We start from the raw sequence: 57,671 nt of genomic DNA, 5'->3' as shown, positions 1-57,671 counted from the left end.
GTCGGGATGATGCAGCGGGCAGCTATCACCTTCAACAGGAAGGGGCAAACCTTGATTTATCAACGGGACAGAGCGTTACTCAAGCAGACATAAAAACTTGGGCGGAGATTGACACATGGGTAGCAGAGTGCCAACGGTTGGAGGATGAAGCCGCACAGGCATCAAAGAACGGTTGGGAGGAAACCTACTGGAGTCAACAGGAAAACCGGGCAAATGTCTTGCTTGCGATCGCTGAACAGGTGTTTTCTTATCAGGAATCACAGGGAGGGGTGAGACTGGATGAATCGCAGCAGAATCATGTCACCAATGGTTTGGGAGATTATCAAGTCGGCTATAACTCAACCACTGATACCCTTTGGATGCAGCGAGGCGATACTGTGATGGTGTCCGCCATCAATCATCATCAGCACTATGATTTGAATGCAGGTCGATGGCAACTGGAGGGACTCAATGAGTTGGGCGCAATCAACCTGGATGATATTGCCTACTTCCAATCCTTGCAGGCGTGGCTCCAGGCGAAGGAGTCACTGACTGAACGCGAGCCAGGAATTATTGGGCAAACACGCATGGATCTGGCTATTGTCCAAACACAAGTGCCTATAGTTAGTTCAAGGTTAGAGAACAACAATCCTCTACTGACGGAAATACCTCCGGAGGTGGAAACTAGCGGCGTAGAAGTTGTGAATGAGCAACAAACTGCCCTCTTTGAGATTGAGGACAACCTCCCGATTGACTACGAGGAGAGAGAGTAACCCCACGACAGCCTAACCAGATAAAAGCAGACCCATGCCATACGACAGTCAGATTGCTTCTCTAATGTTGTGAATAGATGGATTACTCGCTGCCTTAGAGCACTCCTGTTATGAGCCAACCTCAACCGCTTGACGGCTTTTTGAATACGGTGTTTGGAGACCCAACTCTTACAGAAGATTTATCAGACGAAGACAAAACTGCAATGCGAACGGCATTTGGCGATTTATTCAAAGGAATAGAACAACAGGTAGCGACGGCAATGACTGAATCTGCAAATAAAAGCGTTGCTGTTGAGTTGAACGAATACAGTGACACAGACTTGATTAACCACTTAACACAACAGGTGGATGCCACTGTTTATGCGGTCGGGATTTTGTCAAATCGACCAATCGGCAGAAAGCACCTGGACTTGATGCGTCGGCTTGAGCTGCAATTGACTGCTATTACCCTAAGTGTGAGCGATTTACAACCGCAACCACAGCAACGAACTCCCTGCATGGAGGTAGAACAATCGCAGGTACAACCAGAGAACTGGCGGTATCTCAAGCAAATCCTGCTTAAGGAATTCGATTTCCTCAACCACTGGCTACGGTGACAGTGATGACCAGACCTCTTTTCTATTTCTGTGTTGCACTCCTCCTGCTGCCATTTGGAGTCAAGCTTGGAGTTCCGACTTGGGTTCCTTTAGCAGAGCATCTGGAGAGGCAATTCTCTCAGTCTTCCACCCCTCGTGATACCGTTGAGAGAGTTCGTGGTGAGGTCTGGACGTTGCGCGCCTCAGATCAATCCCAACAGCAAGTAACATTGGCAGGCATCATGCCGATTGACTCCAAGTGGCAAGCACAGGCAAATGGAGTCATCGCAATTCTATTGCAGTCCTCCCACCAGCAAGTTGATCTAACCATCACACAAGCCATTGGAAAAGGAGAGGTTGCTAGAGCGATCGCTCAGCTACCAAACGGGACATCAATTCAACAAGTGTTAGTGGCAGATGGACTGACGAAGCTGGACAAGACACAACTCAGCCAGTTACCAGATGAGGTTAGAAACGCTTTGCAACAAGCACAAACCTCAGCCCAACAACAACGTAAAAACATTTGGGGATAAAGGATGTCCCTCACTTCCGTGCAAAACCTTCTCGGTTGGCTCTTAACAGGTTTTCTCCTAATTACAGGAGCGTCTGTAATTGGCGCTGATAATTTTCTTGCGATTGCCTGTGGATTGACGGCTGTAGGCATTGCGCCACCGCTACCGCTCCCCCTTTGGCTCAAAGGATTGATCGCCGCGATCGGATTAATTGCAATTTCACTGTAAAACAACAGCTATGACAACACAAACTGCATCTCAACAAAGACAAAATCCAAAGAACGAATGGATTGAGTCTGCCAAGACAGCAGGACTTGGATTACTAATGGCACTGGGAGTTCATACCTTTGTTGCTGAAGTTCGTTATATTCCATCCGGGTCTATGACACCCACACTCCATGAGGGCGATCGCGTCATTGTGGAGAAACTGTCTTACCACATTCGTTCTCCTCAACGGGGTGAAGTCGTAGTGTTCCAGGCTCCACCAGAATTGAAGGCTCAAAACCTGGATGGAGACTATATCAAGCGCATTATCGGATTGCCCGGTGATGTAGTGCAGGTTCAAGGTGGACAGGTTTTTGTCAATGGGCAGGAACTTTCAGAGACCTATCTCCACGCGCTGCCGAATTACGCCTACGGTCCGGTCACAATTCCCCAAGATCAGTACTTCGTACTGGGAGATAACCGGAATCAGAGTTATGACAGCCATCTTTGGGGCTTTGTCCCGCGTGATGCCATTGTGGGACATGCTTCATTACGCTTGCATCTGTCTCGATTTGGACTCCTTTAACTCACTCAATACGGGAGAACCAAAATGACTTTCCCTCTTTGGCATTATCTTAAGCAACCTCTGTTTGACCCACAACAGCCTTGGATCATTCTACCTCAACGATTCAGACGGTATTACCTAATTGAACAGCAGTTAATTCGACGATTTCAGCACATCAACCATTTGGAGTGGTGCTGGAGCCTCCAGTTGAAAAACTTTAATTCTGATTAATTCCTCGCGCCCCTGACAGGAGGATGCCTTGATTTCCGCCCAACCTGCTCCATCACCAGCTATTTACGAGTCTGGGAAGACTGCTGATGTAGCAGTCCTTAAGGAACCTGCACCCAAAAGTTCGCCGATGATCGGTGCTCCAAAAGAAGCCGATCCGACAGCAGAAGGATTAGCAACACCATCAACGGTTGAGCCTGCGATCGAACAACACATTAAACCTACAAAAACATCGGTACAGGCAGATCAACCCGTTCAAGTACCTGAAACGGTTTTTACTCAAGTCATACAACCGGACAAACAGCAGACAGATGAGCAAGAACTAGAAGCAAAGCCAGAAACTCTGGAGGAGACGGAGAGCATTCCCCAGCAGTCGGACTTAAATCCAGGGCTAGGCTTAACTAAGCCGAAAGCTAAGTCAGAACGGCAGAAGGCTTTAGAGCAACAACTGGTAGATGTAGCGGATCAAGAGAATGAGGACAAAGCTGAACAGATCAAGCAGTATTTAGTTATGGCAGCTCTGCACTACGCTGAATCTGGAAAGTTTGAACTGGCTCGCAAAATGGCGCAAAACCCGCTACTCCCTGCGGACATTCAAGCAGAACTGTTTCAACAGATTAATGAAATTGAGGCTGAGACCATTCAAGCACCGCTTAATCCAGTGGAAGCATCTCAATCAACGCTATCTCCAGAAGATCAGCCAACAGCCAACAAAACTGCCAACTTCAGCATCACTAATAAAGCCTCCATCCCGTTACAACCGAGTTCCCATCAACTGCCAGCGCCACGGAGAGGCGATAGGAGAGCACTAACGATTAGTCCATCGGCACCGACTAGAACGCTCTCTAATCAGGAGTTTTTTTCTGCTCCAATAGTTAAGCAGTCACCATCCCACCCGTCGTCAGTGCGGAGCAACTTGAGACTAATTTTTCCATTGGCAGTTGCGGCTTCAACTACATCCTCATTCGGTTGGCGAGTCCATCCAATTAGTGGTGAGAGCCGATTTCATGCAGGAATTGACTTTGGAGCACCAATGGGTGCAACGGTCATTGCGGCTCACTCTGGACAAGTAGTGGCTGCCCAGTGGCAGGGAGGCTACGGATTAGCGATCGCGCTCCGGCACAAGGACGGCACGGAAGAAACGCTGTATGCTCACTTATCAGAAATTTTTGTTCAACCAGGTCAGTGGGTCGAACAGGGTCAGCCTATCGGGGCAGTTGGCAGCACAGGCAATTCAACCGGACCTCACCTTCACTTTGAGATCCGGCAAAACACTGGCAAAGGCTGGATTGCAGTTGATCCAGCAACACAATTGAATCAAGCCATTCCTGTAGCTCACGTTTCCAGAAATCGTTTTACTCCTTTTAACATTCAGCAACTGAACCATCGACGAAGAAATCTAACGTTTGCAAAAGCATTAACGATAGGTACGCCTCGCCACACTCCCATATTGCCAACGGACGATCGCAGTAAAAAGGATCAAAAAACCAGCTTGGACTATACAACACTGATTGAGCTGTACGCTCATCTCTCCTCCAACTCAAGCCAGGGAAATTCTTCAAATTCTCTAATTGCGGATAAGCCCAAGTTCAAATGGTCGCTCTATCCGTTTCTGGCAATGCTGATACCTACAGCAACCGATAGACCTCCAGATAAGGTTTCAGTTCCTTTCACAACCTTTCTGATGAATATAATCCGGGTAATTGGACTTGACTTAGATCCAGCAAAGTGAGTAGCTAAGAACCAAAATCATTTTCTCATCTGGGAATGGCTTGATCCAGAATAGATTCAAGACGCTCAAAATCAACACCAGAGACCGCTTCAATATTTGTCGAGCTAATGGCAAGAAAGAATGGAGTGCCAGTGATTTGCAACTGTGCTGCAAGTTGCAAATCCTGAGCAATCGCTTGTGATGCTGCAATGCCTTGGCGATCTCGATTAAACTTGCTCAGATCTAAATTTAATTTTTTAGCGATTTTCAGGTAAACCGCCTCATCCAATGGTTTCTCTGTTTCATACAAGGCATCGTGGTACTGCCAAAACTTGCCTTGTCGTCCAGCCGCCCATGCGGCTTTTGCCGCTGGTATTGATTGTGGGTGAATATCGGCGAGTGGCAGGTTCTTGTACGCAAATGCCATTGTCGGGAAGCGATCGCGCAGTTGCTTTAGACCCAGATGCGCCTGAATGCAGAATGGACACTCAAAATCGGCAAATTCAATCAAAGTGACAACGGCATGTTGACGATCGCCCAAAACAGGTGAATTTTCAAGAATTTGCGGAAGCTGCTGCCGGACTTGCTCAAACACTTGCGCCTGTGCCTGCGCCTGCTGTTCTCGCTGCTGATGCTGATAGGCAGACAGAGATTTGAGAATTGCTTCTGGGTGCTTATCAATGACCTCTAAAATGCTTTTCTCTAAATTGGCATTCACTGTAGCCAAAACAGGCATGATGTTAAACAGCCAGATGCTACAACACAGCAAAATCACCAGGATGCGCTGCCACCACTTCATTTTCCACCTGCCTCGATTGCAGAGTTTGCCATTTTAATGAGCGACGCGCGATCGCCCAGTTTGACTCCAACTGAGTAGCGGTAACTGTATTCGTCCCAAGACACCTGGGCATCAGTGCAAACGTGACGGCAAATCCAGGGCAGAAACCAACCTTCAATGCCATTCGCCAGCTTGACTCGTGACAACGGTTCTTTAGATCGATGCTCCTGAAAACTGCTTTGACTCTGCTCAGACAGGGTTTGCTCAAAAGATTCTTCAATGGATTCAGAAGGTTTCATTCCACCTGAAATAGTTCCAAATCGGCAAGCATTGCCGCCGTTGCAATCAGGTGAGTAGCCCAGAATGGCTAAATACCCTCGTTCAGGTTGAGGCTGTGGAGCGGTTGCGCTAATAGACGGTGGCGAATATTGCTTCACCGCTGGGCGTTGTCCTTCCGCTGGAATATAGGTCGGTAAACGTAACGGAACACCACTTCGCTCTAGTGTGGGACGAACTGATTGAAATAGAGTAGCGGCATTGGGAAGATTGGGCGCGGTGCTTTTCGTATAGGCACGAAGCGCAAAAAAGCAGCCAACTCCAATTACCAGCAGGACGATCGCGAATCTTATTCTTCGTCGCATTTCAAGCCTCTCTTATTGCTTACGCCAATTTGCGTCGTATCGATCCATCAACTGCTCTGCTGTTTGTTTTGGAACGCCAGCTTCTACCAATCCCTGCACACCCAAAGAACCACCACCCGAAGTAACTACGTTCCAGCGATTTCTTTTTCTCTTCAATAGGGTATTGCCAGCCATTTCCCCTCGTATCCACCCAACCAGTGCATATCCATTGGCTTGGGCAACTTCAGCGATCGCTGCATTGGGTTTAATGCCTCGTGAGTTGAGATGCTTGAGAGCCATTTGTTGAATCGCTTTTGAATCAGCATTAATTGCAACAGCCTGGGGTTGACGTGCCATGACAGCCTGATCAGGATGAATCCAGGGTTCGATCAGGAGGCTGGCAGCGATCGCTACACCACAGAGAACCACTAAGGTAAGCTGACGCTGAATTCGATGTCGTTGCATAATGACCTCCTATTTGACGCGATAGATTTCTTCAGTTGGAGCTTCACCAAGATGAGAACTGTTGTTGTAGCTACCTGCAAAGTTGCGATCGGATTGCCAGGAAAACGTTGCTCGACTGGACGAATTGGATAGAACACGAGTGCAACCGTCGTTTTGACAAATTCCAATATGTTCATAGCCTCTTGCCAGGATGATATCTCCAGCTTTCGCTTGAGAAGGCGCAACACGAGTTCCCCGACCGGATTTCATGGCAGACGCAACCGAGGGCACATAGTTTGGGTTGGAACCAATCGGGGCAATGCCTGCATCTGCAAGCACCTTATTCACTGCCCAGGCACAGGCTTCCCGTCCTCCTTGGGGACCCATGCTCGTATTCATTCCTCGCAGTTTCTGAGCAGTTTGCATAATCCGATTATTCTTTGCTCCACCTCCAGTTGAGCCTCCAGTAGAACCATTTGGTGATGAACAAACAACAGCCCCAGAGATATCTTTTCCGGCAGCACTGGTTCTATTTGTCGATCGCAAGGCTCGCTCAAATCGTTGATACTTTTCGTTGACAACCCCACCAACTTTGTCGTAGTCTCCATTGACAACACCACGAGCACAGGCTAAATCAGTTTTAGAGCCACTGATACACTGTCCAATATTGCGATTGGTATACCAACCTTCTTTCATGCCACGGCACAACGCATCCGCAGCGATTTGAGGTTGGTGTAACCGCTTGTCACTTAACCCCTTGTAGCTAGGCAACCCTAGCTTCTGGAAAACTTTCCGTTTGTTCTCACACCACGTCACTTGAATCAATCCTTCACCCCAACCGCAGGAGTCATACATTGCACGACTATATTCATTGGTTGTGTTAAAGTGATCCGTCTCGTGTTCAGCCGTAGCGAGAATATAGGCAAGTTGATTTTTGTCTGTCACCCCAGCTTTCGCACATGCTTGCATGATATGGGGTATATATTTTGCCGCTTTCTGCATCTCGCCATTTGGTAGAGCAGATAGTGCAGCTCGACTCACGGCATCCAGCTTACTTGGATCAATCTGGCAGGTTTCTGAATTGTCACTACTTGAGCCTGAATCATATTGGTCAATCAGGTCTTGTACCTCTTGAGGAGTTTCAGGCGATTCAATGCCTGCGGGTGGAGTCATGGGAGTCAAGCCGACGAACACCATCCCCTTTTCTTTAGTTGGCAGGAAGGGAATGGGACCGATGAAGTAAGGCGTACAGCCCAGGTCGATCGCTCCACGGTGGCAGACGCGGAAATACAGACTAAATTGTCCAGTGCCAGAAGATTCATCCGTTTGGGTTAAAACGACTTTGAAGGCAGAACCAAACGGATGCCGACCAGTGGGTTCTTTACCACCATTGAGCTGACCGAGGATACCTTCTCCACCTCGCACCATTTGCTCTCCTGAACCTTTACCACCGCGAATCCATCGAGCATTATTCAATTCAGGAGAACCTGCTGATCCCAGACTAAGCGGCGATCTCAGTTCAATGTAGTCACACCCTTGAGATTGGGCACAGGGGTGTTTAAATCCAACCTTGTCGCTTCCCGTAATTGAGAATTTTGTGGGAGTCTGACGTGATTCTTTATGCGAGCGATCGCCCCCATAGGTCACGTCATGGATGGCAACAAAGCCGAGAAACTGTCCTGGACTCAGTGGGAATTGGGAAAACGCAACTTGAGAGAGTCCTGGCACTCCATTCACAAAGGCAGTCTGCCAGTCCTGAAAGTTGCCTAGCTGAACCTGATCCAGACCAGGAATTTGGGTGAAGCTGTACTGAGCGAGTGGCAATTTATCTAGAGACAGACTGCCCAACACCTCATGGTTGGCGATCGCGGAGATTGGCGCAGCAAGCATCTGTCCACCCCAGTCGTTTAAGTTCAAATTTTTCAGTGCAGCTTGGGTTAGGTTCCCATTCACAAGATCTGCGAGGGGTTTAACCTGCCCCAAACTCAGATTCCCTAAACCTGGGATTGTGCGCGTCAGACTGGCGATCGTCTGTCGTCCAGCCAGGTCGAAGTTGCTCAGACTGATGGCGTTTAGATCAAGCCCTGATAACTGAGCAATGTCATTTAAGCTGAACCCTTGAAAGCCAAAGGCATCCTGAACGTCACCGAGCATCATGACATCGCCCAGCAATGAGCCAGCTTGCCAACTGCGAGACGGATTGTACCCAAGCTGGTTAACAACGTCGGCTGGAATGTCGATAGAGCCACCGTCTTGAAGTGTCGGGAGGCTTGAGAAAGAGATGCCACCCCAATCTGGAACGGGAGCGCCGTTGTAGGTCGCAGTTGGGACGTATGTTTCAGCGGCTCTGGCGATTGAGGGATTACCAAAGATTCCAGTGAAGACCAGCAGAACGGCAAGGACGATCCAGAGGAGATGTCGAAAACAGGCTTTCATAGAGGGGCTTAAGAACCACACTCTACGAGCCTATGAACGCCATCTGACTGGCGTATGGCACTGGTTAGGGTCTGTCTGACAATACTGAGATTTGTTTGAAAGCCCTAAAGGAGAGTCACTTTTTAGAGAATTAGATACAATTGGTTCCCAGCAACCTCATTAACAATGAGTCACAGGAGCCAGCATGGAAGAATTTGCTCAAATGTGGGAGCGAACAGAAAGGGATCGCCATGCAGCGTTGTTACGACAGTTGAAGTGGGAATTTTCCAGCCAACGACAAGAACCTTCTAATCCAGCAGTCCTCTCTGAGATAGTAGATTATTCAAGAACTTCTGATGAGCGTAAACACCTATTGGTTTTGACCTCTCAATTAAAGCGTGGAGAAGGTCAACTACAGGGCAAGCAACGCAAGATTAACTATCGGAGTGCTGATAAATTCATCTTCAGAAACTCTGTCTATCGAGCAAAGGAAACCTTCAATGGCAGTTCAGACAAAACGCTGGTTTATCAATCAAGAAGGACCGAACCCTCAGTCACTTCAGATTGCCTTCTCCTGGTTACAAAGGCAAATGACCACCTCTCCCGCACATCAAGGTCTTCTTGCGGTTCCTGTGAAAAAAACATTGGAGAATATCAAGGGCGCACTTGGCGAAGAGACAGCAAAGCAACTGCAAAAAAACAACACAGTACAGCTTAAAAGTGGCAAACTTCACCTAATGACCGAGAGCATTCGCCGATCCTCATGGGCCGGTCCAGTTCTCGTGCTTTATCCACCGCAACGATTGCTTGATAGTGTGGATGAGTTACAAAGCGTGTCAGAAATTTTGGTTGTTCCTTGGTCCGTTCCTGAAGTGCAACCTTGGATTCAAATGTGGGATGTCTATGAATTAGGAGATACTTCTCCACACCCTCCAAAAACTTTCTTGAACCCAACAGTTCGAGCTGCACTTGAAAGCCTAACAACACGAATTAATCTTAGTACAGGTTTATCACACCCCTCAGACAAAGCTGCCGCGATTGATATGTTCCGACTACTTCACGTTGCTGGGGAAGTTTTCAACCCGGATGAGGTAAAGTCGTGGCTGGTGTCTGAATTGGGTTGGCGACCGCAGCAAGCTAATGAAGCTGCGGAGATTGCCCAGAAGGTACTTTCAGGTAGAACTCTGCGAGCAGCCAACCATCCAAGGTGGGCTGCTGATATTGTGTCTATGTGGCGAGAGAAGGGGGCACAATATCCCATTTGAGTAGTTTAAGAAGTTCTAGAAAAGTATTATCTGTACTGTGTTGAAGAGGGAGAGTGTCACGAAGTCATCGATCGAACCCCACCGCATGTAGTCGTTCAACGTCTTTTTCTTGTCGTTGAGATTGTCGTTGCAGGCGATTGGCAACCATTTCAAATCGGTGAGCGTCTGCCGTCGTCACTCTGGTTGCTTTCACATCCGGTTCTCCCTGCTCGACCTTCAAAATCATTCCTCGACCCGACTTTAGAATTTCTGAGGGAAGATTCTGACGATCTGCCTCCGATGGCTGAACTCCACGCCCTTTCGCAAATGCATAAACCGTATTTTGTTCAGCGTAAACCGTGTAGTTACTGCCGATATAGCCAATTCCTTTCCTAGTTTCTACCGGTTCTCCCCCAGCTTCCAGGATGGTGCTTGCATGTTGAGCGATCACTAATGTCTGCTCACGCCAAGCAGATCTGTCCTGATCCATTGCCTTCAGGTCGCGATCGCCCAGTGGTTGCGCCTGCACAAAAGCCTTGCCAATTTGTTCAATTTTGCTCAAATGACGATCTGAACGCCCGACATCTCGCGCTTGGCGATACCAGTTTCGGACATCCTCAACACTAACCTGTCGTTGAGATTGCTCCGGTTGCTCGGTTGTCGGAACCATTGAGGCAGGAGAATTGGGTTGAGCCACAGAATCAGGCATAGCGTTAACAGCAGCAATCGGTGAAACTGATGCAAGTGGCTCTGATTGACTGACAGATTGTTCTTGTTTGGCTTGGGCGATCGCAACTGTTTCCGCAGGAGATCGCTGAGTTTGATAATTTGCCTGATCCAATGCCGCCGCCGTCGCCCGAAACGCTTGCAAATCTGCCTCCAAAATGTTGCCCGTGCAATCGGGGTCGAGAACTCCCCCAATGCTTTGAGCCGTCATCTCACTCCCATCTTTGCCAACCACGAAGAAGTTATCGCTCAGGGGATTGTAGCTGATGTCGTAATTCTGACTGAAAACTGTCCAGAACTCATCATTCGCATCCAATTGAAGTTTGTCTATGGCTTCCCCATAGGCGTAGGCACGTTCTGCAATTTGAAGGATCTCTTGTCCCCTCCCCAATTCAGTCTCTCTTGCTTGCGCTGAAGAAATTTCAACGTCAAAGTTTTGAGTCAGTTGCCCCTCACAAAGTTCTACACCGTCATGCACAGTTTGTGTAGTAGCTTCCACCATACCTGACTCAATTCTTTCAACGGCTGGCATGGTCTGTGTTGTCTGCCTCGCTGCCCACGCTTGTTGTGCCGCTTCTGCAAATCCTTGATCCAGAATATTTCGGGCAAACATGGCTCCAAAGCTTTTATCCAGTCCGCGTGACTCACCGCCTGTGAAAGGATTTTGAACCGCTGTTTCACAAAGTTTCAGATGCCCGGTATCAGAAAGATGAAACACAATTTCGCCGTCATGAACCAAATCAAAATCGTCTTGCCGATAGTAGGTGAGATAGAGAAGATTGTCATGCCGTTCAATGACCAGTGGGAGGTATGGCTCATTCTCAATTCGGAGATGAAAGTCTGGCTCTGGCTCTGGTACGTTGAAGATGACATCCGCAAGTCCTGCTTGATCGAGAAATTTCGCAATGGTTTTCTCTGCTCGACCAAATTGATCCTTGGAGGGCAAAATTCGAGAGGTTTCCATTGCGTCTTCAACAGTGGCTTCCGATTGAGGCGATTGACCTAGCCCCTCTTGCGAGTGGGTTTGGTCTGAGCGCTCCAATTCACTCTGCACCACTGTTTGAATCGCTAATTGCATAAATTCAGGAGTTAGCCCTATGCGATCGCGCTCCGGATAATGCTCCATAAAGGCAGCGGCAATTTCTGAATCACCAACCTCGTTCTGCTGCAACCATCGACGCAATGCTGGGGCAATTCGCTGAACTTCTGTATCTAAGTGCTGCACAAAGTCTTGATGCACTTGATGCACAGCAAACTGAGCGTAATTGGCTATATCCTGTAAACCATTTGCCATGACAGCTACATCAGACTGCATGACATGATCAATTCGCGTTTGAGCAGGATATTCCATCCAATTTGCCGTTGCTCCCTCAAACTCCAATCGCAAATAATCATCAGGAGCCTCAAACACCCGCACAGTGAGATCGCCCAAGGCAGTTGAGATCGTAGCCGTTGCAATTTCACTGGAGGCAATGGCATCTCCATTTGGTGAAGAATCCCCACCCGGACTTGCCTCTTCTACGGATGAGACAATGGGCAGTTCGGCTTGGATTGGAACTGTTGAGGATTCTGGGGTCGGTATCTCCGCCCCCTGGACTGGCGGTTCAACGGTTTCCATTGTAGGCAGATCCAACCCCATCAATTCCCGCGCCTTATCTTGATGGGTGAACGCTCTGAGTTTGCCGTGAGACTCGTAGAGATAGGTCAAAACCACCTCAACCTTGTCAGCCTCAACTACCAAACGCATTCTCTCTCCTAGAGAAGTAAATTCCGCTCCAGCGGCAGCAATCAACCCATCATCGAGGAAGTAATCTCCCCCTTTCTGCTTACTCGCGTCAGTCATGAGAGCTAGATTGCCATCTCGAAGCCCCATCACCGATAGCCTCTGGTCTGCCGATTTCAGAGTCCCTTTGTTCTCTGTGACCTCCAAAAATCGCTGACAGGATTCCGGTGTGGTCATGATGACAGGCTGTTCTTCCAGCGCCTCTTCAATCTTGAAGTTCCGCGCCATCAGCATCCCCTGGTGGATCTCACCGTCCTCAGTGGTGTAGTTAATCAGCTTGCCTGTAAACTGCTCCGCTGCCCGAATGACGTTGCCTGTGAAAATTTGGCGTTGCTCGTAAACCTCTTGCTGCTTTTCGTCAAACTTGTTAATAATCTCATTGCCCCGCCAGTCCAGTACCTCTTGTCTCAAGCTGACTCCAGTGATTGATTCCGTATTGATTTTGGAGAACGGAACGATGAGTTGCTGAGTCGCATCTGCCACCTGGATTTGGAGTCGCCACATCGAGGGAGCAACTGGATTTCCTTCTTCACTGGAGCGATCAATGACGTTTTGCACAACGCCATAGTGAAAGTCACCATCTCGATTTCCCGTCAAACAGACGGACTGACCCACTGGAAACTGCTCTAACCACTGCTCGACGGTTCGAGCTTGTCGGTTGAGTTTATCGTTTAATTGGGTGATTTTGAAGGTTAGCTTATCGTTCGCTTCGGTTTCACTGCCTTCGTTTTCAGCATTTTCCTGTCCACCGACAAACGATTGAGTTAGCCGTTCCAGTGTCCGCTCTCGATAAACTTGGGTGCGTTCTCGCAAATTCTGAATCGTTTGCTGAGTCTGCTGCTGTGCCCGTTCATCAATCAAACTTTCATCGTGTTGCTCCAAGGTTTCAACGGTTGGTAGTCCCAGTTCTTGCCGAACCAAATTGGTTACTTCCAGCGCCGTTAATGGCTTCCGGGGTGATTTAGCCTCAACAATCTCCAGGAAAGCTGGCTCGGCAAATGGGCTGTCAACACCTTCTTTAGCAGGCATGACTTCCATGCGAGCAAGAGTTTTTGCCTGTAAATCGACGGTTTCTGCCTCCAGAGAACTGGTGCCCATCGCTTGTTCTCGTTCCAGCAGTTCCAGATATTCCCGCTCAATTAGCCCATAGACCTGTTCCTGTTGGGGCAGCGGTAGCAGGGGAATGCGTCCAGTGACTTTGGCGATCGCCCCTTCTGTGTCGATCGTATTCAGATCAGAGTCCTCTGTCAGCCCGGAGATGGGGTAGCCTAACTTGGCGTGCAGGTCTGGATGGTTTGCCATCACTTCAACGGCTACCTGATCGCCATACTCATTCAGGAAATCTACCACTTCACCCAGGCTAAAGCTGCTATCTCGTGCAGCGGTTGTGTTGGCGTTGAGGGATGCCATCTTTTTGAGCAATACCGCAGCAGGACGTTTCTCCGCCGCAATGTCACCCATAACCAGGCTGAAACTCGGCAGCTCTACCTGACCTGTCCGGTGAATTCGGCCCAGGGTTTGCATGAACTGATTGATGTCCAAATCCGGCTGACAAATCAGCATATGCCGGGAACGCTGATCGGCAAATCGCTCGGAGGCATGAAGGCTGATGCCCGTTGAGCCAGAGCGATTGAGAATAATGACATCCATCTCCCCAGCATTAAAGGCAGCGACGTTTTGAATCGCGGCTGTCGTCCCTCGTTCTTTGCTGGAGCGGGTTTGATACGTTTGCAATCCATCGGAACCATATTCAATCCGATCGTCACGTCCAGTGATTTCGCCCGTCCGGTAGCCTTCTTGCTCCAGGCGATGACGGATATAGTCAATCGGAGAAACTGGAATCCCGCTCCAGTCGGTTTCTTGAATCAGTTCTTTGGTCTCCTCATACAAATGCAGTGCGAGAGGATTTAACTCTTCATCCGTTAGTTGGCGGCGAGTGCGATCGCCAAAGGCATCTTTTTCAATGACATCTCGTGAGCGGTCTAGATACCGCAGCAGCAAGTCTCCCACGCTCAGGTCAATTGGATCACCGGGTTTGAGGTCTTGTTCCTCAGCCGCACGCCCGATCGTACTACCCATTGTGTTGTAGAGGGCGATGACAGGTTTCTGGTTGTTTCGCAAAATCGCCAGCGTATCCTGCACCGTCTCTTCAGCTTTCAGGGCTAACAACGTCTGCCCGATTACGTTGTGCATGATGGAGGTGAAGTTGGTGCTACTGGCTCCAGCCGCACCCGTCGAGCCATCTGAAACAACCTGTTTAGCTTCTTTCTTCAGGTCTTTATCTATTTGCTTGACAGAAACTTTCTTGGCACGGTCAAACTCCATGATGGAACTCATGACCGTCGCCATATTCTGGGCGATTTCTTTGTCTACCTCAACCACTTTGGCTGAAAATTCAACGCCTTCAAAGGAGCGTTCTCGCCGCAGGTATTGACCCGACTCCGCCAGTTTTGCCGCCAGCATTTGCTGGAGTGGAACGCCACCGGATTGGACAATATCGCTGAAACTGAACTGGTCTTCAACGGCATGGCGCATCCCCGTGCGAGATGCATACAGGGTCATCGTGTAAGGATTTTTGGCATAGGTGGCAGAGGAGAACACAACTCCACCCGCCTGTTGTACCAGCGATCGCACAAAATCGGCACGGTTTTGAGGACCAGACTGAGCGGTATCATTCGATGTCCCTCCGGCGTTGTGGCTTTCATCAAAAATGAACAAGCTTTGAGGGGCAATCGATCTCAAGAACTCTCGTCGTGCGGTTTCCTGTCCTTTAACCGTTTGAAGCTGGGAATAGGTGGTGAAAATGATATTATAGTCACCCAGATCTTGCTGCATCGCCAGTCGTTCCAGCAAGGCTTTCTGCTCTTTACTTCCCCCTGTTTTGCTCTTGGTGCCATCTGGCAGGTTCAACGTAAAGTCAGAGTTCGTCACCAGCGGCTTAATCGTTTCGATACCCACATCATTCAGGTCACGCAGGAAGTCCGTGTAGAGCTTTGCGTCATAGGTGACGAACACCAACGTATTGACATCCTGAGAAGATGGCAGATTCAAGGTGCCACTGAGTTGAGCCTTGGCAATTTCCGCCAGTTGCAGACCTTTACCAATTCCGGTCTGATCTCCCAGAATAAAGGCTTCACCCTGCTCCAGGTTGTCGATCGCCAGAGCAACACTGTCGATTTGTTCAGCAAAGGGCTGAATCCGAGTTGTGCCCAGATTCACCTTGTAATCGACAAAGGTATCAATTGAACCCACTTTCTGCTCCAAGCGGATCAGCGAGTCCTTGACGGCAGTTTGCAGATTCGTCGGCACCAATGTTCCAGCATAGGGTGCTTGACTCTGCGGTTGGTAGGGAACTTGCTTGATGTCGTTATCCATGATGGCTGTTTCCAATGAAGGGGCAGTAGCGGCTACAGGTTGCGGCAAACCGTGATCATCCGGTTCAACCACTCCTCCAGGGATGTCTCTTGAATCAAGGTTTGAACCATTTCCAGTCCATTCCCGGTCGTCGGTTGAACCGGAAAGTCGAACAGTGTCACTCCTTCCCTCCAGTCCGAGGGATGCAAGAACAGCATCGCCTCCTGGAGTTCCGTATTGCTCGTCGTCAGAGCTTCTGCCCATGCCAACGTCGATTCGTCCATTTCTGGCATCACCAATTGGTACATCTCGCCCTGACTGAGCATATTGAGGATCTGCTGATATAGCTCCTGCTCGCTCAAATTCTTCTGTTCCAACGTCTCGCGAATCAGCCAGTCCAGGCGATCGCTCAGGAGTTCCAGGTATTGGTTGTAGCTCTGGATTTCGGTCACTTTTTGCGGTATGAGCACTGCTGTCAATTGCAGAATCAGCGAGTCCTCGGTCGGTGGAGTCCAGAATTTCGAGGTGGACGGGAGATAAATCGCCATCGGGTAGCAACTCCTTGAGATCAGCGAAGGAACGGTAAACAGTGGGTAATTCAGCAGCAGGGTAAGGTCGAGCAGATTTGCCCCTACCCTCAATTACAATCACGTCGATCGGGAAGGTTGTTCCCTGTTTAGAGTAAAGACTTCCTGCAATACAGAAATGCTGGGTGACGTTGTAGTTGTCGTACAGGCTTTTGTAGAAAGGAGCATTTTGCCGCGAGTTATAGCTGGCGATAGCATCAGCTTGATTTCCAGTTTTATTCCCCATTGGCGCGCTGAGGATGAGAACAGAGCGTCCATCATCTTTCATTGCCTGAAGCGCCTTAAGGGCAATCGTCTGGTCAATCTGGGTTGTGACATACTGCGGAGTTGCAGGTCCGCCCCACACCAACCATTCTTTTGTCCGCCCATTCTCCTTCACCGACCCAAATGGAGGGTTGGCTAACATCACATCCACCTGTTCAGCAGGTAAGTAAATAGCCGCGTCATGTTCAGTGACGCTATACCCCTGCAATCTCAGGTCAGTTACCCGGTCTGGGTTCAACTCATTGAGGACTGCTCGATGGGGATTTGCCGTAAGCAGAAGTGCCGCATGTCCTGCTGTTGGCTCGTACACGGTTGTCTCTGCCGTGATACCTGCTAGAGATGCTGCCAAAAATGCGATCGGGATGGGGGTACTGTAGGCTTGCTGGCGGACAGATGTGGAAGAACGAACGCCTAACGTGGGCTGACGCTCTAGCAAATCAACCAGTCGATCAAACGCTTCATGGATGGTTTGAGACTGCCCAATCATTTCCCGTGCCGATCGCACAACCGCCGCTTCCATTGCCTCATCCACACCTTTTGTGAGGGGACTACCGGATGGAATGGCTGTTCCCAAAACAGCCTCAGCCTGCGCCCGTGCTTCATTAATCCGGGCGTAGCTCCTTCCTTGAATTAAATGGCTCTGAAATGATTCGATCAGAGCTTCACGGTCAATGTCAGGCATGATTGAAGCAAACTGTTAACTGGTAAAGGTTTTAGAATTTTGTACTGGGTTCAAACATTTGGTCCAGGCGTAACTCAATATCCGGGTCTTCTTCTCGCAAAACTAAAGAAGCATCATCAGAGTCATAGTCGGCTACTGGGAGAGGGGCATTCATAGAAGTGTTATCGCTGTGTGGGTGGATCTCATCGTTAAAAGCAAAAGCAAGGGCACTCCACGCATCACACCAGCTACTAGACAATCCGTTTGATTCAGGCAAGAGAGGACTCCTTTTAATTCAGTTCAAAGTCGCGATTCGTTTCTTGGGTTTGAGCGACCTGTTGAAGCATTTGCATCACCTTGCTGGCACGCTCAAAATCTTGTGTTTCAAGTCGCGATTCAATCTGATCACCCTGCTGATGATAAAGTTCACCCCGACCATCAACAGCCATCACCACCAGCGAATTTGAGCCAATCTCAACGGAGTAATGATGGTCTTGATAGTGATTCGTCTCGTTGTATTGGGCAACAGATCTAGCCGCGATCGCAAACTGCTCACTCTTCTGGGCATGATGTTGTTCTCCCCGTTCGGACCCCCGGACATTTTCAGCATCCTGCCGCATCAAAGACAAAGCTTGACTCTGTTCACGAGAGAGTGTCTCCGGCTGCTCCAAAACCGTGATTTTGGGGTCTTTCTGATAGAAAACGCTCTCCACTTTGAACCGCAGCAGGTCTTGACCTGTTTCTCTATCACTCAGCCGATAAGTGGTTTGCCCCTCAAAAGCGACACGGAAGTCGTGGTGTTCATACTGCCGTTCCTGGGTACGCTCAAAACCTTGATTGAAGACTTCTAATGCCGCTTTTGCAGCCTGGTGAGTCCGAATGGCAGCAGGTCGAGAGGCAAGCCATTGCCCTGCCTTCTCCAGCCCGCGTCCACCTACTTCTAAGGCTTTCGTCCCTCCTGCTTGTAACGAGCTTTGAGCCTGTTGTTTGAGAGTTTGAACCCGCTCACTCCCAAGTTCTTCTTGAACCGCTTTGAAAGTCTTTTTCGCCCTCTCTAGAACTGTTTGCTTCACCGTCTGAAACGTTTCACTCTCCAATCCATCCTTCACCGCCTGTACTGCCCTCTGCGAATGAGCAGCCAGGTCTTCAACAACGGATTGGAAAAAAGCTTTGCTGTCAGATTCTGGAAGTTGGGCGATTTGCTGCGATGCAACCACCAATGCAGGAGGTAAGTCAATTGTCAGCACCTCGGCAAGATGGGTTTCTTGAGCAGAATCGTGGTAAAACTCCGTGGTAATTGGCAGGCTAAGAGGTGGCTCAGCTACCCATTGAGAAAACGCTTGCGCGATCGCTGGAGAAGTTCCTGCTACTGCGATCGCTTCGGTTCCCATACGATAAGCAACAGGCGATTCATTCAGCATCACAGCAAGATTGTTACCTTGCGCCACCAATGCATAGTCGCCAACCATCACAACAGGTTCTGTTAAGGATGGATCACCCAACGGATTCATCAACTCATCAGCCATAGAAATAATGGCTTGCGCCGCCTCTTGTGGAGTGGTGATAGACAAGCCTTCAGGCTCAGAAACGATTGCAGGAATAGCGGCAATCTGAGTACTCCAGGAATTATCCAGGACAACCTCTGTCTCTGGTTGCCAAAGCGCATTCGTGGAAACAACCCCATCTCGTTCTTGACGAAATAAGATGTTGTCCCCAGAGCGAATTTCTAGTTGCGGATTTTTCTGGGCGTAATCGTTGAGTTCACCCCCCTGACTGGGTGCCTCTTTGATAACTGCTGAAATTAAATCAATCCGGTCTTCGGTTAGTTCATCGCGTTGTTCACCGGATGCCATCTGACCGAAAATTGTGCGCCCATTTTTACCAAATCGAATCTTGAGATCCATCGCCTCTGGATCAACACCTGACCTTTCAGCAATCGCATCAATAAGTTGGTTAACTGAAGAAGTTGACATCGTAAAATCCCTCGTAAACTTATGCAGCTAAACGTCCGAGAACCTCGTCCACACGAACCATTGCAGTAGCTCGATTTACAACAACCTCTCCCTGTACTAATGCCAGAGCAAGCTGCTCATCAAAGTAGATTTCCATCAAAGGAGGCTGATACGTTTTAGGGCATGAACGCAGATAACCGATTAGCCCGTTTATCCAGCGGATAAATAAGATCTCATCAAACCAGATCTCGATCACCTGGGGAGTATATTTGGGTGGCAGTGGCGGCTTACGGTTCTCTTCAATCAGTCGTTCAATCCAGCCTGGATTCTCACTTAAAGCCACAAGCGCTTCTGAAGATAAGCCCCAAGAAGCAGGAACTAGAATTGCAGGACGCAGTTGACCGAGAGCTTGATTCAGGTGAGAGTTGTTGCCACTGTCACCAGTCGTTCTCTCAACCTCAAGAGGGGTTAATTTCGTTTCCGTAGTTGCCGCCTTAAAGGTGTCGTAAAAGTCTTGCCACGGCTGTTGCCAACTCGCAGGAATCAACGGATTATGCATTATTCACACTCCATTTCATAGTCAAACTGCTCATCAACATCAACCTCAGCAGCCATTGCCAGAGTGGTCTTTTGAGCTAAGGTTGCAACGGCTTGAAAGTCTGATTCAGTAAAGTCAGTTTGCACCTCGCTTGCCAAACCAACAATCAGCATTCGTCCCTCCGGCGTTTGCAACTTCAACAAATTATTTGCATCAAAACTCGCGGTTAAACCGCTGCTACTTTCTTGGGCGATCGCAACATCCAGATTGCATTCCAGGTAGTCGGCGATCGCCGTCAGGTTCTCCCAAACGACACTGGATGGCTCGACTAAGGGGAGAGCCAAGTCCCTTTCACGGTCTTTAACGTCCGTCTTCACTTCGTCTTCAGTGGCTTCCACATGCGCCACAACAGGAGCGGTGACGATTGGTCGTCCCTGGTCATCGACCTGCACTAACACAACGGGGGACTCTGCCACCACTGCTCCATGTAGATATTCTAAGTCTCCAAGCTCTTTTCCTGTAACCGTTTCGACTTCCCCAATGGGTCGCAAGACCATTTGAGGTTCGACTGCAATCTGCCTCAGGTCTGCTGCCAGATTGCTTAACCCTTCTAGTTGAGTTGGGAGTGTTGGACCATCTTCTACACCTGCAATCGAAATAAATGGCTGTGCTGTATCTTTGACGTAAGCACAGATACCTTCCAATTCTGTTGAGCCTTGATAGGGACGGTACAGCTCATAGCGCACAGCACCCGAATAAATCTTTAGCAAGTCTTGCTGGGCTTGTGGGTCAAGGTAATCCGCGATCGCTTGAGCCGCAACCAGACTACGCTCTTTTAACTCAGCCCCTTGATGGTCAAAAATGGTTGCGATGAGTGTTTCTCGATCCAGTCCTGCTCCAACAGAAGCCAGAGGCATCCTGATTCCGCAGATATCTTCAGAGGCTTGCTCCAGCAGTTGATTGGGCATGGCGCGGTAGTATTGCTCTACCGACATCGTTTGTTGAGCATTCCACTGCCCAAACTGCTCAACCTGTAATATTGCAGCCGCTTGTTGTTCTAGCCCATAGGCGATCGGTTCTAAATCTTCAGCTAAAGAGACATAACTGCCATCGGTTTGGCGGGTCAGAACAGGCTTAAGAACCTCCTGGTTTTCAGAAGAAATGCAACCGATTTCGGTAACATCCTCAGCATCCGAACTAATTTGCAGATTGTAGTAGGCAGTTCGGATAGTTACTTCTGCGTCAGGTTGAGCAAAGACATTAGCTGCATCCACTAACCGGGATTGAACAGCCGCATGAGCCTCTACCTGCCGCCCTAGTTCGCGTTGCAGAACGCCATAAGCTTGATTTGCCAGAAACGGATTGAATTCTGGTTGCCCCAACAGGTCTTCTTTAAGTTGACCAGACAGTTTGGCGGCAATCACCACTTCTTCGTTTTGGAGATCAGGATTATTCTCATCTGGAAGCTTGAGTATCCATACCCCTTCATCTGACGAGCCAAGCATGAGGTGAGGGGATGTTCCATAAATTGGGTTGCGCTCCTCATCAATCTCAAGGCTCATCATTCGAGAGCCACTGTCCGATGGTGCAGCGTAAAACTCCAGCAGATAATTAGCGAGGTCTTGAAGCTGTTGAAGTTGAATCTGTCGCTGCCCATTGGCGACCGCAACTGCATTCTGCTCCACTAGGACTGGATATAGTGAATTCGCTGCAATCACTCCTTGTTCAGTTTGATGAAATTGCTGCACACCATTGACTTCGACATCTAAAATTTCACCATCTACCACCTCTACAACAGCTGCCTGTTGAGGTAACACCGGACGCTCAACTGCTGCACGCAAAGCTGCAATCTTTTCTGGAAGCGCTGCTTCCAACGCTTCAGGGATGGCGAGGAGCGGACGAGCAATTAATGTGTTGCCAATTTGAAGTCGAACCTCTGCTGCTTCTGAGGCTTGCAATAAAGGTGGATCGTTCCCCTCTATGGCGATTGGGTCAACTCCACGCAGCAAATCAGGTTCCCTGCCGATCAGCTGTGCCTGCTCAGTGCCCATCAACACGTTCAATTCGGGGAGTACTTCTCCATCAATAAATGACTCCTCTTCCAACTCCGCCTGCATTTCAATGGAAGGTAACACAGGTTGTGGCTCAGGAATTTCAGGAATGTCCTGATTGAGTATTCGGGCAAGTGCTCGATAAAGTTCAGAAATATCCCGTTCGATTTTCTCGGCACTTGCTTCACTGACTGTAAATACCATCGTGTCCCTCCATCAAGCATGATTGCGATGACTACTAATCATCAACTTCAAAATCGTAGTCAAACTCGCTTTCTACTGCTAAAGCCTGATTTGTCTTGTGTGAAAAATCTGCCAATTCCTTGAAGTCAGCACTGTTAAAATTCGTTCGTACTGAGTCTCCTTCAACGGTCAATGTGTGACCTTCAGAGGTGATTGCCGTTAGCTTCCCTTCAGCATATTCAAGCGATAGTCCAGTGGCTCTATCATCTGCTTTGTCCACCCCTGCTGCCTGGAAATAGGTCATCAAGTCTCCGACATTCGTCTGGTTCTCTGGGGCAAGTGTGACTTCTTTGACAACGCGGCGTGGGCGGCTGGAGGATTCTGCTTGATCCGCAGGCTGACTTGCAGACTGCCGATTTGTTGTATTGATTTCGTAACCCTCGCTTTTGAGAATCGCGATCGCATCATTCACATTGGATTGAGACAGTTTTAGCATCGGAGTTTGCTTTGTTGTCTGCTCCATTGAAGCACCCATTTTTTCAGCAACAATCTCCGCAGGCTTACCAAATAGAACGGCTCCTCCATCTGGATATAAACTGACATTGGCAACATTGCTCGCCTCTAGTTCCTTAAAAGAAACCTTATACCCTTGCGATTCCAACGCTTCTTTGGCGGGCTTGATTTGCGATTCAGTCAGGTTGAGTTTAGGCATTGCCGTACCCGTTGTAGCAGAGGGCTTGGTATAGCCTGTTTCTAGACCTAATACCCCGGCAACTTCTTGAGCCACAGCACCCGTAATCACTGCCCCTTTGCCGTTATTGCCGTCGTAGGTTGCGATCGTCGCTTCCAGTTTCAGATCCTTGGTAGCAATGTCTAAGCTCTCACCAAATTCCTGCTTGATCTGTCGGTACTCTGCGCGATCAAAAGTGAGCATGGGTCTCCCACCCGGAGTTTCGTCTGGTTCACGTTCCAGAGCTTTCGCCAGGTTTTTGGCAGAGCCATCATAGACATGGTAGGTTTCGCCATCTGGTGCCTCTCGGAAAACCACTTTGGGCTTCAAGTTACTTTCAAGCTCTTGAGATTCCACTTTGTAGCCTTGAGATTTCAGCCACTCCGCAATAGAATCAACATCATCTCGATCCAGTTTTACTTTGGGAGTTTGTTTGCTAGTTTGTCCCAACGGAAGATTGAACTCCTGAGCCACATCTTTTGCAGCTTGTCCGTAGATGGTGGCACTGTGTCCATGCAACGTGATATTAGCGGTCTTCTCTTTAACGAAAGAGACTTGATAGCCACGCTCCTCTAATCCTGCCTGCACCGTTTCAAACTGTGCGGCATCAATTTTGAGCATGGGATCTTCATTTCGGGTCAATTCGGGTTGTACCCCTAAAATTTCAGCCGCTGCTAGAGCGACATCTTCAAAAACCATTGCACCCTTGCCTTTGCCAAACACTTTCAGTTCAGCGATCGGCTGAGTTTGTGTATCCGTTTCTTCAATCGGTGCTGTAGCCATAAATTAAGGTCTCCCTAAAACGTGACTTTGACTTTTCCGTCTTCTTGAGAACGGGTTCCTCCTTTAGCAGGTTTCTCCTCTGGTGCCGGGAAATACTCTTGGGCGATCGCCATTCGTTTCGCAATTTGTTCTCGGCTATGTTCCTCAGAAAAGAACTCTTGTTGAGACCGTTCGATTAATCGTTGTCGCACTTTTTCCCATTTACTGCGGCTCCATTCATCCGCCTTAATATCCTCTTTGGGTAACGTGATTCTCGTGATCATTGGAATCGAGCCTTCATCCCTAGTGCCATAGGCAGGATTAATGAACACACATTTTCCGGCAACAAACTTGTTGAATTGTGCAGACTCTACGATCGCTCGTTTATGCAAATGCTCTCCAGTACTGGTACTGCCCCCACCTTTGCCTGTACTGCGGCTTTTTTGGCGCGTGGTGAGTTCTTCTTCACCGATATAGTCACTAAACATCCGGGCGCTCTCGGATTCCTGTGGGTTGAAAATGGCTTTTGTGGCACAACCACCCAGAATGGCGCGGCTGATCTCACGCGAGTAGGCTTTCTCTAATTGGTTCAAGTTCTGATAGCCAATTAAGGTGACTTGCCCAAGAGAACGATTCTCGTTGAGCCACTGAGTCAGGGTTGGCAGGTAGACGGTGGGCAGCTCGTCAACGGCGACCAGAAACGGATCTTTGCGACCACTGCGGGCGTTGCGAGCCACCAGCATATGCAGAATAGTCGCAACCAGTGGAGCAACCGCATCCCGGCGCTGGCGATCGAGACCTAACACAATCATGCGTTTGCCTTCCAGGTCTAATGGCAGTGTGGTGGGTCCACAAAACGCACCCACCAGTTCCGGGCTAAGGAAACGGCTAAAGACTTTGCTTGCTGTTCCAACGACCCCTGATACTGTTTTTTCACTGCCTGCCAGTTGTAGAAGCTGCGAGAACGCCAGATAAACCCACTGGCTAATGGGATGCCCCTGACCGGATTCACTCCGTTCCCACGCCGCTTGAATTCGTTCTGGCAGTTTCGACAGGCTCAGAATGGTGGATGCAGTCAGAATGTCGGGCGCTGGTAAACCCTTTGCCAGCATCAGCATCGCCTGGGTCAACTGGTCTCCGGCATCGGCGAAAAATTTGTCTTCCGAAGCGTTGGCAGAGAGCGCAAAGTTACGGTTCATCACCGTCGCAATTTGCCGCGCCATTAACGCATCATCAGGGCTGTGGAGGAAGTCTAAGGGGTTACAAACTTCAGATTCTTCAAAGCCTGGAGCAAACACTTTGACATCGTACCCATGCTTTGCCGCAAACGGCACGAGCAATTCTGCCTGCTCTGGATATTTGAAATCGTAAATACACAAGGGGATGCCTTCTTGAATGGCAGAGCGAATCGCCGGATTAATCAGTGAGAAGGTTTTCCCTGATCCAGGTCCACCACACACGGCAATCCCCCGGTTTGCGTCCGGAATCCAAAGTGTTTTCTTTCCAGCAACAGGTTTCCCTTTGTCATTGCGCTTAAACAGTCCGGCATAAAGCGTCACCGCATTGTGCTTACGCTTTTCCAGTTGGTCTAGAGCACGTTTACGAGCGGTTCGTTTTTCGCGATCGCCAGCCAGGTAGCCGGTGGCGATCTTGTTGCCATTCTTCCGACCTTTCCCTAACCAGGCGAGGGAAATCCAGCCAATCGCCACAATCAGCAGCATGAGACCATTGCCCCCTTTAAGGGACTGGAGGATTCCACCCCCATACTGAGAGCCACTCTGGACAAACGTATTTGGCTCACTGGCACGGAAGGCGATTGTTTGGGATTGCATCAAGGGAGAGGGTTGCATTTCAACCTCAAGCGGTGAGATCAGGGAATACCGTTTTAAGCCACTGCCGTAAGCCTTCTGTAAGTGCTAGTAGCTTTTCTTGGAGCGTTTCGCGTGGGTCGTCCGGCTCAATGATTGGAACAGGTTCTTGTGGCGTTTCGCGTTTAAGTGGTTGGGCGACCCTTGCGGTAACGGCAAAGCCGTGTACCTGTTTCACCTCAGCCATTTCGGTGTCATTCTCAATGTCACCTACGACAATGCCATCACCAGGGCGATAGCTGATGAAAGGAACAGGTCCAATCACGAATGGGGAACAATTGGGTTCGATTGATGAGGACAGTTGACAAGCACGAAAATACAAAGCTGTCTTGATGCTTTGCTGACTCGCTTCTGTTAGCACGACCTTAAAAGCATTGCTGAAGATATTACGCCCAGTTGGTTCAAGCCCATTACTCAACTGAGCACCTTCCCCCTGTCCACCTTGAACCAGTTGCCGACCTGTCAGCCAAACTTTTCGATGAATGGCTTGATCGCCAGATAACTGAATTCCAGAGCAGGTAATGGTGTTACAAGGCACTCTGTACCCAGCAATATCACTTCCCGATAGACTGTTACCCCCCAACTTGCCAGTCAGCTTCATGATGCCAACAGAGCCACTGGATTGAGGCGGAACCGGAAAGAAGCTCCAGGGCAATTCTTTTAGCCCAGGAACATCGCTAATTCGAGCAGTCTGCCAGAACTGAAATCGTTGCAATGGTACAGACAACAATCCTGGAAAATCTTTGAGCGTATAGCGCGATAAATCAAAGTTGATAAAGTTAACGGTTCCTAGTTGCGGATCGCTGGTAATGATTTCATTGAGTGTGCGAGCCAGGTTGGGACGTGGAAAGACTACACTGAGCCGATCTTTGAGTAACGGCACCTTAGCGATCGGTTGAGTACCCAACTTTGGAATTGCCCCAGCTAAATCGGCTAACGTTTGACGCTCAAACAGCTTGAACTGGCTCAATTTGACCGCTTCCGGTGAAACTTGAGTACCAACCGCAATCGTAAATAAGTTCAAGTCTTGCAGGCGGAAGTTGTGTTCAAAGTCGCTCAGGGTAAGGACTTGATCCAACGGTTGACCTGTTCGCCAAGAGCGCAATCCAACCGCTCCCGATGTTTGAAGCCTGGGTAATTTAGCAAACGTTAGAGCCTCCCAGTTTGGGGCAGTGGCGGATCGTTCGCCTTGTTGAACCGTTACGGTCGGAATACTGGCGGCTTTTGTTGGAAGTGATGTAAACCCCCAGCAGACAGCAGCAAGAACAATAGGAATAACACGACAAAAGGACATAGTGTTACACACCTCCAGGAGTTGAAGTTGACTGCGAACTTGACGCAGGGGTTACAGACGAGGGAAAAACAGAAGGAGCAGGGGATGAGGGATTTGGGAGTGTCGCAGGAGTTGTTGTTGAGTACCCCATTTCAGCCAGTTTGGACACAACGGCTAGTGATAGTTGCGATAGCTGCGCCGCCTGCTGCATCGGCATCCCGTTACGAACTTGAGCTAAAAATGACCGTACACGCTTTGCCACCGGGCTAGATGAGGAAATTAACCGCTGGCTCAGTGCCCGTTGCAGTCCGCGCTCAACATCGTTCCAGTTGGCGGTACGATTGCCAGCCACAACCACTCCACCCCCATCAATCAGGTTTTGATTATCGGGTGTGATTGCAATGGAGGCATATTGGGGCTTGCCAGACCCGTAACCAACCTGGAATAGGTAAGTTTTTCTGCCGTATTGCGATTGAGTAATGACCGTCAACAGCGTCGATTCTGTTCGGGGAATGTTGGGGAATTGAATTCCTGTCACACGCTTTAAGTGGACAATACTGGCTCCAGAACGCTTTCCTAACGAACCATCAAAATCAACTGCGATCTTGCTGGGGTCGTCGAGCCACGCTCTTAAAATCGTCTCACCTGTTCGGGTGAAATCGATATTAGTGCCAGATCCCTGCCAAACGGTTACGGATGCGCCATTACCCTTTAGCCCCTGTGCCTGAGATTGGGACACCTGCCGCACGAGTGGTGCAGCGATCGCCGGAGTGATAGAACTGAACACAATACCGACGAGCAGTGGAATCATTGTTAAAGAAAGCAGATGCTTTTTCATCGCGCCACCTCAAATATGGAATTGGTTTGTACTTGAAGTTGCTTTCCGGCAGGAACCCGCCAAACTTTTGTTCGATTGCGGTTGCTCTCTGCTGACTGTTGATTGCGATCGGTCATTTGCTTCTGCACTGCCCCAAATGCCCCTTCAAGCAATGCACCGCCAATGTCGGTCTTACCGTTCGTGATGTTGGAGGATGACAGAGAGGGAGTTGAGGTTACACTCTCGCTTTGAGGGCGATTTAACAGTTTGCCAGTCTGACCCAATGCACCCGTGAGCGCCACCATCAGGTCTTTACCGAATCTGCCCCTCTCTCTGTTGATGTTGTCCGCCATGACTGGATTGCCACCCTCGCCCGTGATCGTCAGCGAGCCTGGTGGTGCCTGAACGATTTGAGAGCCTGCGGCAGAAGGGATAACAACGGAGGAAACAGAAAGTTGAACCATGCCGCTATCAGACACCGCATCCACTTGAGCAACCAACTCTGTTCCAGCCGGAAGCGCGACTGAGCCATCTGATCCAAGCAAGGGTTCATTGAGTTGAACTGTGAATTGCTGCGGCTGCTTTTGCTGGATATCTTCTGCCCACACAATCGGGGTGTTGAGCGTGGCGGCTGCCGTAGATCCAGGCATCAATTGGGATACCTGACTTGGCTCACCCGTCATGATGGCATTCACATCAGCGTCGTACCGCTGCGGACTACCAAATTCCTGGTGGCGAGTATCGCCGCTGTTCAAAGACTTAGATTGTGCTGTTACTGCCGATGGTGTAGAGGAAGGAGTGCCCAGGGAAGAGGGTGAAACAGACGAGTCCATCGCCGGTTCAGCAGTAGAGAGATCCTCTCCTCCATCGCTCCCCTGACCAAAGCTACCAACCGTTACTGCATCTTGCCATGCCTGGTTCGGCTCTTTGTTTTCTGGAACTGAGTTAAGCGGCTTATCTGTCAAAGGTGCAGAACGTGCAATCGGGGAAGGGCTAATAACCGGGGTATAGCTGCGGACAGGTGGAGCGACTGCAACGGGGGCGGGAGTACGAACCGGGGTGGAAGATAACGACCTCGTTGAAGCAGTCTTAAGCGGACTCTTCTGAGTGTTTGGTTTGGTGGGAAGACGTGGAGCAGTATTCTGTTTGGTTTGCGCGATCGTTTGCGTTTGGGTTCTTAGAGCTGTTTCAGTCTTGAGTCTGCCGATCTCCTGTGCTGATGGATCAGCGGTCGGTGTCGGCTCAGGAGATGGCGGAGGCGGTTTTGTGGCAGCTTTGTCATCCCAACTATTCACACTCAAAAGGAACAAACCCACCGTGCCAACCGCACCTGCCATCAGGATTGAGACCAGTCCAGCTTTGGCAAATGGATCACTCCAGATTGGAGTTTTTGTTTTAGCGGTGGAATACGCCTCTTCCCCTTCCAGATCTTCGGGGTCAAGCAGGAACTCTTCCTCTGAAGCCTCTGGATCGAATGCTTCTGGGTCAACGGTTTCCTCTAGAATTTCTGGCTGGTCAGAAGCAGACTCTCGTTCAAGAACGGCAGTTGCCGTTGAAGGTGGAGCAGGCTTGCCGGGAGGAGGTTCCAAGACGAAGCCAGTCATCGCCGCAAGATCATCCCACTCTGAGGATGGGGATTGTTGAGGATTGGAGGATTGGGAAGAGGGATGCATGATATCGAGGTCTAATCATTGCGAGGTTGGTAGCGAGGTCTAACGGGTAAGCTGCTGAATCTCCAGATCACGCATTTCGGTAATGCGTAATCCGCTTTGCTGCGCTTGATAGACGGCTTGTTGAATTGGAGTGGAGTTTTCTGGTAGAGGGTCACTGGTCGGTTCAACGGCTTGCACAAAAACAGATTTGTTGAATGGAATGACACGCCCTTGCGGATGTGCACCATCAAAGATCAACAGATTGGCAACCACATCGACCTGCCATATTCCCGGTTTGACTGGCTTTGGATCTGAGACCGATTCAAAGCTCAAGACGCTTTGAGCCGCATTACTGAACACGCCGTTCGGGGTCATTTTGGCAACCTCTTGTAGGAAAGGATTGCGAAAATCCTCAGCCACCATGAACGAAGCTTGCCAGGTTCCAGTTGTAATTCGACCTCTGCCCACCTGAACTCCTGGATCACTTAACGATCCTCGGCTTGCTTGATCGGTCGCTCCTGCCCCATTTTTAGAAGTAAGCTTTGCATTCCAGGTGAACAGCATTCCTAACCCATTTTTGACAAACTGGTGAACCGTGACTGGCGTTCGAGAAAAGTGATCGACTGGTTCCATCGCAATCGATCGCCCATTGTCAAGTTGCACCATTGAAGGAGACGGTTTTCGAGCCACTGCCCAGGTTCCAGTCGCGATAGCAAGAGTTAGAAACAAAATCAAAATTTGAAGTCCCAACGTGCCAAGCGCGAACATCGGGAGAATATCTGACGAATCAAACCGTCGTTTCTTACTCATTAACTGCATGATGACCTAAGCCTCAAATGGGTGGGTGATGGACTACCGAGCGAGAATGCCACGGAAATTCTTGAGTCCAGGGACATTGGCAGCAACGGTTGACAGCATTCCAACTGCGCCACTGTTAATTACATGGAAAACAGTCATTCCACCGCCAGCTGCTAATGCCAGAGCCAGAGCGGGTGCAAGCAGAGCAATAATCACCAGAAAGCCCATTGTGTCTGTCACTTCGGCATTGACGACTACCACCGCTGCGACTCCCACGATGATGTTGTAGCAAACCTGCGCCATTCCCAAGGAAAAGAACCCGGTTAACCACGCCCACATTGATTTGCCGTCATATAAGAATGCGCCTGCTACCGCGATCGGTCCCATCAATCCAGTGAGCAGCATGGCAATTTCGAGGATATTGGCGAACGCCCATTGAAATGCTAATAGCACAACTTGAACGAGAGATTGAGAGATAGCACCTAGAAAACCAGCCGCATAGCTCGCCCCACCAAATAAGAGACCTTGATCAAGACCACCTTCAAACGCTTCACCAGCACCTTGAGCAGCACGCAGGTTTGGAGTTTGAGACAGCAAATTACCCAAATCTGCGAAAGCGTTTCCCACAGGATGCTTCGACTGATAATCCTGAATAACTTGCTGGGCTTGCTGGTTAGCGTTTTTCATACACTCAACCTGCCGCTCCCCAACCATCCCCTGACATTGACTCAGCAACGCCCCAATCTGGCTTGACACTACCCCTTTATCCACAGAGGCTTGAATCGCATCCTGGAGTTTGACCTCCAGGAGCGTGGTTGATAAGACCTGCTCTGAAACGTTGTGGATGACTCCTCGCAAACTAAAGGTAATTTTTCCTAGCAGGTTGCCATTGTTTGCTAGCAGAACAACGATGACAAGCGGGATAAGCAGGCTTTGTAAGGCTGAGTGATAGTCTTCTTCATGAACCATACGGCGAATGAATTGCAGCATGAAAAAAACGAGCGAGCCTGCCGCAAATAGCCCAGCCATTCCAACGATCGTGGCATATAGCTGACTTTGAAAGATATTAAGCCAGTGATTATTCCAGGCTTGGGCAATCCCTTGCGTGGTGTCAATGCCGCGTTGAAGAATGTCTCCAGCACCAAGTGCGCCAAGCAAGGGAGAAGAGAGAAGATTCAGCATAGTCAAGGTCTCTTATCAGTCGATATTTTTACGGTAGTCAGGCGATCTGACTGCCGTATGGCATTGAGCAGCTTTTGTCTAACTATGGATTACCATTTGTTTGATTACCCGTGGCTCCAGGCAGGTAAACGCTTCCAGAAGCCTGAATCAGGCTAACGGCTCCCGCAATTTTTTCTGAGTGCTGCATTCGATTTGTTTCGTCAACCGCATCGGAGATGTTAGACATCACAAGACTGTTTGCCGCCGTTTGTTGACGCAGGAGCATCAGGTTGGTGTAAGCCCCTCCTTGCAATGCAGATTGCCCTGCTTGTAATGTCACCAGGTCTTTCATCACATCTTGCGTAACATCTTTTCCCTGGGCTTCTTGAGCTTTGCTCTGAATGGTTTGGAGCGTTTGTCCCGCACCCTGTAATTCCTGCACCATTGCGTTTTGACCTGCTTTGCCAACCACACTAGATGCCATTCCTCGGTTCATTGTTCGATCCGTTTCAGACTTGACGGATTGCGCCAGCACTAAGGGGTTGAGGTTAAACTGGTCTACTTTCTGCATTTGAGCGTTCGCTGCCCCATTCGCGCCACCATCGACTGTCTGTTGCTCAATCTGTTGATGCACGGCTTCAAAGTCAGGAAGTCCCAATGCTCCTGTAGGACTGCTGTCTCCGTTGTCTCCAGTGCCGTTAGCAGAATTTGTACCATTACCAAAAATGCCACCCAACACATCGCCAAAAATATTGGACATGCTGCGGTTAATGAAGTCGTTGAATACCTGGAAGTATTGTGAGATCTGCTGAGTGAATGGATTTAAGAGGTTTCCGATTGGGTTGCCTCCACCAAATATGTTTCCAAAATTCCCCAGATTTTCGAGTGGGCGAGTCAGTCCGCCAACGGTATCGCCAATCTGTTGTTGGATCTGCCCGATCGGGTTAAGTGCCTTCTGAGTGACATCTGTGACTGTTTGCTGTAATGTGCCTGTCAGTTCATCTAAGGGAGCGGCTTTGGCAATCGGAACAATTCCTATTCCTGTAATAATCAGCATTAATGTCCAAGCCCATAGTTTGAACTGAGATTGCGTAGCACGTTTTGGTTGGACAGGCGGTTGTACCGTCTTCAAAGTTGAGTTTGTAGTTTGTAAAGAAGATTCAGGCAGCATGGGAGAGGATATTCCTTGAATGAGAATGAGTCGATATCGGAGATGCCCCAATCTCATTGAGGCTAGAACCAGAACGAATCGCTTTTACATACTGCTCGGCAAACTTTGCCATTCCCAGCAGATGATCACTGGGATATTGGGCTAAGACACGGGTTCGAGCAAGCTGCTCATCCGGATTGTTAGCAACTGCCGCAATTTGTATTGGGCTGGGATAATAACGACAGTAGGTATAAGTGCCATTAATGTCTAATAACCAGTTGGAGTAAAGTTCTGAGCGTTTTGGAAAGAAGAACTCTCCTGCATTTCGAGCAATAATTGAGCGTTCGTAGGAGAGGTTTTTAACGAATGATTCGACGGCGATCGGTTGAATCCGTCCCACAAGTCGCGTATTCATGTTTTCCATAATTTGCGACCCAGCAACAGAGTTGACGATTGTGCCAGGATCTTGTGCAGATAGAAATGTGCGAATCCCAGCCTTAGCACCGTTGGCACACAATCGTCCAATTAAGCGAGCGATCGTTGAAAACGCAAACAGAATCGGAGACTCGTCAATAAAAAAGATTGACTTTGGACTTTCCAACGCTCGTCTAAGTGCGGCTGAATAGGCACTCAACGAGAGTACAGCAGCTTCATTTTCATTGGAGATATTTCGCAGTGCAAAAACCAGCAGTTGAGCATCGGTTGGAAATGACGAAGGTCGGCTGATTGCGCGTCCCACACGAGAACCTAGCCAGTATTCTAGTTGAAGCTGAATCTGCGAATGAGCACTCCGAACAACGCCAATTTCATCTTCTACTCCTAATTTTTCTAGAGAGCAGAACTGCATGAAATCAGCCAGGGTTGGAGTATCATTCCAAGCCACTGAGCCAAATCCATTTTCTTGAGCCTCGTCATATCGCTTGCGAATGTCGGGGTCTTTGAAGAAGTTGCCCAATGCTCGACCGATCAGTGCCCGTACCGTATTCTCCAACAGGGGATCTTGCTGAGTGGTTGGCAAGACCATCGTGACCAGTGCTCCCTCCAGGAAGGAGCGATATTCCTCAAACCGTTCACGTAGCTTCTCTTCGTCTAAGTTCAAATGCCGTAGATCTGGCATCTCAAATAGATTGTTGGACTCACGTCCAATGTCGAAATACGCAGCTCTGGGTTTAAGAAATTCAGCATAGTCGGTGAAGGTTGAGGTGCCATCTGGTTTGGGATAGTCCAGACAGACGATCGGGTAGCCTTCAGCGAGAAACTGTGACATTGCCCCCGATACCAGAACTGATTTCCCGGAGCGGGTCGTGCCAAACACGGCAATATTCCGATGTTCCTCAATGAAGTCAATTCGGACGGGAGTACCCCCATCATCAGCAATCAGTTCAAAGCCTTTAGAGTCACCTGGATGAGTCAAGGTCAGAGGAATCAGACCCGGTGCTTCACTGGTCAGGTATGTGAGCTGCCGTTTGAATGGCGCACTTAACAATCTTTCCCAGGAGATCGGCAGTGTTTGCAGCCAAACGCGCCATGCAATTTCAGTTTCACGAATCACTTTGGCAGGCAACAGGAAGCAATCAGATAAAGCAGCACATGCCTCATCCAATTGATCCAGATTGTTTCGGTGAACTAGAAAGACGGTCGCAATATTGACTGGAACAGCCCCTTCATAGAGCTTTTCCTGTGCCTGTACCGATCGCCGGACTTTGACCTGCGCCGCTACGTCAATACTGCGGCTTTGTTCTGCCAATTGTGCTGCCACATTACTTTGTTTAAGAATGCGCTGCACATTGGTTTTCACCAGTGTAGAGTTGCGACTGGTGATCTGACAGAAAATTTCAGTATCAACGACATGCGGACGGCAGAGGACATCCCAGAGGTAGCGCAATTGCCCGCTCATATTGTTGAAGCCACCCGGTTTAGCATTAAAGGTCAAAGCGCCAACATACTTTCCTTTCACCTTAAGCCAGCGTCGATCTGCTTGCGGGACATTGGAGTACCCATACTCCCCTTGTATGAGAGTACTGACAGCGTGAACATCTTTTTGAACGATTTCTTGGATGCCCCGCTCAGACATCACAATATGCTGTGGAACCGGAGGGGCAGGACTCCAGTTAAATCGATGCCACACTTGTGTCCAAATGTCCTGGACACTCATGGGCTTAATGTCCAACCCCATTTTGATATTGAGCAAATGCTCCCAGCGCAAGTAGCCTTCACTAAAAGCACGCTGGAGCATTGTTTCAAATCGTTCTTGCACAACGCGATCGCCATTGCCTTTGAATAATTCCCAAACCTCAACCCCTTTTGCTAAAGCTTTTTCAATCCAGTCAGCATCATTTGTCACTTTCTGGTTGGGTTCGATGGTATAGGTGGCATAGAGATAGAGGGACTTGGGTTTGCGAGTGCCAGAATTTTTTAATTCCTGTGCTCTCGCTTTTTCACTCATCAACAGCAGACGCAGCTCGGATGAAGGTGCTCTACTCAGCAATCGATCTAGTTCTGCTTGGCGATCGCTATCAGAGGTAAAAGAGCTAAGGTGAACCGTCAACCGTTCTCCATTGGGCAATTCCTTCAAAGCAGATTCAAACCCCCTTAAAGTAGGTTGAACTTGGTCTGGCTTGAGCGTGTCGTGGATTCCAGTTGCCTTAAATCCAAACACAAAGCAAAATCGGTTTTTGCCCTTTTGAAGCAGCGCAGCCCCTACACTCCGCCCCTTCAGATTGATCTGGGCAAAACCTTCCAGATGATTGAAGTCTTCAAACGCGGTTTGCGTAACTGTTTGCTTCTTGTTTCGTTCAATTACCGCCACCCGCTGCTTACCTAATTTAGGCTTCATCTCGATATCCTCCGTTGCACCTGAGTCTTCCTCTTCTTACTGTTCTTGCTGGAACAAGTTGCAGCGCGTTTATCTTTGCGTAAGGAAGACGGCTGATCAAGCAAGCTTTCATATTGAACGGGTCCGCCTTGCTTCCAGGTTGGAACCCCATGAAACTTGCTCAAGAACCGCCAACCTTCATTTCCAGTTAACACCCACCAACTGGCACAACCCCAGACAACAACAAGCAGCGTGGGTAGCCAACCAAGTCCGAAAATGCCCTGGCAAAGAACGTAGGAAATGATAGCAATCACAACCCACGGAATTACCTGTTCTCCTGGAATAGGACCGAGCTGAGGCTTTGAGTTGAGCACCTGGTTAACAGGAATGAATTCGTCAAAGTTGTAGTCGTGTTCAGTAGGCATATTGAAGGACAAAAATTGTTGGGAACTTAGGACAAAATAGAATTTCCTTCGTTGAGAAGCAGCAACCACTCCTTACGTCACGATCAAGGTAGAGAGGGCATCTCCAATCACAATACACAGAACTGTGATCAACGGAATTCTGGCGGCTGTTTGCCAGTCTTCATCATTTCTAAAGGCGTTGATCACACGAACCAGTGCAATTCCGATGTAGAGGACGAAAATAACCCGCAGCGTACCAAATAGCAAAGGGATGAGTCCATCAACACCCGCTGCTCCACCACCCGTATTTGCACCTGCAAAAATGGTCTGAACATACTCTTCAGCGGCTTGAAAAAATAGGGCATGAGAAGGGAGTGCGGCTGCCAGCCAAGCACCAGAACCAAAGCAAACAGCCATCCAGGGCAGCTTGTGCTCAGGAATACCAGCTTTTTCCAGCAACGTTTGCCAGATGCGTTGGCACAAAGGATTACTCTTGATGATGGCTTTGACAATTTGTACTGTCAGCCCAGCAATGCAAGCACCCAAAACGAAGGTGGGAGCGTGCATGACCAGATTCAGACCTAAAATACCACCAGAGATAAGCCAGGGAGCTATTCTCCGGAGTCGAACACGAAACTCACTCGTAAAGAATTGAGCAAATAGCGAGCGCAAGCCAAAGCGCTTGTGTGACTTTGATTGAGAGACGACAAGAGGAGTTTCTTCTGAAGCTAAAGGAGTTGACAGCGACAGTTGCAGCTTTTGACGAGTTATCTCAGCAACGGTTTCATCCGGGGAAGAAGCGACGGTTGTGGTTGTTGGCATATCTTTCTCTCAATAACTAGGAAACCAGGTCATAGGACTGGATGAATGAGGGTTCTAGTTTTGAGATTAGATAGGCGATGTGGCATGGGCATGGCATGGTTCAGGATTTCTATGGCATTCGCAACTTGTTGCCAGAGGCAAGAACCATACATCCAAACTGGCAACTGTTACGTACTAATTTTGTGGAACTAACATCCAAAGCCAGCAGACTGAACTTTTGGTAAAAATGTCATTATCAAGGTAGAGATAAATTTTGTGCTGTATGGCAAAATTGGTGTGAGGGATTGCGTCAATAGCGCGAAGGAAAAACGGCTTTTCTACACATAGCGACTTCCTGATCAACGCGCATAGGTTTTAGGTTATGGAAATTTTGGTAGTAGAAGACGAGCACAACATTGCGTCGCTGATTCGCAGGTGCTTGGAGACCGAAGGCTATTCTTGCTCAGTCGCCTATGATGGCGAGTCTGGGCTGAAGTTATTTGAGCAGAAGGAACCCGATGTTGTCATTCTAGATTTGAATCTGCCTAAAATGAATGGGTTAGATGTGTGTGAACAAATTCGTAAAAGCCCCAAAAAAGAGCCACTGATTATGATGTTGACGGCTAAAGCGTCTGAGGGCGATCGCATCATGGGTTACACCGCTGGAGCCGATGATTATCTTCCTAAACCATTCAGCCCCCAGGAGTTAATCGCACGGGTCCGGGCGATGCTCAGGCGATCAAGGCGGTTAACTCATCCAGAGCACCGTCCCCTCGAAACCCCCCATTTTCTCATCGATCCAGCGCGACGAGAAGTGTTTGTGCAACAAGAACCCGATGGGGAGCGGGAGACAGTCACTTTGTCACCTGTGGAATTTGATTTGCTGTTTAAGATGGCATCTCGACCACGAGTCGTGTTTACCCGAAATCAATTGTTAAATGCAGTGAGAGGAGAAAACTTTGTGGGGGACGAACGTTCAATGGACAGTTACATTAAACGATTGCGAGATAAAATTTGCCCTTTGGAGTATCGAGAGCGTTACATCAAGACTCATCTAAGAGTTGGATATAGTTTTGATGATGCCCCTGATTAATTCTCAGAAAAATCTATTAAGAAGTAGCATTATTAACCATGAGTGCGAGAGACCTTCTAAATAAAGGACGAACCTCTCTCAGCCTGCGTCTGCGACTACTCCTAACAAATTTTCTTGTGATGCTTGTCACATTAGTCAGTGCAACAAGTATTGCTCACATTTACAAAGCCCAGACGTTTGAGGAGAAAGTTTCCGATACTGTAATAACCAACCCATCCAAGCCAGCGCCAGAAAAGAAAGACGCGGACCGACTGCTTGAAATATTTGAGCAAGTGAATAACCGGGGAACTCACTTGGCTGTGTTGGTTAGTTTTGTGATCGTTGGGTTAATTACCTGGACCCTAACGGAAACGATTGACCGTCCACTGCGAGGAATTGAGCGAGCGATCAGCCAGTTCAATCGTGGTAATCTGAATGCACGAATTCCTCCCAGCGATATCCCCGAACTGCATAGATTAGGGTTGACCCTGAACAGCGTGGCGAGCCGTTTGCAGGGTGTAGAAGAGCGTCGCCGGGAAGTTATTGGGGATCTGGCACATGAATTGGGAAACCCGCTAACGGTGATTCGTGGGTATTTGGAGTTGATGAGTCATGGAGAGATGTCGCTTACCCCATCGGTCGGACAGCAACTCCATGAAGAAGCTGAACGAATGGCACGACTATTAGAGGATTTGAAAACCCTTTCCAAGGTGGAGACTGGCAATCTCCCATTACATTTGCAGGTGGTTGACCCAAATCCGCTGTTGAATAGTGTTGTTCGAGCCTTATCGGTCAGAAACCGCAAGGGGATTCGCCTGGAACTAAATTGCTCTAGGAATTTGCCTGAAGTATTTGCAGACCCCGATCGCGTTCGGCAAGTTCTCATCAACTTGATTAGCAATGCCCTGAACTACACGGAGCAAGGGCGTGTCATCGTTCGGGCTTGGAATGATGACACGCGGATATGGGTTGAAGTCTCTGATACAGGCGTTGGAATTGCTCCAGAGGACTTACCCCGTGTGTTTGATCGATTTTGGCGATCAGAGTCTTCCCGAAGGCAAAATGCATGTGGAACAGGGATCGGATTGGCGATTACAAAGCACCTGGTAGAAGTCCAGGGTGGGCAAATTAATGTAGAAAGCGAACTAAACAAAGGAACCGTTTTTCGTTTTTCGCTACCCCTTGCGACAACAGAGCTTGCCTGATTATTTACACCCTATAAACAACACAAACTATTTTGTTTCTTTTAAAAGTATTTCTGTCTCTATCTGGAGGTAGAGTTCTTTAGCCTCAACATTTCGTTTAATAAACACTTGAAGTGTAAGGTGCAGACTGGTTGCTAAGCATCGAGTTTCAGCAACTAGTCCGAAGAGTCTTAGTTCGCAACAGAGAACGGTCCCAGTTTGACATTGATTTCATCTGGTCTGATACTCCACCTGAAACTCAAGATTTTCTGCACCCTTGTTACTGGTATTTCAGTCCGTGTGTTCTCTCTTCTCCAAAGTCAGAATCGCTCTCAGTGCTAGTTATCGTTTAACGTTTTCCTTGCGCCCCATTAGCTCGGATCTACCAATCCAAGCAAGTTTAGCCAACCACACACCAGGGTTGGCTTTTTCATCTTTAAAGGGAGACAATATAATTAATACAATCACTTTATTTTGTTTTTAAAAGTATTAGATCTCTATCCAGCGAGTGATTTAACCAAACTCAATGTTGCGTTTAACTAATTTATAGAAAAGCCGTTTGAATTCGTCTATCTGACTCGAATTCAATTCCCCACCCTGAAAGCTACCCAGGGCAATATTCATGTCCTCCAGGGCATGAATTTTTTTTTAAGTATCTCCACAAATTTTCGATTTATTTTTTCACGGAGTTTTGTATGAAAAGGCGAATTGTGTCCTTCTTGGCTATTGCTGTTGTCAGCTTTATCATCGGCACTGCTTGGAAGGTTTATCCATCCCTAACTGCGGCAGCTAGTATATTTTCATCTCCTTCTGTCGCTCAAGCTCAACCAACGTCCGCTCCAACATCCAGTAGCGCTGTTGATTTGGTTAACCAGGCACAGCAATTAGCGAAACAAGGCAATTTCTCAGCCGCGATCGCCACTGTTGACAAAATCCAACCCGCTAATCCAGAGGAAGCTAAGACGCTTCTGCAAGTTAAACAGCGGTGGGCAGATGAGGTTTTCAAGCAAGCCTTGAACAAATATGAGCAGGGGGATGTGAATGGTGCGATCGACCTGGCTGAAAGGATTCCTGCTAATACTCCAGCGCAGCAGCAATATGCCCAGGTGAGAAAGACCTGGTTTAAGAATTCAACGGTCTTAGAACTGGCTGAACAATTCCATCAAGAACGCCGCTGTACTACAGCCCTGTCAACAATTTCGCTCATTCAAGATCCTGCATTGCTAGGGAGCCAAAGAGTTCAAGACTTGAAGCAAGCGATCAACTCCATGCAAGCTGCGAATCCTCAAGCTCAAAGTTGAAATATGGAAGCCTGCTTAAAGATTGGAAATCACCTGCTAACGGGAGAACAGCTTGTATCGTCTCTGGTGCGATACAAGCTGCTGGAGTCACTGATTGGGCATGTGGTTCTAGATGATGTCTTACCCCAAGTTCGACTGACCCAGGAAGAAGTTGTTCGCGCGCTTACTGGATCAGCTCAAATGCCAGAAGATTTCGATCAGTTCTTAGTTCAATGGTGTGAGAGCAAAGGCGTTTCCCCAGTGTATGTAAAGACGGTTGTTCTGAGAGATTTGCAAGTCAGAAAGCTAAAAAGGCTACTGTTTGCAGATCGGATTGAAGCTGAGTTTTTGCGGCGGAAGCAGGATCTAGACCAGGTAGGGTTCCGACGCATCAAAGTCACAGACTTAGCACTAGCAGAAGAGCTATATTTTCAAATCCGTGACGATGGCGCAGATTTTGCTGTATTGGCACAGCAGCATTCACAAGATTTTGAGCGACATACCGGAGGATTAGTCGGTCCGGTTCGATTTTCAACTCTCCCTGATGAAATTGCCAGTTTGTTTCGGAGTGGGCAACCAGGAGAGGTGTACAGTCCTGTTCAGGTGCAAAGCAGCTTTTGGATTGTCCGACCTGAACAGTTTATTTTTGCTCGTTTAAATGACTCGGTGCGAACGGAATTAATTGAGCACCTCTTTATGGAGTGGCTGCAATCGCAAATTCAATCGGTTAAATCACAGCCGAACGGCGTGCAGGTTCAAGGCATCCTTCCCAGTGCGACAACTAAAGGAGCAGTCTGATGACAGGGATCGATTCACGACAGTCGCAGCTTGACTCATTCATCCCCAATTTCTTTAGCGTTTATCCATTTTGCCGATTACCAGCAGATGTTAGAGGGCAAGTCGCTTCTAGACTAACGCTTTGCACGTTCCGTCTTGGAGAAGTCATTCACAGAGAAGGGGAATTGCCGCCCGCCGTCCATTGCGTGGTTCAAGGGCAAATTCGGCTGTTGGGTTCTGCGGCAGCTAAAAGCCCCACGCTATCGGTAAAAGGGGAGGGCGCGGTAGTAGGGTGGGACAGTCTCCTACGGCGGGTTGCGAATGGATCTGTACGGGCAGCCGGAACAGACGAAGTGCTTACCTTAGCATTACCAGCCGATGATTTCGAGCGGTTAGCGATCACCTATTTAGAGGAGGCATTGACTGAACAGGTGACACAGATAGAACTCTATGACACGTTGTCCCGGTTTCTATCGCTATTTCCCACCAAGCTGGATATCAACATCAAGGAGGTCGCTCGATACACCGAACAGGAGCAGATGGCATTGGTCATTCACTGGTCTCCGCAATCGGTACACTTAGAAACTCAAACGCTGCGACTCCCTTCTGAACGAGTGTGGCTTGTGAGTGGAAAAACGAAACGAGTAGAAATCGGAACTCCCATCACGGTTCGCGTTGATTTACACCCACCCAACGGATCACCGTTTCCACTCCGACTGATTGGCATTGACCGCAACTTCTTAGCGGCTGTCGTCCTCAAAGGCTCACTCCCAACATTAATGGAAGTAGAAGAGGATGGAGTGACGATCCCCGTCGAACCAGAATTGATGTTGGAATCGCAGTCGGCGATCGCTCTGGTAGAGGCACAAGAAGCCCTGGAGCAAAATCTTAACCGAGGCGAAACGAAAGAACTTAAGCAGCTCCTGAAAAATTACCCGGTTCACTATTCCAGAGAATTTGATCCAGTTGAAGATTTGGTTGCTTGCTTCTGGATGCTGGCAGATCGGCTAAAAGTGCCGTTTCGCCCAGATCTTTTGCGGCAATGGCTCCAGCGTCGGGAAAATGTAACCGGAGACAGTCTGCTATTTTGCGCCTGGGTAGCAGAGGCAGTGGGATTAAAAACACAGATTATCAAGTTTGTGCCGACCGCTGCTGGCTTAAAACGCTTACAGTTTCCGGCTTTGATCATGCAGGATGGAGTGCTGACACTTCTGTATGAGTTGACTCGCAACAACGGAGTCGTCGTAGGGTTGCCTCGGACAGGCATTGTCATACTTCCACCAGAAGATGTTGCTGACCAAATCGCGATCGATAGCATTGAATCTGGTACTCCGGTCAGCCAAGCATTAATCGTCGAGCGACACGCACAAACGCCACTCAAGCAGTTTGGAGTGAGTTGGTTTTTACCAATTCTCAATCAGCATCGTGGCGTGTTGATGCAGGTTCTGATTGCCTCTGTGTTTGTGCAGCTTTTAGGGTTAGCCAACCCACTATTAGTTCAACAGATTATTGACAAAGTGATCATCAATAGTAGTGGTGCGGCACTTCCCATGTTTGGGATTTTGATGGTTGCATTTTCGTCCTTAGAAGCGATTTTAACAATACTCCGCTCCTATCTACTTTCGAGTACGACCAATCGAGTGGATTTAGTGTTGGGAACGGTTGTCGTTCGTCATTTACTAAACTTACCGTTGAATTTTTTTGAGAAGCGTCCAGTCGGTGAACTATCCGCACGTTTGTCAGAACTAGAGAATATTCGGCAGTTTTTAACCAGCACAGCATTAACAGCAGTACTGGATGTTGTGTTTTCACTCCTCTACGTTGGAGTGATGCTGCTTTACAGTGTTCAACTCACGATTTGTGTATTGGCATTTGTTCCGATCGTGATTGTCCTGACCTTATTGGTTGCGTCCATCCTGAACAAGCAAATTCGGATTAAAGCAGATCAAAATTCAAGAGTTCAATCCTATTTAATTGAAGTTCTGGGTGGGATTTTTACGATCAAGTCTCAGAACATGGAAGGTTTGGCACAGGCGACCTGGCGAGACCAATACCTGCAATATTTAGGCACCAGTTTTAAGACCGGGATGATTAACACATCATTCGGTTCCTTAAGCAACCTGATCAACACCTTAAGCAGCCTGCTAGTGCTGTGGATTGGAGCTGAATTAGTTCTCAAAGGAGAGTTGACGTTAGGGGGATTAATTGCCTTCCGCATTATTGCCGGGTATATTGTGGGTCCGATGGTGCGATTGTCAAGACTATGGCAACGGTTCCAGGAAACAGCCCTTTCGTTGGAGCTACTGGCAGATATTGTAGAAGCTCCAACCGAGGTGTTGCCAGAGGATGAAAGTAATGTCGCGCTACCACCCGTTGAAGGGTGGGTGCAGTATGAAGCAATTAGCTTCGGCTTCAAACCGGGGCAATTGCAGTTATCCAACGTCAGCCTGGACATTTCCATTGGCTCATTTGTTGGAGTTGTGGGTCAAAGTGGCTCTGGTAAAAGTACGCTGGTCAAACTCCTGCCTCGGCTGTACCTGCCGAATGCAGGCAGCATTTACGTTGATGGGTATGACATCAGCAAGGTAGACCTATTCTCCCTGCGAGAACAGATTGGCATTGTCCCGCAAGATTCGATTCTGTTTGAAGGAACTATCCGGGACAACATCACTCGATTTGACACATTTGCCGATGAAGACGTGATTGAAGCGGCGAGAGTCGCAGATGCTCATGACTTTATCATGCAGCTCTCCAATGGCTACAGCACTCAGGTTGGGGAACGGGGAGCAAAGCTCTCTGGTGGGCAACGGCAGCGGATTGCGATCGCCCGAATGGTGTTGCGAAATCCTCGCTTACTGATTCTTGATGAAGCCACGTCTGCTCTGGACTACAACACAGAGCAACAAGTGTGTCTGAATTTGGCAAAGAAATTTAAGGGACGCACTGTTTTCTTCATCACGCACCGATTGAATACGATTCGCCATGCCGATCTTATTGTGCTGATGGAGCAGGGATGTGTGGTAGAGCAGGGCACTCATGCGGAGTTGATGGCGTTACAGGGGCGCTATTTTTGCTTATCGGAACAGCAAAAAACCGAAGCTGTGTAGTTGTGTAGTCAAAGGGGATTTCTATGAACAATCGTTGGAACAACCGCTGGTTTAGAAACATGGTTGGGACACTGCAAAAGCGATACCAATCAACCATAGAGACAGCAGAGAAAGCGTTGGATAATCCCGCGTTGGATTTGCCACTCCCATCCAAGATTTCTCGGCGTACCACCACAATCATTGTGATTGGGTTGACGTTAGCCACCGGATGGGGATTTCTTGCCAGGGTCGATGTGGTGGTGTCCTCACGCGGCAAGTTGGAGCCACTTTCTGCATCGCAGGCAATTCAATCCCGCGCGGGCGGAATGATTACCTCGATTCAAGTCCGAGAAGGTGAACAGGTTGAGAAAGACCAGTTGTTGATGCAGATTGACAAGAAGCCCCTGCTGACCCGCAAGGATGCGCTCTCCCGGCAATGGGATTTACTGGTCAAAGAGGTCGAAGTGCTGCGGGCAGCCAGGGAAGGGCGCTTTGTTCTATCGGGTGAAGGGCTTTCGCCTGAGTTGCGGAATCGGGTTCAAGATCGGCTGTTACTCGTTGCTCAAATCACTGGAGATGGCAGTGGTTTAGCTCCGGCACAGCATCAACGGTATCAACTGTTCCGCCAGCAGTTACAGAAGCAGGTCTCTATCAACTCAGTCAGAGTGTCTGCCCTACAAACACAAGTGTCTGGGGCAAACGCTCAACTCTCAACCACATCGGGGCGATTGAAGGTCGAGCAAGAAATCGTCAATCGGTTGCAGCCGCTGGTCAAAGCAGGAGCGATTTCCCGCAACAGCTACTTACAAAGGGCGTTAGACGTTAGTAACCTGGAAAATCAGGTGGTTCAAAATCGCGTACAGAAAAGTGAGCTGATGTCGAGCGTAATGCAGGCACAAGCCGATGGGGATCAAACGATAGGGCAGTTCTTTCAAGGACTCCAGCGGGAATTGGCAGCGATCGATACTCAGATTGATACCGTCATCAAAGATGACCAGCGGCAACTGATTCAAATCAGCGCTCAACTGGATCAGACCAACCTTGACCTGGAGCAACAGGATTTACGCTCCCCTGTTACTGGTGTTGTCTTTGATTTAGGACAGAGAGTGCCAGGTGTTTTGGCACAACCGGGGCAGGTCTTGCTTCAGGTGGTTCCAAACGAGTCGCTGATCGCACGGGTGCAGGTGGCAAACAAGGATATTGGGTCAATCCGGGAAGGAATGCCCGTAGAGGTGAGAATTGATGCGTTTCCATTTACCGAATTTGGATCGGTGAAAGGAGTGGTTTCCAGGGTTGGCAGCGATGCCGTTCCAATTGATCGCACGGGACAAACAACCGCTTTTCCGGTGGAAATTCGTTTAGATCAGCAGTTTTTAGAGAAGCGGAGTGAACGATTCAATTTAACTCCTGGCATGGCGACAACCGCCAATATCAAGATTGAATCAAGAGCACCGATTAGTTTCGTATTCGGGGAAATCGTCCGAGCATTCGACGGTTTACGATCGGCTCGATGAGCAAATAATCCTACTTTTTCTAACAATAGATAGAGAAAGTATTGCTTGTAGGATGGTACGCTCGAATCACGGAATATTTCTATTACTGTTACTCTCTCAAATCCCGCTAGTTTCGCTATTTCGTCAGTTCTAGTCAATGGAGCGCTTTCTATGGCGCATAGTTTACGCTGAATGGTTTTTGTACTTTTTTGTGCCTTTTCTACCTAATCACGTTCATGGAGGCTTCTCATGATTCTTCTAAATCGGTGGACCCTGGCGAGTTTGCTGGTTATTCTCGCAGCGATTACCTATGGTGTGACGCAAAACGATGGACAAGGAAATGTTGCCAGCAATGATATTTCTTTAACTGATTCTCCTGTACCGGTGCCTCAAGACCTGGAAGACACGTATGAGTCGCTCATTGGGCAGGCGCAAACGGAAGCAAAGAGTAACCAGTTTAAACAAGCTATTTTGAACCTGGAAGGGATTCCAAAGAACAGTCAGCACTTTGCTCTCGCACAGCAGGTCAAGGATAAGTTCTCACAGAGTTTGTTACAACGCGCCAATGACAAATATCAGAAGGGCGATATTCAAACCGCTTTAGCCATGCTGGATGCAGTTGCCCCTTCTAGCACCAGTTCTGCTCAAGCCAAAAAACTGCAAAAGGACTGGGGTAAACAGGGGGAACAGTTTGAAATTGCTCGGACGGCGATCGCCAAAAAGGATTGGCATAGTGCGCTCAAATCACTCGATCGATTGAAGGGAATGCCCATCTTCCAAAGCGCTCAGGTACAGCAACTCCTTCAACTGGCAAACGATCATTTAGGGCAACCTGACAAAATCACAACCAGGACAGCCGTTGCCAGGATGCCCGCTTCTACTGATAGCGTTGTGACCACACAAGTCTCCACAGAGCCAGCCACCGTCGGCAGTGAAATAGACAACGCATTAGCGGTTGATGTCAAACCGGCTGCGATCTCATCGGCTCAACCAAAACAGATATTAGTCTCAACTGTTCCCATTCCCGCGACTGCCCCGATCAAAACGGTTGCTACAGTGCCCACGCCTGCTTCTGAAATCGCTGCAATAGTTCCTGTTTCAGAGAAAGAACAGACTTTGGGCGCAACGGAAAAGATAAAAGTACAAACCGTGAAGTCTATTGATGGGATGACTTCACATCGAGCATTCTCAACAATGGCACGGGAGCAATTTACCACAATCCCTATTGAAGATAAACCTTCATCAATTCAAGAACGAATGGCAGCGTTTGATCAACTCAGAGCGAGCGTGACGCAAGAAGGAACAACACCTACCACTATGCAAACAACGACTGTCATGACAGCGTTCAGTCCGTTTGATTCGTTGCCACAGCCCAAAGACATAGACAACGTTTCTCGGCATTTGGGAAACGCCGTGACGCTGAGCACATTTACAGATTCACTGCTGAGAAATCGTCCGCTTCTAATTAGCCCTGCTTTCAACACCACCAGAGCAATGACGATTAACAGCAGGGCACCTAAGGTTTCGGATGCGTCAACGGTCAGAGTCGATAGCTCTGATTTGCTTGGAGGCATGGCAGGCAGTCAAGACGATTCAATTTAGGACATTCAAAATCAACGTCACCTTTTACATTTGAGGGAAATCTTATGGTTGTGGTCAGATCTGTTCATCGGTTGAGTTCAAGTTTGTTTCACCTTTTAGGTGTAGGAATGTTACCTGGCTTTATTTTTGGACTGCTGCTAGTGCCTGTTGTACTGAATAATCAGGTCAATGCTCAACAGACGCAACCAGCACCAGCACCACCGATTGGCGAACAAATGGTTACAGACGGTCAAGCAGGTACTCAGGTTAAAACAACCCCGATTAAGCTAGGAACGGTGTTGCCGGGAATTCTCGACAGTAGGGATGCCAAGTTGAACGGATACTACCTGGAAGCCTACAAATTTTCTGGACAAGCGGGTACTCCTGTTCAAATTCAAGTCAAAGGGAGCAAGGACTCTCGCAAGGTAAACAACTTAAGCCTGACCCCTTACGTGTTGCTATATGGTTCTGGCAACCGGTTGATTGCCAGAACAAACGCGGCTCCTGGAACCGTTGATGCGTTTATCCGCATGAAATTGCCGGAAACGGGCGAGTACACGGTCGTTTTTACAGGGACTCAACCGCAGAAGGCTGGTCGTTATTGGTTAGCCGTACAATATTCTCCTAGCGATTTAGCCCCATCGCTAACAACTGAGCCACAAACCAGTGAGCGTCAAGTCTCGGCGGTTCAGCAGTCCAAACCAAGTTCATCGGATCAGTCTAATCAGTAGCCACAATGACGATAGATGCAAAAAGTGTAACACCTCCACTTTTTGCATCTGTTACGCTTCTACAGCAACTCGACCAACGGGAGCTGCGATACAGGCAAGTGTATATCCTGCCTCTTTGTCGGCTGAAGTAAGGTTTGTAGGGGTTGCTTTATATTCAACCGACCCTTGAGCAACTTTAACCTTACAGGTGCCACAAGCACCCATCCGGCACGCTTTAGGGATTGAAACTCTTGCCTCTTCCGCCAACTCCAAAATGGAGCGATCGCGATCGCCAGCAATCTCTTTCTGAGACTTAGTGAATGTAACCACGGAAGCGGAGTCAGGCTGATACCCATTTAAGCTACTGCTATTACTGGTGACGAGCTGAGTCTGTCCTTGATCCTGCTGGATGGGTATATGCTCCTGCTGGGCGCTCTCCTCAGCCCATATATCGTCTTCCGGTGAGTCTGGAGCTTCTTCAAATGCCCTGAACCCGCCAAAGCTTTCTTGGTGATAGTTGTCCATTGGAAAGTCAAGGTCTTCCAGGATTGAACGAATCCCGTGCATGAAGCCATCAGGACCGCACACGAAAACAGAACGTTCATGCAAGTCGGGTGTAAGAAGCTGAAGCATTGCCGAGGAGATTCGCCCTTTGTGCCCTGCCCATGACACTCCGGAGCGTTGTCGGGTCACCGTAATCTCCAGTTGAAAGTTCGGCATGTGTTTGTCGATCAGCAGCAGTTCGTCGTAGAAGGGAATATCCTCTGGAGTGCAGGCGCTATGGAGAAACACAATGTCAATATCGGCAAAGGAATCGTAAGCCCATCGTGCCATTGACATCATGGGAGTGATGCCGGAGCCTGCTGAAATGAGGAGCAGCCTGGATGGAGCATCCGGTAGAAAAGTAAAGCCTCCCAATGAACCACCCAAAAGCTTCAGGCGATCGCCCACAATCAGGTTGTCATGTAGCCAGTTAGAAACAAGTCCTGGCGGCACATCAGGAGTACTGCTGGGCACTCGCTTAATCGTCAAAGCAAGAGAGCCTGGACAGGTTGGAGACGATGAGATGGAGTAAGGACGGATCACCTGCTGTCCATCAATTTCAACCGCTAAGTTAGTAAACTGTCCTGGCAGGTAGTGATCAAACCGAACGGCAGGCTCTGCGACAAAATAGAACGTTCGGACATCTGAGGTTTCTTGAATAATGCGACAGCAGCGCACGGTGATTTCTTCAGCCGTCCAGGTAGATCCCTGTAAATGGCTTGGCATGATTGATGGGACTGAGAGGTCAACTGGTTCGAGTTCTTCAATATGCAGGTAGGTCTCTGCAAGCTGGAGTAAGTCGCCAAGCTGGAGCAATTCTCGTTGATTGGGCTGTACGTCTTTGCCATTGACAAACGAACCATTGCGGCTGCCCAGATCAACAAAATAGTACTCCCCTTCGCTGAACTGAATGCGACCATGCACACTGCTAACAACGGGACTATCTAAGATCAGATCACAGGTGTCGCACCGTCCGATGATCCACTCGGTTTGTCCAGGGTATTTCTGAGGGAGTGCGTATTCGTTGAATACCTGCTGCTGAAAGTTGACTGATTTGAATTTCATCATAAGAAAATACCCGTACTAAATTGCTTGAACAAATCAGATTGCTGGATGGTGTTACCGTCGAGACCGACCGGGTGCCTCACCGAAGGTGATAGTCTGGTTACGATCGCGCCTTCTCCGCAAGGTTTTGGCAACCGTTTCAGAGTCAGCAGGAGTGGAGCTTGGCAGTTCCTGCGACACTAAAAGACTGGGTTGGGTAAGAGCAATTGATTCCATCGCCTCAAAGTGGTCTGAATCCTTGAGATCGAGGTCTTGCCGCAACTTACTAAAAAACTTCAAACTGTTCAATTCACTTACGACCTGTTGACTCAGAAGATCCTGAACTACCCCGATATACGCCTGAAGCCGTGACTGCTTGGACATCTCAGGCAACAATTTGTCTAACGCCTTGACCAACGTATAGACCTCGTTCGGACTTAAATCTTCAAGCGATCGCCCTTCTAGCATGGAGGGGTCTAGAATCTTTCGGAGCTGCTTTCGGAGACTGGTTGCCATGCGTTCACGTTCATATTGAGCATGACTCCGGTGCAGGGTTCTCAGTAACCATGCAAACCCCAAGGCGGCGATTATAGCGGTTTTCTGTCGGATGAGGTACGGGCAGAATAATAGAGAGCAAGGGTTTGAGCCTTTAGTTTGTACCTCACAGGAGCCGGAAACGCTATAATGCATTGAAACCATAGAACAAGACTGGATGCAGCCGATTCACCCAGGGACGTGCCCCAAAGGTGAAAAAGGTCCAGAAGGACACGGCTGTAAAGACGGTGAACATAAAATGGCGTGCTTGCTCTGATGAAACAGGTCGCCCCTGAACCGACTGGAAGTTGCACCATCCCTTCTCAGCCAGTCGTCCAATCCCCACAAAAACAGCTACAAAAACAACAAAGGTGAGTGGAGCGGCAAAGAGCTTAGGAATGGGAATGGCTAACCCATTGAAGTAAAACCCTGGATCAAACAGGTGAGTCATCTGACCTTGTTCCCGTGTCCAAGCGCCAGAAAAGTAGTAGCTCCAATCCCCGGAATACAGCCAGTAGTAAAAATAGAAGGCGATGACTGCCCCTAAGTAGCCGTAAGCGACCACATCTCGTCCGCGATCGTTGAGTCCTGCCCAATAGGAATCTTCTGCATCAATGTCAATACAGTGAGATTTGCAGGCAACACAGGCACCTAGTTCTTGCCCTGTCTGTGGGTCTACAGTGCGGCACATGGACTGGGTGATTGCAGGCTTGGGCTTAAGGTGCGCTTCACTGCCTAAGAGCGATCGCGGACCTGTATAGACCAATTGCACGGGTGCCATTGGGCAGAAGTAGTTGCACCATGACTTTCCGGCGTACAGATAGCCCACTAAAACTGCACAGAGCATAGTTCCTAGTAGAAACAATCCCAGCACCGTGCGATCAGCGTTAACAAACAGCAACCGGGCTGACAGTCCTGCAAGAAATAACCCAAACTGCACGTACAAACGGTTACGACCTAACCAGGAATTGTCTCCAATGGTGACGACCTCCCATCGAACATTTCCGGCAACATCAACGACTTTTCGCTTGCGCTGAATACCCAATGCGCGTGGGATTTGGGAAATGAACGAAAGCGGACAAATGCGCCTCCAAAACTCATGACCAACAGATATCAGAATCAAAATAGCGGCTGGCACGATAATCGTCCACCAAATCATGGCACTCATATAGCGAGGGTCTTGAACCACACACTGCCCTTGAATCTTGGGGCATTTGGTTGGGTCCAGATAAGACGATGGATCAAGCCGAAATGGACTCCAGGTTGTGCTGGAGTCTAAAAAGAATTTTGTAACCGGGTCAAAGTACAGGGATGCAATGAGGAGCAACCATCCAAGGGTCAACACCCATCGGACGCGATGCATTGTTTTCTCTGATGTTTTGCTTAACATGACTATTTCCTAAGCATTGATATTTCCCAAACTTTGAACCGTTGATCCGAATCACTGGTGATAAGGTATCGGTCTGAACAACGAACGGTTTTCATATCCAATGGGTGAGTTGAAGTGTCTCTCTCGACGCGAGATAAGACACCTGTTTTTTTGTCCCAGATTCGCATTCCATCTGAATGAACCGTGACCAGGTGTTGTTTTTCAACTCGCCCGGTCATTGCCATGCCAGATTCTTTAGGGAATACCCGTAGGAGTTCACCGCTATCTAAACTCCAGGCGATCGCCCGATCTTCCCCCAGGCTGTATAAGGTTCTGCCATCCTCACTGACGAGCAAATGATTGATCTTCCCTTTGTGCCCTGCGAATACCTTTTGGAGTTCTCCAGTCCGCAGATCCCAAACCTGGAGCCGTTCACCAACGGCACCAATCACCAGTTGTTGAGTAGGCGCAAACAATACAGCCGTCATGGGTGCGCCTAGGTCTGCAAAGGTTTGCAGGATCTTTCCGGTGCGAACATTCCAAATTTTCAACACCTGGTCATCTCCACCACCCGCAATCATTTGAGCGTCCGGGCTAAAGGCGACGGCGGCTACCTGAGTCTGATGATCATTGAGGGTCTGAACCAATCGCCCAAATCGCAGGTTCCATAAGTACAACGACTGGTCTTTACTGGCAGCTAATAAATCACCATCAGGACTCACAGCGATCGCACTCACGGTATGAAGATCAACGGGATTCTCAACGACCAAATCGTGCTTGAGCGTTAGTTTTGTTTGATTGGACATGGGCAACATGGACGCGATCGCTTCGCTCATGTGCCCACCCCGCACCGAGAACTGCCAAACACCGACGAACCCGACTGTCGTGATCAATGACAAAACTCCTACCGCTGTAGCCCATCGAGGAGACACAGACAAGGCAGGAATGCGGATTTTAGCCCATTGGCTGCTGGGTTTAGGGGCTTTGGTTGATTGTTGTAGATCAGCTAGCACCTCCGAGGCTTGACGATAGCGGTCTTTGCGATTGACACACACCAACTTGTTTAGAATTGTGACCAGACGCGAATCGAGTGGCGTTTTTAAGTAAGACTCCCACTCAATTTCACCAGACGAAAGGTTTTTCTTGAGCTGCCGGGGATGAATTCCGGTTAAAAGTTGAATAACCGAAACACCCAAAGAATAGAGATCGCTGCTGAAGTCAGCTTGTCCCTGTTGTTGCTCCTCCGGCATGTATCCAGGAGTACCGATCGTCACAATTGCTTCGGTCGTTGGGTCAGAGGGCGACTGCTTTTCCTCAATCACCGCAGAATCATTATTCAGCCATTTGGCAGCACCAAAGTCGATCAAGACAATCCTGCCGTCTGTACGCCGAATTAAGTTACTGGGCTTGATGTCCCTATGAATCAGATCCTGAGAGTGGATGAACTCCAGGATGGGTAGAACGTCCAGCAGCAAACAAACAGCATCTTTCTGAGAAAAACGCTGCCCCTGATCGAGCCAGTGTTCCAGATTCTCCCCTTCAACATACTCCTGCACCAGGTAAGCGCGATCTCCTACTTCAAACCACGCCAGAAGCAGCGGAATCTGCTCACATTGTCGCCCAAGTTCTTGCAACGCTTGAGCCTCAGTGTCAAACATCCGTCGAGCCACTTCAAAGGGAAGTGCCTTGAGACATTTAACAACACACAGTGGATGATGTGGGAGATACTTATCTCGTGCCAGGAAGATCTCACTAAAGCCACCTTTCCCTAGCGCTTGTAGGATTAAATACCGTCCAGTCAATAGTTGCCCAATCATGAAACCAACTCAATCACCCCAAAACAGAGGTGGGAAAATGTTCAACCGACTTGAGCAACCCAGGGCAAATTATTTGGAAATCGAACAGAAGGGACTTCTACAGTATTGACAGATAGACAAGCACCTGTATGTTTTTGGGCAACTTGTACCGCCGTTTGAGGATCAGCATAAGGACCCCAAAAACAGTTGTACTCGTGTCCTGGCAATGCAACCGCTGCATACCAACCCGGTTGAGAATGAACCCGTAATATGAGTTCGTCCCACCAGGCTTGCCAGCAATCAATCCGATCCGGATGATCATGGCGAATGCAGGCGAGTTGATTGGCAAGTCCATCAAACCGTTGACTCTGCTCCTGGCTAATCCGATAAACAACCAGAAGTAGGTCAACGAAACCACCTCCATCTGAAAGTAGAAGCCCTTGAGACATTTTCCCCTAACCCAAAAATTTATTAGACTCAAAATCGAACAAAAATTTAAGCCGCTTTACATTTTTGTATTAAATGTTAGGCACCTCGAAACACTCTCCAAAGACATAGATTTAGGCAAGTCCGGCGGTAATACTTGCTCATTTTAGATTTCCCAACAAATAGTTCGGGGGCGAAAACCACCATTGAACATAACTTTAAATACTTCTAGTTTTCTTTTCTAGAAAAAGTATTATCTCTACCTTTGAATAGAGTTAATATGAATAGGGGATGCGTTCAATAGATGTAAAGCATCCACTCTGAACTTCCTATCCTTGAGAGACAGAATTTCAGAGCGGTGCGGGGGATGTGTAAGTTTTGAGTCGCGGCACAAATTGGGTAGCAGTCAGCTTGCGGTCAACGATCATTCAGACAATGGCTGTAGGAACTGGGGAATTCTCGCTGAATAGACTTGAAGGCACTCAATCTAGTTTTTCTTTGTCCAGCAATTGGCTTCTAGAGCCGTTGATCGGGTAGGTCAGCGGTGAGTCGGAGAGCAGAAAGACGAATTACTAAACCTCAAATCACGATCACAAGGCTTCCCGTGGGCAACTTGCCAATCTTTTCAGCAATCACAGATGTGAAGAGGATACCTATGGAATCTGCAAATAATCATCTCAAACTAGAGGACCACAACCAATCTCACGGCGATATCATCAACCCAGATCCTAATGCGGGTGACGCTTCTGCGAACAAGTCAATAGGGTCATCAGTGCAAGAGTCCGACTTTAATGCAGCCTTAGATCAGGCGGCTGATGCGTTTGGCGATGCTAAGGGCAAAGCGAAGGATCTGAAGGGTAAAGTTGGTGACACTTTGGGAGAATTCAAAGACACTGCATTTGATGCATTTGATAAGGCGAAAAGTCAAGCTGGCGCTTTGCTGAATGAGGCAAAAAATAAGGACGGTGAAAATCCCAACGACAACAAGAGTAAAGGATCTGAATCCGGTGAAAAGGTTGCCGACTTAGACAAGAGTGCGAAATCTCAATCTGGCAGCAGTTCATCCGGTAGCAAGTCAGCAGAAGACGGGCTACACGTTTCGCCTGACGCATTGGCAGATACAAAGTCTCTTGATCCCACCCAAGTTAGGAATGAGGAGAATTTGGCAGCGCGGTTAGGTGCTAACGGAGATTTCCTCGATGGTGGCGGTGGCAGTAACACCGTCATTGGAGCTGGTGGCTCTGACATCATCAGAGGGGACACAGAGGGCAGCTTCAACACGGTGACAACTGGGACAGGCAAAGACCTGATCACACTGGGACAAGAGGCGACCAATCGGGTATTCGACTTTGATCCAGCGAACGACCAGTTTGGATTGACTGATAGCTTGACCCTGGACAGCATTCTATTTGGACAGGGCACTAACCCTCAGACTGGAGGACTTGATCAGCCCTTAGACAGTAAGAACAACACTGTCGTCGTTGATAAAACTTCAGAGCACATTCTAGCTTCACTGACGTTCACGAACGTAGGCGACATTTCTGATCAGAACTTTGTCCAGGTCAGTTCTCAAGACCTTGACAGGCTAGCGGCTGGTGCAACAGGTCAAGCTGCAAAAGCGGCATAAATGCACGACTCATCGTGCCAACCCGATTGAATTTTAAGTGAATGTAGGAGAATTTTTTTATGGCTGGTATTCATGGATCTAATGAGGAGCACAATGACCTAACTCAACAGGCAGGAGGTGACATTGGGGCAGATGCCTCAAAGCATTCCGACTCTGCGACACTTGCCTCGAAAGGGTCATCGATTCAAACATCTGATTTTGAATCATCGTTGAACAATCAAGCAGATCTGGGTAGTAGTGCTGACCACAACCACGCAGGTCCGGCTGAAAGCCCCATTCCCAAAATGTCTGAGGACTTCAAGCAACACAATGGGACAAAAGGGTCTGACAAATTAGTTGGCGATGCTGGCGACGACTTCATCTTCCCCGGCACCGACAGTTTCAGCTTCAACCAGGCTGAGGCTAAGTCTGGGGCAGAGGAATTTCCTTTTCCGAATGATAGTAAAGGATCATCTGAGGCAAACCTCAGCTTAGATGACAAGGGTAATTTCAAAGTGGAAGGCTCATTCAAAGACTTTGATGGAGCACCTTTATTTAGCCAGGGAGAAAAGGAAATCGATCCTAAAGCTGAAATCCTCAACGGCTCTGATCCCAAAGCCTTGGTTGATGGCTTCCTAGCTGTACCGGAGGATAAGGAAGGTAACAAACTGAGCGGGACTCATCTTCACTTCAGTCCTTCTGGAGACGATCGCGGTAATTTTGCCGATGCTACAGTGGTTCGATTCTTGGAGAACACTGTAAATGCTGATGGTAAATCCGGTAACATCTCAGCCAATTTCGAGTTGAAGCCGGATGAACAGGCTGCATTACTGGCAGGGAACCTGTACGCCAACCTTCACAGTAATGTGGACGTGGATGGTGACGGCAAGGCAGGCTTCCCCACGGGCGAGAACCGACTCAACTTTAACCAGAAGGTAGTGGAGTTTGCGTAGTTCCTGCTTGAGTCCGAGCGTTCACGCTTTCAACAAATCGACTTGCAGACTCCTTCTAACCCTCCAATCCTGGCGATCGCCAGGATTGGAGGGCATTGTTATCTCGTCTTCTGTCAAAGGGCAGATGTGAACTATGACCAATGCCAATTAAAAGCTGTGTAGGAATGTCTTTATCTAATATCAAAGAGTCACCTGTGCAATGAAGTCAGTTTTTAGATTCATCCTGGTCGGTCTTCTAGGATTTTGTCTTAGCCTCCTAGCTGCCTGGTGGGTTCCATTTATCGCAGCAGAACCCGATCCCTCAGCGCTAAACAAACAAGGCTTTGAACAGCTATACAAGGGGAATCCTAGAGAAGCACTCCAGAATTGGAAAAACGCTGAGGCTGGTTATCGCAAGTTGGGGAAATCAGAAGGTGTGATTGGGAGCAAAGTCAATCAGAGCCTTGCAATGCAAGCTCTAGGTCTGTATCCGCAAGCTTGTATGACTCTTACCCAGACACTTACTCTGGAAAATAACTTATGTCAAAGTAATGGATCAGAGCCACAAGACCTCAAACACATAACTGATAGTATTGCAGCGATTCCATCAACGCCTGCGACCGTAGCAGGACTCAACAGCTTGGGGGATGTGCTTCGGGTGATTGGACACTTAAAAGAGGCACACGTTGTGCTTTCTCAAACTTTAGATAAAGGGAAACGATCTGACTCAGTTTCGGTTCCGCAACTTCTACTCAGTCTGGCAAATGTTGAGCGATCGCTGTATTTAGAGGATTGCGATCGCTACGATCGCACAGATAATCCTGAATTACGGCTGACACTTCAATCTCAATTGCAGCAACGAGTACAAAAAGCATTAGATTTGTACCGTGAAGTCTCGGTGGTTGGCGGAGATAGCCGTTCTCAATTGTTTGCTCAAATCAATCGGCTGGGAATACTGGTGCTTTCAAAGCAATGGCTTGAGAAGCGTAATCTTCAAGTACCACTCAAGCAAACCGTGCAGGCAGAGCTTGACCGAAGCCTCGCAAAACTGGAATCAGCATCTTTTTCTGAAATTCCACCGGAGCAGTCCATTTACGCTCAAATTAAGATTGCAGAAAGCTTAAGACTGTTAACCCAATATGAGCGTGCGATGAAATACGCCAGGTCAGCGCTAGACCTTGCTCAGGGGCTTCAGAATCCACGATCGCTGTCCTATGCTCAGGGCGAGATAGCCAAACTGTTGCTAGATCGTGGGCAACCAGAAACGGCGTTAAGAATCTTTCAACAGGCAACAACGCTAGCACAAGCCATTCACGCCTGGGATGCGGTTTACCAATGGCAGCGAGCGATCGGACGAATCCATAGTCGCCGGGGAGACTTCAAACGAGCGGAACAAGCGTATGAAACCGCGATCGCCGCGCTTGACCAGGTGAGAGGAAATATCCTTGCGGTTAACCCTGAAGTCCAACTTTCGTTCCGTGAGCAAGTTAAGCCTGTTTATCGGGAATACCTCCGCTTGCTGCTAACGCCACCCCAGGAACCTGATCTGAAGCGGGCAGTTTTGGTCACGCAGCGATTACAGCAGGTGGAATTAGAAAATTTCCTTCGCTGTGGCGACTTGGATCTTGTAGGACTCGATCAAATTAGTCTGCCCAAAAATACAACTGTTTTCTATATTCTGAATCTGGGCGATCGGATTGGAGTGATTGTTCAAGCGCAAGATAACTCGCTTCATTATTACTCAGCCAATGCTGCCGAAGTAGAGAATAATGCCATGAATTTAATCACCAATTTGCAGAGTGATGAATTTGTGGCAGTGGAGGAATCAGTCTTGCTCCCCTTTGCTCAAGCCCTTTACCA

44 protein-coding genes (2 of these 44 cut by a window edge) are annotated in these 57,671 nt (G+C 48.7%); 19 read left to right on the top strand and 25 right to left on the bottom strand.

Features of this window, described 5'->3' with window-relative positions; genetic code table 11:
• The 7 genes from JOY44_RS25720 to JOY44_RS32535 form a co-directional block, all read left to right on the top strand.
• A protein-coding gene (locus JOY44_RS25720; protein ID WP_171576413.1) for a hypothetical protein crosses the window boundary here: on the top strand, positions 1-752 show its 3' portion. Its footprint begins 544 nt before the window's first position; the window shows 752 of its 1,296 coding nt (coding positions 545-1,296); its start codon lies beyond the left edge, outside the window; it ends in the stop codon at positions 750-752.
• 110 nt (positions 753-862) lie between these two features.
• Positions 863-1,348: a hypothetical protein gene (locus tag JOY44_RS25715; protein ID WP_171576412.1), complete on the top strand. Its 486-nt coding sequence runs from the start codon at positions 863-865 to the stop codon at positions 1,346-1,348.
• Between the two features lie 5 nt (positions 1,349-1,353).
• Positions 1,354-1,860, top strand: a complete 507-nt coding sequence (locus tag JOY44_RS25710; protein WP_171576411.1) for a thermonuclease family protein — start codon at positions 1,354-1,356, stop codon at positions 1,858-1,860.
• Between the two features lie 3 nt (positions 1,861-1,863).
• Positions 1,864-2,067, top strand: coding sequence for a hypothetical protein (locus JOY44_RS25705; RefSeq protein ID WP_171576410.1), 204 nt, complete (start codon positions 1,864-1,866; stop codon positions 2,065-2,067).
• Positions 2,068-2,077: 10 nt separating this feature from the next.
• On the top strand, positions 2,078-2,629 hold the full coding sequence (gene lepB / locus JOY44_RS25700; protein ID WP_171576409.1) for a signal peptidase I: 552 nt from the start codon (positions 2,078-2,080) through the stop codon (positions 2,627-2,629).
• A 24-nt stretch (positions 2,630-2,653) separates the two neighbouring features.
• Complete coding sequence (locus tag JOY44_RS25695; RefSeq protein ID WP_203032179.1) at positions 2,654-2,839, top strand: hypothetical protein; 186 nt, start codon at positions 2,654-2,656, stop codon at positions 2,837-2,839.
• Positions 2,840-2,867: 28 nt separating this feature from the next.
• Positions 2,868-4,568, top strand: a complete 1,701-nt coding sequence (locus tag JOY44_RS32535; protein ID WP_281063343.1) for a M23 family metallopeptidase — start codon at positions 2,868-2,870, stop codon at positions 4,566-4,568.
• Positions 4,569-4,593: 25 nt separating this feature from the next.
• Here the strand turns inward: JOY44_RS32535 and JOY44_RS25685 are convergent, their stop codons facing one another.
• Genes JOY44_RS25685 through JOY44_RS25670 form a run of 4 tightly spaced genes read right to left on the bottom strand, consistent with a single transcriptional unit; the run spans position 4,594 to position 8,825 of the window.
• A complete protein-coding gene (locus JOY44_RS25685) occupies positions 4,594-5,346 on the bottom strand; it encodes a DsbA family protein (RefSeq protein WP_171576408.1) in 753 nt (250 codons plus the stop codon).
• On the bottom strand, positions 5,343-5,966 hold the full coding sequence (locus tag JOY44_RS25680; RefSeq protein WP_171576407.1) for a hypothetical protein: 624 nt from the start codon (positions 5,964-5,966) through the stop codon (positions 5,343-5,345). The genes JOY44_RS25685 and JOY44_RS25680 overlap by 4 nt, the downstream gene beginning before the upstream one ends.
• A gap of 12 nt (positions 5,967-5,978) precedes the next feature.
• The gene (locus JOY44_RS25675) at positions 5,979-6,410 is read right to left on the bottom strand and encodes a hypothetical protein (RefSeq protein ID WP_171576406.1); all 432 of its coding nucleotides are present in this window, start codon (positions 6,408-6,410) and stop codon (positions 5,979-5,981) included.
• A gap of 9 nt (positions 6,411-6,419) precedes the next feature.
• On the bottom strand, positions 6,420-8,825 hold the full coding sequence (locus tag JOY44_RS25670; protein WP_171576405.1) for a hypothetical protein: 2,406 nt from the start codon (positions 8,823-8,825) through the stop codon (positions 6,420-6,422).
• Positions 8,826-9,202: 377 nt separating this feature from the next.
• Here JOY44_RS25670 and JOY44_RS25665 point away from each other — a divergent pair, with 377 nt between their 5' ends.
• Positions 9,203-10,069 (top strand): hypothetical protein, encoded by an 867-nt coding sequence (locus JOY44_RS25665; protein WP_203032178.1) that lies wholly within the window; start codon positions 9,203-9,205, stop codon positions 10,067-10,069.
• A gap of 64 nt (positions 10,070-10,133) precedes the next feature.
• On the opposite strand, the gene JOY44_RS25660 is transcribed toward JOY44_RS25665, so the two are convergent.
• The 16 genes from JOY44_RS25660 to JOY44_RS25585 form a co-directional block, all read right to left on the bottom strand.
• Positions 10,134-17,444 (bottom strand): strawberry notch C-terminal domain-containing protein, encoded by a 7,311-nt coding sequence (locus JOY44_RS25660; RefSeq protein ID WP_171576402.1) that lies wholly within the window; start codon positions 17,442-17,444, stop codon positions 10,134-10,136.
• A 31-nt stretch (positions 17,445-17,475) separates the two neighbouring features.
• Positions 17,476-17,700, bottom strand: a complete 225-nt coding sequence (locus JOY44_RS25655; RefSeq protein WP_171576401.1) for a hypothetical protein — start codon at positions 17,698-17,700, stop codon at positions 17,476-17,478.
• Between the two features lie 13 nt (positions 17,701-17,713).
• A complete protein-coding gene (locus tag JOY44_RS25650) occupies positions 17,714-19,396 on the bottom strand; it encodes a hypothetical protein (RefSeq protein WP_171576400.1) in 1,683 nt (560 codons plus the stop codon).
• A 19-nt stretch (positions 19,397-19,415) separates the two neighbouring features.
• Positions 19,416-19,934 carry a hypothetical protein gene (locus JOY44_RS25645; protein WP_171576399.1) on the bottom strand — a complete coding sequence of 173 codons (519 nt, stop codon included), beginning with the start codon at positions 19,932-19,934 and terminating at the stop codon, positions 19,416-19,418.
• Positions 19,934-22,168, bottom strand: a complete 2,235-nt coding sequence (locus JOY44_RS25640; protein WP_171576398.1) for a hypothetical protein — start codon at positions 22,166-22,168, stop codon at positions 19,934-19,936. Before JOY44_RS25640 ends, JOY44_RS25645 begins: the two co-directional genes overlap by 1 nt.
• 34 nt (positions 22,169-22,202) lie before the next feature.
• Positions 22,203-23,660, bottom strand: a complete 1,458-nt coding sequence (locus JOY44_RS25635) for a hypothetical protein (RefSeq protein ID WP_171576397.1) — start codon at positions 23,658-23,660, stop codon at positions 22,203-22,205.
• A 14-nt stretch (positions 23,661-23,674) separates the two neighbouring features.
• On the bottom strand, positions 23,675-25,489 hold the full coding sequence (locus JOY44_RS25630) for a type IV secretory system conjugative DNA transfer family protein (protein ID WP_242541877.1): 1,815 nt from the start codon (positions 25,487-25,489) through the stop codon (positions 23,675-23,677).
• 7 nt (positions 25,490-25,496) lie between these two features.
• Positions 25,497-26,801 (bottom strand): hypothetical protein, encoded by a 1,305-nt coding sequence (locus tag JOY44_RS25625; protein ID WP_171576396.1) that lies wholly within the window; start codon positions 26,799-26,801, stop codon positions 25,497-25,499.
• Between the two features lie 4 nt (positions 26,802-26,805).
• Positions 26,806-27,618, bottom strand: a complete 813-nt coding sequence (locus tag JOY44_RS25620) for a hypothetical protein (protein ID WP_197985777.1) — start codon at positions 27,616-27,618, stop codon at positions 26,806-26,808.
• Positions 27,615-29,270 (bottom strand): TrbI/VirB10 family protein, encoded by a 1,656-nt coding sequence (locus JOY44_RS25615; protein ID WP_171576395.1) that lies wholly within the window; start codon positions 29,268-29,270, stop codon positions 27,615-27,617. The genes JOY44_RS25620 and JOY44_RS25615 overlap by 4 nt, the downstream gene beginning before the upstream one ends.
• Positions 29,271-29,309: 39 nt before the next feature.
• Complete coding sequence (locus JOY44_RS25610) at positions 29,310-30,068, bottom strand: hypothetical protein (protein WP_171576394.1); 759 nt, start codon at positions 30,066-30,068, stop codon at positions 29,310-29,312.
• Positions 30,069-30,101: 33 nt separating this feature from the next.
• The gene (locus tag JOY44_RS25605) at positions 30,102-31,229 is read right to left on the bottom strand and encodes a hypothetical protein (protein WP_171576393.1); all 1,128 of its coding nucleotides are present in this window, start codon (positions 31,227-31,229) and stop codon (positions 30,102-30,104) included.
• Between the two features lie 82 nt (positions 31,230-31,311).
• Positions 31,312-32,379, bottom strand: a complete 1,068-nt coding sequence (locus JOY44_RS25600) for a hypothetical protein (protein ID WP_203032177.1) — start codon at positions 32,377-32,379, stop codon at positions 31,312-31,314.
• Complete coding sequence (locus JOY44_RS25595) at positions 32,369-35,194, bottom strand: hypothetical protein (protein WP_242541876.1); 2,826 nt, start codon at positions 35,192-35,194, stop codon at positions 32,369-32,371. The genes JOY44_RS25600 and JOY44_RS25595 overlap by 11 nt, the downstream gene beginning before the upstream one ends.
• The gene (locus JOY44_RS25590) at positions 35,191-35,598 is read right to left on the bottom strand and encodes a hypothetical protein (RefSeq protein WP_171576391.1); all 408 of its coding nucleotides are present in this window, start codon (positions 35,596-35,598) and stop codon (positions 35,191-35,193) included. Before JOY44_RS25590 ends, JOY44_RS25595 begins: the two co-directional genes overlap by 4 nt.
• A gap of 72 nt (positions 35,599-35,670) precedes the next feature.
• Entirely contained in the window at positions 35,671-36,399 is a 729-nt protein-coding gene (locus tag JOY44_RS25585) for a hypothetical protein (protein ID WP_171576390.1), read from the bottom strand.
• A gap of 361 nt (positions 36,400-36,760) precedes the next feature.
• Here JOY44_RS25585 and JOY44_RS25580 point away from each other — a divergent pair, with 361 nt between their 5' ends.
• The 8 genes from JOY44_RS25580 (at position 36,761) to JOY44_RS25545 (ending at position 47,582) form a co-directional block, all read left to right on the top strand.
• On the top strand, positions 36,761-37,471 hold the full coding sequence (locus tag JOY44_RS25580) for a response regulator transcription factor (protein WP_171576389.1): 711 nt from the start codon (positions 36,761-36,763) through the stop codon (positions 37,469-37,471).
• A gap of 119 nt (positions 37,472-37,590) precedes the next feature.
• Positions 37,591-38,655 (top strand): sensor histidine kinase, encoded by a 1,065-nt coding sequence (locus tag JOY44_RS25575; RefSeq protein ID WP_171576388.1) that lies wholly within the window; start codon positions 37,591-37,593, stop codon positions 38,653-38,655.
• Between the two features lie 674 nt (positions 38,656-39,329).
• A complete protein-coding gene (locus JOY44_RS25570; RefSeq protein WP_171576387.1) occupies positions 39,330-39,935 on the top strand; it encodes a hypothetical protein in 606 nt (201 codons plus the stop codon).
• A gap of 3 nt (positions 39,936-39,938) precedes the next feature.
• Positions 39,939-40,712, top strand: a complete 774-nt coding sequence (locus JOY44_RS25565) for a peptidylprolyl isomerase (protein ID WP_171576386.1) — start codon at positions 39,939-39,941, stop codon at positions 40,710-40,712.
• The gene (locus JOY44_RS25560; RefSeq protein WP_171576385.1) at positions 40,712-43,798 is read left to right on the top strand and encodes a peptidase domain-containing ABC transporter; all 3,087 of its coding nucleotides are present in this window, start codon (positions 40,712-40,714) and stop codon (positions 43,796-43,798) included. The genes JOY44_RS25565 and JOY44_RS25560 overlap by 1 nt, the downstream gene beginning before the upstream one ends.
• A 23-nt stretch (positions 43,799-43,821) precedes the next feature.
• A complete protein-coding gene (locus JOY44_RS25555; protein WP_171576384.1) occupies positions 43,822-45,291 on the top strand; it encodes an HlyD family efflux transporter periplasmic adaptor subunit in 1,470 nt (489 codons plus the stop codon).
• A gap of 228 nt (positions 45,292-45,519) precedes the next feature.
• Positions 45,520-46,872 (top strand): hypothetical protein, encoded by a 1,353-nt coding sequence (locus JOY44_RS25550; RefSeq protein ID WP_171576383.1) that lies wholly within the window; start codon positions 45,520-45,522, stop codon positions 46,870-46,872.
• Positions 46,873-46,916: 44 nt separating this feature from the next.
• On the top strand, positions 46,917-47,582 hold the full coding sequence (locus JOY44_RS25545) for a hypothetical protein (RefSeq protein WP_171576382.1): 666 nt from the start codon (positions 46,917-46,919) through the stop codon (positions 47,580-47,582).
• 51 nt (positions 47,583-47,633) lie between these two features.
• Here JOY44_RS25545 and JOY44_RS25540 read toward each other — a convergent pair whose 3' ends face one another.
• From JOY44_RS25540 to JOY44_RS25520, 5 genes are all read right to left on the bottom strand, one after another.
• On the bottom strand, positions 47,634-49,172 hold the full coding sequence (locus tag JOY44_RS25540; protein ID WP_171576381.1) for an FHA domain-containing protein: 1,539 nt from the start codon (positions 49,170-49,172) through the stop codon (positions 47,634-47,636).
• A 51-nt stretch (positions 49,173-49,223) separates the two neighbouring features.
• Complete coding sequence (locus JOY44_RS25535; RefSeq protein ID WP_171576380.1) at positions 49,224-49,727, bottom strand: hypothetical protein; 504 nt, start codon at positions 49,725-49,727, stop codon at positions 49,224-49,226.
• A 100-nt stretch (positions 49,728-49,827) separates the two neighbouring features.
• Positions 49,828-51,045: a hypothetical protein gene (locus tag JOY44_RS25530; protein WP_203032175.1), complete on the bottom strand. Its 1,218-nt coding sequence runs from the start codon at positions 51,043-51,045 to the stop codon at positions 49,828-49,830.
• Positions 51,046-51,074: 29 nt separating this feature from the next.
• The gene (locus tag JOY44_RS25525) at positions 51,075-52,868 is read right to left on the bottom strand and encodes a serine/threonine-protein kinase (protein WP_171576378.1); all 1,794 of its coding nucleotides are present in this window, start codon (positions 52,866-52,868) and stop codon (positions 51,075-51,077) included.
• A gap of 41 nt (positions 52,869-52,909) precedes the next feature.
• A complete protein-coding gene (locus JOY44_RS25520) occupies positions 52,910-53,296 on the bottom strand; it encodes a hypothetical protein (protein ID WP_171576377.1) in 387 nt (128 codons plus the stop codon).
• Between the two features lie 632 nt (positions 53,297-53,928).
• On the opposite strand from JOY44_RS25520, the gene JOY44_RS25515 reads away from it, so the two are divergent.
• The 3 genes from JOY44_RS25515 to JOY44_RS25505 all read left to right on the top strand — a co-directional run.
• Entirely contained in the window at positions 53,929-54,900 is a 972-nt protein-coding gene (locus JOY44_RS25515) for a hypothetical protein (protein ID WP_171576376.1), read from the top strand.
• Between the two features lie 59 nt (positions 54,901-54,959).
• The gene (locus JOY44_RS25510) at positions 54,960-55,832 is read left to right on the top strand and encodes a CHRD domain-containing protein (RefSeq protein WP_171576375.1); all 873 of its coding nucleotides are present in this window, start codon (positions 54,960-54,962) and stop codon (positions 55,830-55,832) included.
• Between the two features lie 199 nt (positions 55,833-56,031).
• Positions 56,032-57,671 carry the 5' portion of a CHAT domain-containing protein gene (locus JOY44_RS25505; RefSeq protein ID WP_171576374.1) on the top strand. 817 nt of this gene lie beyond the right edge of the window, so 1,640 of the gene's 2,457 nt are visible here — the first part of the coding sequence; its start codon is at positions 56,032-56,034; its stop codon lies off the right edge, out of view.

Source organism: Leptolyngbya sp. Cla-17, from assembly GCF_016807185.1.
Classification (GTDB): domain Bacteria; phylum Cyanobacteriota; class Cyanobacteriia; order Leptolyngbyales; family Leptolyngbyaceae; genus ULC077BIN1.
Note: the sequence above shows the minus strand (reverse complement) of the source record. Positions and strands in the feature narration are given on the sequence as shown.

What these genes read in the sequence shown, in the direction of transcription:
- JOY44_RS25715 (WP_171576412.1), top strand. Translation starts at nt 863, where the DNA reads ATGAGCCAACCTCAACCGCTTGACGGCTTTTTGAATACGGTGTTTGGA.
- JOY44_RS25710 (WP_171576411.1), top strand. Translation starts at nt 1,354, where the DNA reads ATGACCAGACCTCTTTTCTATTTCTGTGTTGCACTCCTCCTGCTGCCA.
- JOY44_RS25705 (WP_171576410.1), top strand. Translation starts at nt 1,864, where the DNA reads ATGTCCCTCACTTCCGTGCAAAACCTTCTCGGTTGGCTCTTAACAGGT.
- lepB (WP_171576409.1), top strand. Translation starts at nt 2,078, where the DNA reads ATGACAACACAAACTGCATCTCAACAAAGACAAAATCCAAAGAACGAA.
- JOY44_RS25695 (WP_203032179.1), top strand. Translation starts at nt 2,654, where the DNA reads ATGACTTTCCCTCTTTGGCATTATCTTAAGCAACCTCTGTTTGACCCA.
- JOY44_RS25685 (WP_171576408.1), bottom strand. Translation starts at nt 5,346, where the DNA reads ATGAAGTGGTGGCAGCGCATCCTGGTGATTTTGCTGTGTTGTAGCATC.
- JOY44_RS25680 (WP_171576407.1), bottom strand. Translation starts at nt 5,966, where the DNA reads ATGCGACGAAGAATAAGATTCGCGATCGTCCTGCTGGTAATTGGAGTT.
- JOY44_RS25675 (WP_171576406.1), bottom strand. Translation starts at nt 6,410, where the DNA reads ATGCAACGACATCGAATTCAGCGTCAGCTTACCTTAGTGGTTCTCTGT.
- JOY44_RS25670 (WP_171576405.1), bottom strand. Translation starts at nt 8,825, where the DNA reads ATGAAAGCCTGTTTTCGACATCTCCTCTGGATCGTCCTTGCCGTTCTG.
- JOY44_RS25660 (WP_171576402.1), bottom strand. Translation starts at nt 17,444, where the DNA reads ATGCCTGACATTGACCGTGAAGCTCTGATCGAATCATTTCAGAGCCAT.
- JOY44_RS25650 (WP_171576400.1), bottom strand. Translation starts at nt 19,396, where the DNA reads ATGTCAACTTCTTCAGTTAACCAACTTATTGATGCGATTGCTGAAAGG.
- JOY44_RS25645 (WP_171576399.1), bottom strand. Translation starts at nt 19,934, where the DNA reads ATGCATAATCCGTTGATTCCTGCGAGTTGGCAACAGCCGTGGCAAGAC.
- JOY44_RS25640 (WP_171576398.1), bottom strand. Translation starts at nt 22,168, where the DNA reads ATGGTATTTACAGTCAGTGAAGCAAGTGCCGAGAAAATCGAACGGGAT.
- JOY44_RS25635 (WP_171576397.1), bottom strand. Translation starts at nt 23,660, where the DNA reads ATGGCTACAGCACCGATTGAAGAAACGGATACACAAACTCAGCCGATC.
- JOY44_RS25630 (WP_242541877.1), bottom strand. Translation starts at nt 25,489, where the DNA reads ATGCAACCCTCTCCCTTGATGCAATCCCAAACAATCGCCTTCCGTGCC.
- JOY44_RS25625 (WP_171576396.1), bottom strand. Translation starts at nt 26,801, where the DNA reads ATGTCCTTTTGTCGTGTTATTCCTATTGTTCTTGCTGCTGTCTGCTGG.
- JOY44_RS25620 (WP_197985777.1), bottom strand. Translation starts at nt 27,618, where the DNA reads ATGAAAAAGCATCTGCTTTCTTTAACAATGATTCCACTGCTCGTCGGT.
- JOY44_RS25615 (WP_171576395.1), bottom strand. Translation starts at nt 29,270, where the DNA reads ATGCATCCCTCTTCCCAATCCTCCAATCCTCAACAATCCCCATCCTCA.
- JOY44_RS25610 (WP_171576394.1), bottom strand. Translation starts at nt 30,068, where the DNA reads ATGCAGTTAATGAGTAAGAAACGACGGTTTGATTCGTCAGATATTCTC.
- JOY44_RS25605 (WP_171576393.1), bottom strand. Translation starts at nt 31,229, where the DNA reads ATGCTGAATCTTCTCTCTTCTCCCTTGCTTGGCGCACTTGGTGCTGGA.
- JOY44_RS25600 (WP_203032177.1), bottom strand. Translation starts at nt 32,379, where the DNA reads ATGCTGCCTGAATCTTCTTTACAAACTACAAACTCAACTTTGAAGACG.
- JOY44_RS25595 (WP_242541876.1), bottom strand. Translation starts at nt 35,194, where the DNA reads ATGAAGCCTAAATTAGGTAAGCAGCGGGTGGCGGTAATTGAACGAAAC.
- JOY44_RS25590 (WP_171576391.1), bottom strand. Translation starts at nt 35,598, where the DNA reads ATGCCTACTGAACACGACTACAACTTTGACGAATTCATTCCTGTTAAC.
- JOY44_RS25585 (WP_171576390.1), bottom strand. Translation starts at nt 36,399, where the DNA reads ATGCCAACAACCACAACCGTCGCTTCTTCCCCGGATGAAACCGTTGCT.
- JOY44_RS25580 (WP_171576389.1), top strand. Translation starts at nt 36,761, where the DNA reads ATGGAAATTTTGGTAGTAGAAGACGAGCACAACATTGCGTCGCTGATT.
- JOY44_RS25575 (WP_171576388.1), top strand. Translation starts at nt 37,591, where the DNA reads ATGCTTGTCACATTAGTCAGTGCAACAAGTATTGCTCACATTTACAAA.
- JOY44_RS25570 (WP_171576387.1), top strand. Translation starts at nt 39,330, where the DNA reads ATGAAAAGGCGAATTGTGTCCTTCTTGGCTATTGCTGTTGTCAGCTTT.
- JOY44_RS25565 (WP_171576386.1), top strand. Translation starts at nt 39,939, where the DNA reads ATGGAAGCCTGCTTAAAGATTGGAAATCACCTGCTAACGGGAGAACAG.
- JOY44_RS25560 (WP_171576385.1), top strand. Translation starts at nt 40,712, where the DNA reads ATGACAGGGATCGATTCACGACAGTCGCAGCTTGACTCATTCATCCCC.
- JOY44_RS25555 (WP_171576384.1), top strand. Translation starts at nt 43,822, where the DNA reads ATGAACAATCGTTGGAACAACCGCTGGTTTAGAAACATGGTTGGGACA.
- JOY44_RS25550 (WP_171576383.1), top strand. Translation starts at nt 45,520, where the DNA reads ATGATTCTTCTAAATCGGTGGACCCTGGCGAGTTTGCTGGTTATTCTC.
- JOY44_RS25545 (WP_171576382.1), top strand. Translation starts at nt 46,917, where the DNA reads ATGGTTGTGGTCAGATCTGTTCATCGGTTGAGTTCAAGTTTGTTTCAC.
- JOY44_RS25540 (WP_171576381.1), bottom strand. Translation starts at nt 49,172, where the DNA reads ATGATGAAATTCAAATCAGTCAACTTTCAGCAGCAGGTATTCAACGAA.
- JOY44_RS25530 (WP_203032175.1), bottom strand. Translation starts at nt 51,045, where the DNA reads ATGCATCGCGTCCGATGGGTGTTGACCCTTGGATGGTTGCTCCTCATT.
- JOY44_RS25525 (WP_171576378.1), bottom strand. Translation starts at nt 52,868, where the DNA reads ATGATTGGGCAACTATTGACTGGACGGTATTTAATCCTACAAGCGCTA.
- JOY44_RS25520 (WP_171576377.1), bottom strand. Translation starts at nt 53,296, where the DNA reads ATGTCTCAAGGGCTTCTACTTTCAGATGGAGGTGGTTTCGTTGACCTA.
- JOY44_RS25515 (WP_171576376.1), top strand. Translation starts at nt 53,929, where the DNA reads ATGGAATCTGCAAATAATCATCTCAAACTAGAGGACCACAACCAATCT.
- JOY44_RS25510 (WP_171576375.1), top strand. Translation starts at nt 54,960, where the DNA reads ATGGCTGGTATTCATGGATCTAATGAGGAGCACAATGACCTAACTCAA.